This window comes from Gluconacetobacter johannae, from assembly GCF_014174305.1.
Lineage (GTDB): Bacteria > Pseudomonadota > Alphaproteobacteria > Acetobacterales > Acetobacteraceae > Gluconacetobacter > Gluconacetobacter johannae.
On record NZ_JABEQH010000014.1, the window covers coordinates 57,672 to 107,184 of the forward strand.

The 49,513-nt window shown below is 69.3% G+C and carries 47 protein-coding genes and 4 tRNA genes (1 of these 51 running past the window's edge); 13 read left to right on the forward strand and 38 right to left on the reverse strand.

The features are described 5' to 3' along the window. Positions 1-379 carry the final stretch of a penicillin-binding protein activator gene (locus HLH21_RS11210; protein ID WP_246379618.1) on the forward strand. The gene continues 977 nt to the left of window position 1, outside the view, so only the last 379 of its 1,356 coding nucleotides appear in the window; its start codon lies off the left edge, out of view; it ends in the stop codon at positions 377-379. Between the two features lie 30 nt (positions 380-409). Here the strand turns inward: HLH21_RS11210 and HLH21_RS11215 are convergent, their stop codons facing one another. The 15 genes from HLH21_RS11215 to pdxH form a co-directional block, all read right to left on the reverse strand. Beyond that, complete coding sequence (locus HLH21_RS11215; RefSeq protein ID WP_182943848.1) at positions 410-763, reverse strand: hypothetical protein; 354 nt, start codon at positions 761-763, stop codon at positions 410-412. Positions 764-982: 219 nt separating this feature from the next. Next, positions 983-1,915: a lysophospholipid acyltransferase family protein gene (locus HLH21_RS11220; RefSeq protein WP_182943849.1), complete on the reverse strand. Its 933-nt coding sequence runs from the start codon at positions 1,913-1,915 to the stop codon at positions 983-985. Continuing rightward, on the reverse strand, positions 1,912-2,895 hold the full coding sequence (gene lpxK / locus HLH21_RS11225) for a tetraacyldisaccharide 4'-kinase (RefSeq protein ID WP_182943850.1): 984 nt from the start codon (positions 2,893-2,895) through the stop codon (positions 1,912-1,914). Before lpxK ends, HLH21_RS11220 begins: the two co-directional genes overlap by 4 nt. Beyond that, positions 2,895-4,856, reverse strand: a complete 1,962-nt coding sequence (locus HLH21_RS11230; RefSeq protein ID WP_182943851.1) for a glycosyltransferase N-terminal domain-containing protein — start codon at positions 4,854-4,856, stop codon at positions 2,895-2,897. Before HLH21_RS11230 ends, lpxK begins: the two co-directional genes overlap by 1 nt. 105 nt (positions 4,857-4,961) lie before the next feature. Further along, a complete protein-coding gene (locus tag HLH21_RS11235; RefSeq protein ID WP_182943852.1) occupies positions 4,962-5,453 on the reverse strand; it encodes a DUF934 domain-containing protein in 492 nt (163 codons plus the stop codon). Beyond that, complete coding sequence (locus HLH21_RS11240) at positions 5,440-7,137, reverse strand: nitrite/sulfite reductase (protein WP_182943853.1); 1,698 nt, start codon at positions 7,135-7,137, stop codon at positions 5,440-5,442. The genes HLH21_RS11235 and HLH21_RS11240 overlap by 14 nt, the downstream gene beginning before the upstream one ends. Next, the gene (locus HLH21_RS11245) at positions 7,127-7,465 is read right to left on the reverse strand and encodes a DUF2849 domain-containing protein (protein WP_182943854.1); all 339 of its coding nucleotides are present in this window, start codon (positions 7,463-7,465) and stop codon (positions 7,127-7,129) included. Before HLH21_RS11245 ends, HLH21_RS11240 begins: the two co-directional genes overlap by 11 nt. Positions 7,466-7,597: 132 nt before the next feature. Next, positions 7,598-8,692 carry a sulfate/molybdate ABC transporter ATP-binding protein gene (locus HLH21_RS11250; protein WP_182943855.1) on the reverse strand — a complete coding sequence of 365 codons (1,095 nt, stop codon included), beginning with the start codon at positions 8,690-8,692 and terminating at the stop codon, positions 7,598-7,600. After that, positions 8,689-9,507, reverse strand: coding sequence for a sulfate ABC transporter permease subunit CysW (gene cysW / locus HLH21_RS11255; RefSeq protein ID WP_182943856.1), 819 nt, complete (start codon positions 9,505-9,507; stop codon positions 8,689-8,691). The genes HLH21_RS11250 and cysW overlap by 4 nt, the downstream gene beginning before the upstream one ends. Continuing rightward, positions 9,504-10,358 (reverse strand): sulfate ABC transporter permease subunit CysT, encoded by an 855-nt coding sequence (gene cysT, locus HLH21_RS11260; protein WP_182943893.1) that lies wholly within the window; start codon positions 10,356-10,358, stop codon positions 9,504-9,506. Before cysT ends, cysW begins: the two co-directional genes overlap by 4 nt. 88 nt (positions 10,359-10,446) lie before the next feature. Continuing rightward, positions 10,447-12,330 (reverse strand): adenylyl-sulfate kinase, encoded by a 1,884-nt coding sequence (gene cysC, locus HLH21_RS11265; RefSeq protein WP_182943857.1) that lies wholly within the window; start codon positions 12,328-12,330, stop codon positions 10,447-10,449. A gap of 25 nt (positions 12,331-12,355) precedes the next feature. Next, positions 12,356-13,150: a sulfate adenylyltransferase subunit CysD gene (cysD, locus tag HLH21_RS11270; RefSeq protein WP_182943858.1), complete on the reverse strand. Its 795-nt coding sequence runs from the start codon at positions 13,148-13,150 to the stop codon at positions 12,356-12,358. Between the two features lie 45 nt (positions 13,151-13,195). Next, positions 13,196-13,879: a phosphoadenylyl-sulfate reductase gene (locus tag HLH21_RS11275; protein ID WP_182943859.1), complete on the reverse strand. Its 684-nt coding sequence runs from the start codon at positions 13,877-13,879 to the stop codon at positions 13,196-13,198. Positions 13,880-14,046: 167 nt separating this feature from the next. Continuing rightward, the gene (locus tag HLH21_RS11280; RefSeq protein ID WP_182943894.1) at positions 14,047-14,931 is read right to left on the reverse strand and encodes a universal stress protein; all 885 of its coding nucleotides are present in this window, start codon (positions 14,929-14,931) and stop codon (positions 14,047-14,049) included. Between the two features lie 54 nt (positions 14,932-14,985). Beyond that, a complete protein-coding gene (pdxH, locus tag HLH21_RS11285; RefSeq protein WP_182943860.1) occupies positions 14,986-15,585 on the reverse strand; it encodes a pyridoxamine 5'-phosphate oxidase in 600 nt (199 codons plus the stop codon). A gap of 171 nt (positions 15,586-15,756) precedes the next feature. Here pdxH and fabI point away from each other — a divergent pair, with 171 nt between their 5' ends. After that, positions 15,757-16,596 carry an enoyl-ACP reductase FabI gene (gene fabI, locus HLH21_RS11290; RefSeq protein WP_182943861.1) on the forward strand — a complete coding sequence of 280 codons (840 nt, stop codon included), beginning with the start codon at positions 15,757-15,759 and terminating at the stop codon, positions 16,594-16,596. Positions 16,597-16,620: 24 nt separating this feature from the next. Further along, on the forward strand, positions 16,621-17,724 hold the full coding sequence (gene aroC, locus HLH21_RS11295; RefSeq protein WP_182943862.1) for a chorismate synthase: 1,104 nt from the start codon (positions 16,621-16,623) through the stop codon (positions 17,722-17,724). Here the strand turns inward: aroC and HLH21_RS11300 are convergent. Beyond that, positions 17,696-18,127 carry an OsmC family peroxiredoxin gene (locus tag HLH21_RS11300; protein WP_182943863.1) on the reverse strand — a complete coding sequence of 144 codons (432 nt, stop codon included), beginning with the start codon at positions 18,125-18,127 and terminating at the stop codon, positions 17,696-17,698. The two genes, aroC and HLH21_RS11300, sit on opposite strands and share 29 nt — an antisense overlap. 270 nt (positions 18,128-18,397) lie before the next feature. Between HLH21_RS11300 and metX the strand changes: the two genes are divergently transcribed. The 5 genes from metX to HLH21_RS11325 all read left to right on the forward strand — a co-directional run bounded on the left by metX (position 18,398) and on the right by HLH21_RS11325 (position 23,299). Next, a complete protein-coding gene (gene metX, locus HLH21_RS11305) occupies positions 18,398-19,558 on the forward strand; it encodes a homoserine O-acetyltransferase MetX (protein WP_182943864.1) in 1,161 nt (386 codons plus the stop codon). A gap of 3 nt (positions 19,559-19,561) precedes the next feature. Continuing rightward, positions 19,562-20,167, forward strand: coding sequence for a methionine biosynthesis protein MetW (metW, locus tag HLH21_RS11310; protein WP_182943865.1), 606 nt, complete (start codon positions 19,562-19,564; stop codon positions 20,165-20,167). Positions 20,168-20,170: 3 nt separating this feature from the next. Continuing rightward, positions 20,171-21,076 carry a BadF/BadG/BcrA/BcrD ATPase family protein gene (locus HLH21_RS11315; protein WP_182943866.1) on the forward strand — a complete coding sequence of 302 codons (906 nt, stop codon included), beginning with the start codon at positions 20,171-20,173 and terminating at the stop codon, positions 21,074-21,076. 33 nt (positions 21,077-21,109) lie between these two features. Then, positions 21,110-21,715, forward strand: coding sequence for a nitroreductase family protein (locus tag HLH21_RS11320; RefSeq protein ID WP_182943867.1), 606 nt, complete (start codon positions 21,110-21,112; stop codon positions 21,713-21,715). A gap of 309 nt (positions 21,716-22,024) precedes the next feature. Continuing rightward, positions 22,025-23,299 carry a DEAD/DEAH box helicase gene (locus tag HLH21_RS11325; RefSeq protein WP_182943868.1) on the forward strand — a complete coding sequence of 425 codons (1,275 nt, stop codon included), beginning with the start codon at positions 22,025-22,027 and terminating at the stop codon, positions 23,297-23,299. Between the two features lie 238 nt (positions 23,300-23,537). On the opposite strand, the gene HLH21_RS11330 is transcribed toward HLH21_RS11325, so the two are convergent. From HLH21_RS11330 to HLH21_RS11365, 8 genes are all read right to left on the reverse strand, one after another. Continuing rightward, a tRNA-Ser gene (locus HLH21_RS11330) sits at positions 23,538-23,627 on the reverse strand. 96 nt (positions 23,628-23,723) lie between these two features. Then, positions 23,724-25,061 (reverse strand): MFS transporter, encoded by a 1,338-nt coding sequence (locus HLH21_RS11335; protein ID WP_246379619.1) that lies wholly within the window; start codon positions 25,059-25,061, stop codon positions 23,724-23,726. 728 nt (positions 25,062-25,789) lie between these two features. Then, positions 25,790-25,866, reverse strand: a tRNA-Arg gene (locus HLH21_RS11340). A 31-nt stretch (positions 25,867-25,897) separates the two neighbouring features. Continuing rightward, positions 25,898-26,203 carry an ETC complex I subunit gene (locus HLH21_RS11345; protein WP_182943869.1) on the reverse strand — a complete coding sequence of 102 codons (306 nt, stop codon included), beginning with the start codon at positions 26,201-26,203 and terminating at the stop codon, positions 25,898-25,900. Between the two features lie 23 nt (positions 26,204-26,226). Further along, a tRNA-Pro gene (locus HLH21_RS11350) sits at positions 26,227-26,303 on the reverse strand. Between the two features lie 61 nt (positions 26,304-26,364). Continuing rightward, entirely contained in the window at positions 26,365-27,300 is a 936-nt protein-coding gene (locus tag HLH21_RS11355) for an N-acetylmuramic acid 6-phosphate etherase (protein WP_182943870.1), read from the reverse strand. Between the two features lie 19 nt (positions 27,301-27,319). Then, entirely contained in the window at positions 27,320-27,802 is a 483-nt protein-coding gene (gene gpt, locus HLH21_RS11360; protein WP_182943871.1) for a xanthine phosphoribosyltransferase, read from the reverse strand. Continuing rightward, positions 27,802-28,167, reverse strand: a complete 366-nt coding sequence (locus HLH21_RS11365) for a tRNA-binding protein (protein ID WP_182943872.1) — start codon at positions 28,165-28,167, stop codon at positions 27,802-27,804. The genes gpt and HLH21_RS11365 overlap by 1 nt, the downstream gene beginning before the upstream one ends. Before the next feature lie 118 nt (positions 28,168-28,285). Between HLH21_RS11365 and HLH21_RS11370 the strand changes: the two genes are divergently transcribed. Then, positions 28,286-29,569: an MFS transporter gene (locus HLH21_RS11370; RefSeq protein WP_182943895.1), complete on the forward strand. Its 1,284-nt coding sequence runs from the start codon at positions 28,286-28,288 to the stop codon at positions 29,567-29,569. 77 nt (positions 29,570-29,646) lie between these two features. Here HLH21_RS11370 and HLH21_RS11375 read toward each other — a convergent pair. Further along, positions 29,647-29,722, reverse strand: a tRNA-Asn gene (locus tag HLH21_RS11375). 117 nt (positions 29,723-29,839) lie between these two features. On the opposite strand from HLH21_RS11375, the gene HLH21_RS11380 reads away from it, so the two are divergent. Further along, positions 29,840-30,934 (forward strand): ABC transporter substrate-binding protein, encoded by a 1,095-nt coding sequence (locus HLH21_RS11380; RefSeq protein ID WP_182943873.1) that lies wholly within the window; start codon positions 29,840-29,842, stop codon positions 30,932-30,934. A gap of 43 nt (positions 30,935-30,977) precedes the next feature. On the opposite strand, the gene pncA is transcribed toward HLH21_RS11380, so the two are convergent. Further along, positions 30,978-31,583, reverse strand: a complete 606-nt coding sequence (gene pncA, locus HLH21_RS11385; RefSeq protein ID WP_182943874.1) for a bifunctional nicotinamidase/pyrazinamidase — start codon at positions 31,581-31,583, stop codon at positions 30,978-30,980. A gap of 497 nt (positions 31,584-32,080) precedes the next feature. On the opposite strand from pncA, the gene HLH21_RS11390 reads away from it, so the two are divergent. The 3 genes from HLH21_RS11390 (at position 32,081) to HLH21_RS11400 (ending at position 33,793) form a co-directional block, all read left to right on the forward strand. After that, a complete protein-coding gene (locus tag HLH21_RS11390; protein WP_182943875.1) occupies positions 32,081-32,533 on the forward strand; it encodes a cupin domain-containing protein in 453 nt (150 codons plus the stop codon). 187 nt (positions 32,534-32,720) lie between these two features. Beyond that, positions 32,721-33,278, forward strand: a complete 558-nt coding sequence (locus HLH21_RS11395) for a VOC family protein (RefSeq protein WP_373319701.1) — start codon at positions 32,721-32,723, stop codon at positions 33,276-33,278. Then, positions 33,275-33,793, forward strand: coding sequence for a cupin domain-containing protein (locus HLH21_RS11400; protein WP_373319700.1), 519 nt, complete (start codon positions 33,275-33,277; stop codon positions 33,791-33,793). Before HLH21_RS11395 ends, HLH21_RS11400 begins: the two co-directional genes overlap by 4 nt. An 18-nt stretch (positions 33,794-33,811) precedes the next feature. Here the strand turns inward: HLH21_RS11400 and HLH21_RS11405 are convergent, their stop codons facing one another. From HLH21_RS11405 to HLH21_RS11460, 12 genes are all read right to left on the reverse strand, one after another. Next, positions 33,812-35,158: a hemolysin family protein gene (locus tag HLH21_RS11405; protein ID WP_182943876.1), complete on the reverse strand. Its 1,347-nt coding sequence runs from the start codon at positions 35,156-35,158 to the stop codon at positions 33,812-33,814. Between the two features lie 163 nt (positions 35,159-35,321). Next, positions 35,322-37,436: an NAD-dependent DNA ligase LigA gene (gene ligA / locus HLH21_RS11410; RefSeq protein ID WP_182943877.1), complete on the reverse strand. Its 2,115-nt coding sequence runs from the start codon at positions 37,434-37,436 to the stop codon at positions 35,322-35,324. A gap of 7 nt (positions 37,437-37,443) precedes the next feature. Next, positions 37,444-39,168 (reverse strand): DNA repair protein RecN, encoded by a 1,725-nt coding sequence (recN, locus tag HLH21_RS11415; RefSeq protein WP_182943878.1) that lies wholly within the window; start codon positions 39,166-39,168, stop codon positions 37,444-37,446. A 40-nt stretch (positions 39,169-39,208) separates the two neighbouring features. Next, a complete protein-coding gene (locus tag HLH21_RS11420; protein WP_182943879.1) occupies positions 39,209-40,111 on the reverse strand; it encodes an outer membrane protein assembly factor BamD in 903 nt (300 codons plus the stop codon). 96 nt (positions 40,112-40,207) lie between these two features. Further along, positions 40,208-41,221 (reverse strand): UDP-3-O-acyl-N-acetylglucosamine deacetylase, encoded by a 1,014-nt coding sequence (gene lpxC, locus HLH21_RS11425; RefSeq protein ID WP_246379620.1) that lies wholly within the window; start codon positions 41,219-41,221, stop codon positions 40,208-40,210. Between the two features lie 177 nt (positions 41,222-41,398). Next, positions 41,399-42,835 carry a cell division protein FtsZ gene (gene ftsZ, locus HLH21_RS11430; protein WP_182943880.1) on the reverse strand — a complete coding sequence of 479 codons (1,437 nt, stop codon included), beginning with the start codon at positions 42,833-42,835 and terminating at the stop codon, positions 41,399-41,401. Between the two features lie 78 nt (positions 42,836-42,913). Further along, a complete protein-coding gene (ftsA, locus tag HLH21_RS11435; protein WP_182943881.1) occupies positions 42,914-44,314 on the reverse strand; it encodes a cell division protein FtsA in 1,401 nt (466 codons plus the stop codon). Next, positions 44,311-45,243, reverse strand: a complete 933-nt coding sequence (locus tag HLH21_RS11440) for a cell division protein FtsQ/DivIB (protein WP_182943882.1) — start codon at positions 45,241-45,243, stop codon at positions 44,311-44,313. The genes ftsA and HLH21_RS11440 overlap by 4 nt, the downstream gene beginning before the upstream one ends. Further along, positions 45,240-46,196, reverse strand: coding sequence for a D-alanine--D-alanine ligase (locus tag HLH21_RS11445; protein WP_182943883.1), 957 nt, complete (start codon positions 46,194-46,196; stop codon positions 45,240-45,242). The genes HLH21_RS11440 and HLH21_RS11445 overlap by 4 nt, the downstream gene beginning before the upstream one ends. Further along, entirely contained in the window at positions 46,193-47,131 is a 939-nt protein-coding gene (murB, locus tag HLH21_RS11450; protein WP_182943884.1) for a UDP-N-acetylmuramate dehydrogenase, read from the reverse strand. The genes HLH21_RS11445 and murB overlap by 4 nt, the downstream gene beginning before the upstream one ends. After that, a complete protein-coding gene (gene murC, locus HLH21_RS11455; protein WP_182943885.1) occupies positions 47,128-48,573 on the reverse strand; it encodes a UDP-N-acetylmuramate--L-alanine ligase in 1,446 nt (481 codons plus the stop codon). Before murC ends, murB begins: the two co-directional genes overlap by 4 nt. After that, positions 48,570-49,513: UDP-N-acetylglucosamine--N-acetylmuramyl-(pentapeptide) pyrophosphoryl-undecaprenol N-acetylglucosamine transferase (locus HLH21_RS11460; RefSeq protein WP_182943886.1), on the reverse strand; the 944-nt coding region annotated here is incomplete at its 5' end. The genes HLH21_RS11460 and murC, both read right to left, overlap by 4 nt.

Consider the following 49,513-nt stretch of genomic DNA (forward strand, 5'->3'; position numbering starts at 1 on the left):
GGGAGTGTTTGCCGGAAAGCTCGGCCGGTTGCAGGGGGCATGGTATGCCGCGCCCGACCCGGCCAGCCGCCAGCGCTTCATCCAGATCTTCATGGCGCGCTACCACCACATGCCGACGCCGCTGGCCGACCTGTCCTATGATTCCGCGGCGCTGGTCGGCGCGCTGGATCGCGCCCGGACCGAGGGTCAGCCGAACGGCTACACGGTCGAAGCCCTGACGCGGCCCGACGGATTTTCAGGGGTGGATGGGGTGTTCGGCCTGACGCCGGATGGCCGGACGCGACGGGATATGGCGATTTTCCAGATCCAGCCCGGCGGCGGTGGACGGATCGTCGTCCCGGCGGCGGGGCGTCTGGCGCGGGACGGAAGCCAGAGCTGATCGGCCGGGGGGCCGATCGGGCGGGGGCGGTCAGGCCGCCGCCGTCGCCCCGCAGGCCAGGACCGGGCGAATGGCGTACAGCGCGGCCTCGAAGCTTTTGAACGCGCCCAGGCGATGGTCGCGCAGATGGTCGATCAGGACCCAGTTCATGCCTTCGGGCCGCACCAGATAGGCGGGATCGGCGTTTTCGCGGACCCAGACCAGCACGTGTTCGATCAGGCCGTCATCCGACCGGGCGGCGACATCGACGTCGCACAGCCCCATGCAGGCGCCGGCATCCAGCCACCGCATCAGATATTCCCGATGCCGGGGCAGGAAACTCAGACGCAGGGGAATCACGTTGCAGGAGCTGGTCGGAGACGGGGTGTCAACCTTCCGGTTCATTGCCATGGCCATCTGAATGTCCTCGCGGTGGGGGCGTGATGGAACGCTAATGCGCGTCGGACGGCCTTGCCAAATTGAATCTGTGCGCCAGCGCCGCACAAACAGGCAGAACTTTGCCGATGTGGCAAAAAAACAATGCTCTGTTACGCATTAGCCTTAATGTTGAGCACGCAACGGTGCAACTGCTCAGGAATTGTCAGAAACTGGACTTGCCAACCGTCAGGCGCGCGTCTCGAACAGGGTCTTGGGCCACCGGCGATGGAGCCAGAGCCAGCTTCCCGGATGGGTGCGGATCCAGCTTTCCAGCCGGTCGTTGACGGCTTGCGTCAGGGCCAGGACATCGGCCTGGCGGTCCCCGGTGTCGGGCAGGGGCAGCGGCGGCTCGACATGGATACGCAGGCGGGCGGGGCCCAGGCGTTCGACATAGCCGGGGATGACAGGGCAGCGATAGCGCAGCGCCATGGCGGCCAGGGCCGGCGCGGTCATCGCGGGCTGGCCGAACAGCCGGGCCTCGATTCCGTCATTCATCTTCTGGTCCACCAGCATGCCCAGCCGCCCCCCGCGGGCGACGTGGGCCAAGGCGCCCCGCGCCCCGCGCGCGCCCTTGGCGAACAGCGGCACGGAATGTTCCATCGCCTCGTCGCGCAGGGTGCGGATCATCCGGTCGATCAGGGGATTTGCTGCTGCACGATAGAAAGATGCGAACGGCAGGCCATGATGCGCCACGGCCGGCGGCAGCATTTCCCAGTTGCCGATATGGCCCGAGACGAAGATCGCGGCCCCCCCGCGCGCCACCTGGGCGGCCAGATGCTCGGCCCCCGTCACGTCCCATCCGGGGCCGTGGGCCGGGTCGCGCGGCAGGCGGGACAGATGGGGGAGTTCGCCGACCGTGCGGCCCAGATTGTCCCATACGTCGCGAATGACGGCGCGCCGTTCGGCCCGGTCCAGCCCCGGCAGGGCGAGGCGCAGGTTGGCGTCGGCCACCCGCGAGACCGGCAGGCGCGGGCCGATCGCGCGGCTGATCGCCCCGCCGACATCGGACGCCCGGACCGGCCCCAGGCGGCGCAGCAGCGCCAGCGCCCCCCGGGCCGCCAGGGCTTCGAGCCGCATGAGCATGGTGACGCGCGGGCCGCTATCGCCGCTATCGGTCATCGTGGCGTCTCCTCCAGCCAGAGATCGAGAAGCCGGTCGGGGGCGGCCGGATCGGTCCAGGCCAGCCGGACATCCACGGTCCGGACCTGTGGCCTGAAAGCCACAGGCAGGCGGACGGCATCCTTGGGCGTGGTCAGGAGAATGGCGTCGTGCGCGCGGGCGGCGTCGCCCAGGCGGCGCAGGTCGTGGTCGCGATAGGGGTGATGGTCGGGGAAGGGCAGGCAGGCGGCAAGGGGCACGCCCTGCCGGCGCAGGCCGTCGAAGAACTTGTCCGGCCGTCCGATGCCGGCGAAGGCGATGGCCGTCCGTCCGTCCAGCAGCGCCCCGGCATCGTCCATGTCCAGTTGCGCGCGCAGGACCGGCAGCCTCTCGGGCAGGGCTGCCGACGCCCCGGTCAGGTCGTCCCCGACCAGGACGGCGGCGCGGGCGCGGGCTGCGCCGGCCGCCACTGGTTCGCGCAGCGGGCCGGCGGGCAGGACGCGGCCATTGCCGAACCCGCTGGCCCCGTCGATGACCAGCAGCGGCATGTCCTGACACAGGCCGGGATTCTGGAAACCGTCATCCATGACCAGGCAGTCGGCCCCGGCCGCGATGGCGGCGCGCGCGCCGGCCGCGCGGTCGGCGGCGACAATGCAGGGGGCCACGCGGGCCAGTAGCAGGGCCTCGTCCCCCACGGCGTCGGCGGCGTGGCGGGCCGGATCGACCCGTACCGGGCCGCGTACCCGCCCACCATAGCCGCGCGTCAGGAAATGCACCCTGCGCCCCCGCGCGACCAGCCGGCGTCCCAGATCGAGCGCCAGGGTCGTCTTGCCCGCGCCGCCGGCCGTCAGGTTGCCGCAGCACAGGACCGGGACCGGCGCACGCCATCCCGGCCGCCGCACCCGCCGGGCGGTGCCCAGCGCATAAAGTGCCGCGGCCGGCGCCAGCAGGCGGGCGATCGGGCCGCCGTCGGGGTCGGACCAGAAGCGGGGCGGGTGCATCAGCCCCCCGCCAGGGTCAGCAGGCGCGCGGCCATACGGTCCGGCAGGTCGGGATCGCCGGCGACGGGGGCGGCGTGGCGACGGGCCTGCGCCAGGCGCGCGGGGTCGGACAGCAGGCCGTCCACCCACTCCGCCAGGGCGGCGGGATCGGCGACGATGGCGACGGCATCGCCCAGCCGGGCGAAGGCCTCGGTGAAATTGTCCGTCAGCGGGCCCGACGCCAGGGCCGCGCCCAGCCGGGCCGGTTCCATCGGGTTATGGCCGCCGCCCCGCCCCGGACCGGGAAGGCTGTTGCCGATGAAGACGATCGGCACCGCCCGGTAGAACAGGCCCAGCTCGCCCAGCGTGTCGCAGATCCAGAACCGGTCGGCCGGGCAGGGGATCGCACTCAGTGCGCGGCGGGGGACGGGGGGTGTCTCCAGGCATGCCGCGATCGCCGCGCCGCGTTCGGGGTGGCGGGGGACGATCACGGTCAGCAGGTCGGGGTGGCGTGCGCGGATCAGCCGGTCGGCCTGGGCGATCAGGTCTTCCTCCCCGTCATGGGTGGAGGCGGCCAGCCAGACGGGGCGGCCGGCGATGGCGTCCACGATGCCGGCCAGTTGCGCCGGGTCGGCCGGAAGCGGGGCGGCGGCCTCCTTCAAATCGCCCGGAACGTCCACCCGCGTGGCGCCCAGCGCGCGCAGCCGGGCGGCGTCCTCGGCCGAGCGCGCGGCGATCCAGCCGAAGCGCGACAGCATGCGCCGCGCCAGCCCCGGCATCCTGCGCCAGCCGTCACGCGAGCGGTCGGACAGGCGGGCGTTCATCAGGGCGATCGGGACGCCGCTGCGGTGACAGGCTTCGATCAGGTTGGGCCACAGCTCGCTTTCCGTCAGGGCCGCGGCGTCGGGGCGCCAGTGGCGCAGGAACCGGCCGATCCAGCGCGGCACGTCCAGCGGCACGAACTGGTGGATGACCCGTCCGCCCCATGCCGCGCCGGCCAGGCGGCGGTCCAGCAGGTCGGCGGCGTTGACCGTCGCCGTCGTCAGCAGCACATGCAGCGCCGGGTCGCGCGCCATCATGCGGTCGATCACCGGCAGGATCGACAGGCTCTCGCCCACGCTGGCGGCGTGCAGCCAGACCAGCCGGCCGGCGGGGCGGGCGCGCGCGGTCAGGCCCATGCGTTCGCGCAGGCGGCCGGGCCGTTCCTTGCCGCGCGCCAGCCGGCGCCGCAGCAGCAGGATCAGGCCCGGCGCGATCAGGGTGGCCAGCAGCGCCCACAGGCGCGACAGGCCGCCGGCGGGCGGGGGGCAGGCGGCTTCGGTCGCGGCGTCGATGGCGTCGCCGATCCGGCGTGCCGCCGCCGCCCGGTCGCCGCGCGCCGGCATGACCGGCGCGCCGCAGACCACCCGCCCGCGTCCGAACGGCAGCGGAATCAGCATCCGATCCCAGGTGCCCAGGCGCCAGGACCGGCACCACGCCCCCACCGGCACGACCGGCGCGCCGGACAGCAGGGCCAGGCCCGCGACCCCCTGCTGGGCGTGGCGGCGCGGACCGCGCGGCCCGTCGGGGGTGACGGCGATCAGGCTGCCGTCGCCCAACTGGCCCAGCAGGCCGCGCAGGGCCGCGGCGCCGCCCTTGTCCTTGTTCCTGCGATCCGTGGATCCGGCGATGACGTCCACCCCCCAGGGGGCGACGATGTCGGCGATCATCCGCCCGTCGCGGTTGCGGCTGACCAGGACATGCATACGCAGCGACGGGTCGCGCCGTGCGGCCCACCACCACAGGGCGGGGGTCAGGACCAGCGTTTCATGCCAGAAGGCGACCAGCGCGGACCGCCCGTCGCGGGGCGTCAGCACCGGCAGGGCGTCGGGGTGGATGTCGAACGTCCAGCGTGTGGTGCGTAGCGCCAGCACCAGATAGGACCGCAGCGCCCCGATGGCCAGGGTACGGCCCCGCCCGCCTGCCAGCAGGCGTTTCAGCATGTCCGGCCCCGGACGGGGAAGCTGCGTGTCATGCGTCTGGCGGTAGCATGGGCGACCGGCGGGCGGAAGGGGACGGCGCGCGTCCCCAGGCCGGTCCCCGCCGGTTCAGGCCAGGAAGCGTCGCAGCCCGAACCCTTCGGCGCGCTCGTCGCGGACCGATGGCTGGTAGGCCGTGGTGAAGCGTTCATGCGCCCGCGCCCATACGGCCGGGTCCGCGCCGTCGGGCAACTGGACGGTCGAGGCGCCGCAGCGCAGCAGGAATTCGTACTGGTCGGGCAGCGGCCGCCCGGTGACGCGGATCTCGCCGGCAAAATCCAGATGTTCGCGCAGGGCCCGCGCCTGGCTGAAGGCGCGTCCGTCGCGGAAGGTCGGGAAGGTGACGCCGACCAGCGCCAGGCGCGGCAGGGCCGCGCGCAGCACAGCGACCTCGGCATCGGGCGGCAGGGCGACGCCCAGCTTCTCGCCGGCGGGGCGGGCCAGCCCGTCTTCCAGCCGTTCCAGCGGCACGATCACCGGGCCGGTCGGCGGCAGGGGCGCGTCGTCGCCGATGGTGGTCCAGAAATCTTCGACGAGGCGGCCATTTTCAAGCAAGGGCATAGACGGCATCCTTGAACAGCGCGGCGCCGAGCCGCCGATAGGTGTCGAGGAAGCGTTCCCCCTCGGTGCGGTGGACCAGATAGGCATCGACCAGATGGGCGATCGCGTCCACCGTCGCGTCCTCGGGCAGGGCCGGACCCAGGATCTGGCCGATGGCGGCGTCGTTGCCGGCCGAACCGCCCAGCGTCAGCTGGAAGAATTCCTCGCCTTTCTTGTCCACCCCCAGGATGCCGATATGCCCGGCATGGTGATGGCCGCAGGCGTTGATGCAGCCCGAGATCTTGATCTGCAGGTCGCCGATGCGTTCCTGCAGGGCGGGGTTGGCGAACCGGGCGCTGAGCTTCTGCGCGATCGGGATCGAACGCGCATTCGCCAGCGAACAGTAATCCAGCCCCGGGCAGGCGATGATGTCGCCGATCAGCCCGATATTGGCGCTGGCCAGCCCCGCGCCGCCCAGTTCCCGCCACAGCGCATGCAACTGGTCCTGGCGGACATGGCCCAGGACGACGTTCTGCATGTGGCTGATGCGGATCTCGCCGAACGAGAAACGCTCCGCCAGGTCGGCGATGGTGTCGAGCTGCGCCGAGGTGGCGTCGCCGGGAATGCCCCCGTCGGGCTTGAGCGAGATGACGGCCGAGATATAGCCCGCCGCCCGATGCGGATGGGTGTTGGTGCGGACCCAGCGGTCGAAGGCCGCATCGGCGCGCCGTGCCTCGGCCAGGCGGTCGGCGGCGTCGGACGGGGCGTCCAGCACCGGCGTGCCGAAGCGGGCGCGGATGGCGGCCACCGTTTCGGGCGGCAGGCGATAGCGGGCGCGGTCCATCGCCGCGAATTCGGCATCGACCTTCTCGCGATAGGCTTCGGCGCCCAGCGCCTGCACCAGGATCTTGATGCGCGCCTTGTAGATGTTGTCGCGGCGTCCGTACTCGTTATAGACGCGGACCATCGCCTCCAGATACGCCAGCAGGTCTTCTTCCGGCAGGTTGTCGCGCAGATGCACGCCGACGATCGGGGTGCGGCCCATGCCGCCGCCGACGAAGACGTCGAAGACCGTCCCGTGGCGTCCGGGCTTGGCCACCAGCCCGATATCGTGGAAGCGCGCCGCCACGCGGTCGTGGGGGCTGCCGCTGATCGCGATCTTGAACTTGCGCGGCAGGAAGGAGAATTCCGGATGCAGCGTGGACCATTGCCGCAGGATTTCGGCATGCACGCGCGGGTCGAGCAATTCGTCGACTGCCGCGCCGGCGAACTGGTCGCAGGTGACGTTGCGGATGCAGTTGCCGCTGGTCTGGATGGCGTGCATGTCCACCGCCGCCAGGCGCGCCAGGATGTCGGGCGTGTCTTCCAGGCGGATCCAGTTGAACTGGATGTTCTGGCGGGTGGTGAAATGGCCGTAGTCACGGTCGTAGGTCCGCGCGATATGCGCCAGTTCGCGCATCTGGCGGGAATCGAGGATGCCGTACGGAATGGCGACCCGCAGCATGTAGGCATGCAATTGCAGGTACAGCCCATTCATGAGGCGCAGCGGCTTGAACTCGTCCTCGGACAGGGCGCCGGACAGGCGGCGGGCCACCTGGTCGCGGAACTGTTCGACCCGGTCGTGCAGGAAGGCGCGGTCCACCTGGTCATAGGCGTAATGCCCGACCGGGGCGGTGTCGGGGGTGGCGAGGGTCTCAGCGGACATCGGAGGGGACCTCGGTCAGGGTGGCGAATTCCGGGTGGACGGTGGGGCCGAAGGCGCGGATGCGCTCGCGCACCGTGACCGGCACGGGCGTCGTGCTGTCGTCGCTGATCTGCACGCCGTAGACGCCGACGACGCCGTCGGCCTGCTGCCGCCGCGCGGTGGCGTCGATCACGGCCTCGATCCCGTCATTGGAAAAGATTCGGGCGGCGTCGATGCGTCCGGACCAGGCGCCATCCTCGGCCAGCCAGACGATCCGTCCGTCCAGCAGCCGGTTGGCGGTCACGACGCTCGACCCGCCCGCCTGGCGGCGGTTGTTCCTGACATCCACTCTGATTTGTCCTCTGTCGGCCGGGAATCCTGTTTCACCGGGTCATTAGGGGATTAATTGGGTATGCACAAGGTTAATGCACAATAATAAAATGTATAATGGTCCATTCCCGTCCGGCGGGCGCGCGGGCGTTCATGCCACCCGGCTGGCGCCTGCATCGGTGTCGCAGGCCGCCACGCCGTGGAGCAGCGACCGCCCGTCGCGGAACAGTCGCGCCGCCGAGATATCGACCCCGTAGCGCGCCTGCGCCCCGTACTCGCTTTCGTCCGCCGGCCGCATGATCGTGACATGGCGTTCGCCGATGGCGATGTCCAGATGGGCGTAGCCGCCGCGCGTGTGGTCCAGGACGGCCCGCGCCTGGCCCATGCCGGGCCGCAGCGCGACGTCGTAGGGGCGGATCATCGCGGTGGCCCGTCCGTCGGGCGCCTCGGTCGGGAAGGGCAGGACGTCGCCATCGTCGGGGACCATGCGGCCCCGGCGGACCACGCCCTCGAACGCCAGGCTTTCGCCCAGGAACTGCATGACGAAGGGGGTCGCGGGGTCGCGTTCCAGCGCCGGCGCCGACGCCGCCTGCACGATGCGCCCGTCCTGCATGACCGCCAGCCGGTCGGCGATGTCCATGGCCTCGTGCTGGTCATGGGTGACCAGGATGGTGGTCAGGCCCAGCCGGTCATGCACGCCGCGCAGCCAGGTGCGGATCGACTTGCGGACCATCGGGTCCAGCGCGCCGAACGGTTCGTCCAGCAGCAGCAGGCGCGGCTGGGTGGCCAGCGCGCGGGCCAGCGCCACGCGCTGCCGCTGGCCGCCCGACAATTGCGCGGGATAGGCGCCCTCCATCCCCGGCAGGTGCATCAGCTCCAGCAGTTCCGCGACCCGCCGTGCGATCTCGGCCCGCGCGGGACGCTGCCGGCGCGGCAGGATCCGCAGGCCGAAGGCGATGTTGCCGGCGACCGTCATGTGCGGGAACAGGGCGTAGTTCTGGAAGACGAAGCCGATATGCCGCTCGCGCGCCGGCCGGCCCTCCATGGGCGTGCCGTCCAGGCTGATCGCGCCGCCCTGGTGGAAATCCAGCCCCGCGACCACGCGCAGCAGCGAACTCTTGCCTGCCCCGGAAGGGCCGACCAGGGCCACGAACTCGCCGTCGCCGATATCCAGCGACACGCCGTCCAGGATCGGGCGCTCGCGGCCTGCGACATGCCGCACGATGTCCGTCACATGCAGGCTCATGCCCAGTCCCCCGCCTTGTTGGTTCCGGCCTTGTCGGCCAGTCGTTCCAGAATGCTGCGCAGGGCGACGGTGGTCATGGCCATCAGGGCCAGCAGGGCCGCCATGGCGAAGGCCGCGATCGTCTGGTAGCCGTTGTACAATGTCTCGATATGCAGGGGCATGGTCTCCGTCAGGCCGGGGATATGACCCGAAATGACCGAGACCGCGCCGAATTCGCCCATCGCCCGGGCGGTGGTCAGCAGAATGCCCGACAGCAGCGCCCAGCGCGCGCCGGGCAGGGTGACGCGCCACAGGATCTGCCAGAAACCGGCCCCCAGCAGCAGGGCGGCCTCCTCGGCGTCGCGCCCCTGGCGCTGCATCAGCGGCAGCAGAGTCCGCGCGACATAGGGAAAAGTCACGAAGATCGTGGCCAGCAGGATGCCCGGGGTCGCGAAGGCGATGGTGATGCCGTGCCGCGCCAGCGCCTCGCCCCACCAGCCCTGGCTGCCGAACAGCAGCAGCCACACCAGCCCCGCCACGACCGGCGAGACGCTCAGCGGCAGTTCGATCAGCACCAGCAGCACGCCGCGCCCGGGAAAGCTGAACTTGGCCAGCGCCCACGCGGCGAGGATGCCGAATGCGGTATTCACGACGACCGACAGCGCAGTCATCTCCAGCGTCAGCCGGATCGCCGCCCGCGCGTCGGGGTCGGACAAGGTGGCCAGCGCCGTCGGCAGGCCCTGTCGCAGGGCCTCGACGAAGACCAGCGTCGGCGGCAGCAGCAGCACGACAGCCACGATGGCGTAGGTCGCAAGCCCCAGCAGGATTCGGCTCATGCCGCCTCGCCCCCGCCCAGGCCGCGCGACAGCCGCCGCCGCAGGGCCGAGATCACGGCCAGCGACAGGAAGGCCGCCAGCAGCATGATGAACCCGACCGAGGTCGCGCCGGCATAATCGAATTCCTGCAGGCGGATGACCACCAGCAGCGGCGCGATCTCGCTGTGGAAGGGCTGGTTGCCGGCGATGAAGATGACCGAGCCGTATTCCCCGATGCCGCGGGCGAAGGCCAGGCCGAAGCCGGTGGCCAGCGCCGGCAGCAGGGGCGGCAGCAGCACGCGCGTCACGATCTGGCGGCGATGCGCGCCCAGCATCGTGGCCGCGTCCTCCAGTTCCGACGGCAGGTCGCGCAGCACCGGTTCCAGCGTGCGGACGACGAACGGCAGGCCCACGAACGCCAGCGCCAGCATGATGCCCAGCGGCGTGAAGGCGACGCGGATGCCCAGTTTCGCCAGCGGCGCCCCCAGCCAGCCATGCGGGCCATAGAGCGTGGCCAGCGTGATGCCGGTCACGGCGGTGGGCAGGGCGAACGGCAGGTCGATCAGGGCGTCGACCGCCCGGCGGCCGGGCAGCCGGGTCCGGGTCAGCGACCAGGCCAGCAGAAGCCCCAGCGGCAGGTTGACCAGCGCCGCCAGCGCGGCGCTGCCGAAGCTGAGTTCCAGCGCCGCCAGCATCCGCCGGTCGTGCAGGGCGGCCAGCATCGGCGCCGCGCCGTCCTGCCACGGGCGGATCGCCAGGGCCAGCAGCGGCAGCGCCACCAGCAGCCCGACCCACAGGAGGGTCGCCCCCAGCGCCAGGCGCAGCCCCGGCAGCGCGTCACGCCGGGCGCGGGCGCGCGGACGGGGCCACAGCCCGGGCAGGCGGGCGGCGGAAGGCACGGGGCCGCTGCTCACCGTGTTACCGTGCGATCGGCGGCGTGGCGGCGGCCCAAGCGGATGCTCAGGACCGCTGGCGGGACTGGTCGCCCAGGACGACCGCACCGGTGATGTGCGACGCCAGGCGGCCGGCCACGTCCTGGACGCTGTCCTGGCCGGTCGCCAGGCGCAGGTCCGGATTGGCGGGCGCCTCGTAGGGGGCGTCGATGCCGGTGAAGCCGCTGATCCGCCCGGCGCGGGCGGCGGCATACAGGCCCTTGGGGTCGCGCGCCTCGCAGACCGCCTGGTCGGCGTCCACGAAGATTTCCTGGAAATCGTCGCCCACGATCCGGCGGGCCAGGTCGCGGTCGGCGGCGCGGGGCGAGATCAGCGCGACCAGCACCACCTGCCCGGTTTCGGCCAGGATGCGCGCCACGGTGGCGGCGCGGCGCACGTTTTCGGTGCGATCTTCCTCGGAGAAGCCGAGGTCGGCGCACAGACCCGCGCGCAGCGTGTCGCCATCCAGGACCGACACGTCGATGCCCTGGGCGAACAGGCGCGATTCGGCCGCGCGGGCGATCGTGCTCTTGCCCGCGCCGGGCAGGCCGGTCATCCAGAAGACGCCGCCGCGATGGCCGCGCGCCTGCGCCCGGTCCCACAGCGACACGGTGCTGCCGGTCGGGTGGATGGCCTTGGTGCCGCTGGCGATGGCCGCCGGGCCGATCAGCGGCGCGCCGCCGACGATGCGCTGGTGACGGTCGACCAGCACGCCGCGCCCGTCGGTGGTGCCGGGGGCGAACGGGTCGAACAGGATGCTTTCCGACGCCGCCAGCGTGATTTCGGCGAAACCTTCGGGCGGAACGTGGTCGGCGGCATGTTCGGTCAGGTCGTCCAGCCGGACGACGGAATCGATCGACGCCACCGTCACCTGATGCTCGGCGGTGCCCAGGCGCAGGCGGAAGCTCTCGCCGACGCGCAGCGGCTCCTGCCGCAGCCAGAACAGGCGCGAGCGGATGCGCGCGGCGCGCACCGGCGCCTCGCCGGGCTGGTGCAGCAGGTCGCCGCGATCGGGGATGACGTCGGGTTCCAGCGTGATCGCCACCGACTGTCCGGCGACGGCGGAAATCTGCGGGGCGGTGTGCCAGCTTTCGATCGACGCGACCCGCGCCACCGTGCCGTGCGTGCCGATCACCAGGCTGTCGCCCACCTTCACGCGCCCGCGTTCGATCCGGCCGACGACGACGCGCTTGCTGTCGAAACGGTAGACGTCCTGCACCGGCAGGCGCAGCGGCAGGTCGGCGCGGCCCGACGGCGCGGGCACCAGGGCCAGCGCCTCGGTCAGGGTCGGGCCCTGGTACCAGCCCATGTGCGGCGAACGGCTGGCGATATTGTCGCCTTCGCGCGCCGAGGCCGGGACGAACAGGCTGACCTCGATCTCCAGCTGCTTCAGCAGGGCGGCGACCGCGCGCTCGGTCTCGGCGACGCGGGCCTGGTCGTACTCCAGCAGGTCCACCTTGTTCATCAGGACGATGACGTGGCGGATGCCGATCAGGCGCAGCAGCATCGCGTGGCGGCGCGTCTGTTCCTGCGCGCCCTCGGCCGCATCGACCACCAGCACCGCGGCCTCGGCGTCGGCCGCGCCGGTAATCATGTTACGCAGGAACTGCCGGTGGCCCGGCGCATCGACGATCACGAACTGGCGGTCGCCCAGGTGGAAGGGGATGCGCGTGGAATCGACGGTGACGCCCTGGTCACGCTCGATCTGCAGGCTGTCGAGCAGGAAGCTCCATTCGACCTTCAGGCCGCGCTTCTTGCTGGATTCGACGATCTGGGCGACCCGGCCCTCGGGCAGGTTGTCGGTATCGTGCAGCAGGCGGCCGATCAGGGTCGACTTGCCGTGGTCGACATGGCCGACGATGACGATGGGGGTGGCCGCTTCCTGACGGGCGGCGGCGGGGACGTTGCTCATGGTGATGTTCCGGTCCGTCCGTGGGTCAGAGATAGCCAGCGACGCGAAGACGCTCGAACGCATCCTCGGATTCATGGTCCATCGCGCGGCCGGCGCGCTCGGACGTGCGGGTGGTCTGCAATTCCGCGATCACCTCGGCGACGGTCGAGGCGTTGCTTTCGATCGGGCTGGTGATGTCCTGGTCGCCCAGCGAGCGGTAGCGCAGGCCGTTCTTCGAGAAATACAGATCGACCAGCGGAATGCCCTCGCGCTCGATATAGCGCCAGATGTCGATCTCGCGCCACGACAGCAGGGGATGGACGCGGATATGCACGCCCTCCTCATGCGGGGTGGCGTACTGGTCCCAGAATTCCGGGGGCTGGTTGCGTACGTCCCATTTGTGGCTGGAGCCGCGCGGGCTGAACACGCGCTCCTTGGCGCGGGTCGCCTGCTCGTCGCGGCGGATGCCGGCGATCACGCCTTCCAGGCTGTATTTCTCGATCATCGTGGCCAGCCCGGCGGTCTTGCGCGCGGCGGACCGGGCGGCCGGCGGCAGCGTCGGGTCGATCTCCTCGACCGGGGGGCAGTCGCCCAGCAGCAGGTCCAGGCCCCATTTACGCACATATTCGTCGCGGAAACGGTACATCTCGGGGAATTTCTTGCCGGTATCGACATGCATCACCGGGAACGGCACGCGGCCCAGGAAGGCCTTGCGCGCCAGCCAGAGCATGACGTTGGAATCCTTGCCCAGCGACCACAGCATCGCCAGCGGCTTCAGGTTCCGGTACGCCTCGCGCAGGATGTAGATGCTCTGGGCTTCAAGCTGGTCGAGATCGTCCATGACGGGGGCTTCTTTCGAGAATGATGAATGACGGGGGCGGACAGGTCAGGCGTGGATGCCGCATTCGGTCTTGGACAGGCCCGCCCAGCGTCCGGCGCGGGGGTCCTCGCTCTCGGCCACCGGGCGCGTGCACGGCGCGCAGCCGATCGACGGATAGCCCCGCAGGCTCAACGGATGGCGCGGCAGGCCACGGCGCGTCATTTCCGCGTCCAGTTCGGCCGGGGTCCAGCTGGCCAGCGGGTTGATCTTGATCCGGCCGTCAGCCACCTGCTCGATGACGGGCAGGGCGGCGCGGGTCGCGGCCTGCGACCGCTTGCGGCCGGTCAGCCACGCGTCGAACGGGATGACGGCCTCGTCCAGCGGTTCGACCTTCCGCAGGGCGCAGCAGGCGTCGGGGTCGAAGGCCCAGAGCTGGCCGTCCGGATCGCGGTCGCGGATCTGCCGGGCCGCCGGCCGGATGCTGCGTACGTCCGACAGGCCCAGATGCGCGACCAGCTGGTCGCGATAGGCCAGCGTTTCGGGGAAATGCTGTTCGGTGTCGAGGAACAGAACCGGCGTCGCCGGGTCGACATCCGCCACCATCGCCAGCAGCACCGCCGATTCCGACCCGAAGGACGACACGGTGGCGACGCGCCCGCGCAGCCCGCCGGTCAGCACGGCCCGCAGGACGGACTGCGCCGTGTCGCCGGCATCGTGGATCGCGGTCAGGATCGACGGGTCTATACGCACGGTCAGGGTTCACATTCCTCATTGCACGAAAAGTTATCGTGCTTTGAGGCCGATGTAGTCCTTCTCCGGAGGAGATTCAAGCGGAATATACATCATGAGATCGTGGTAATAATCATACCATCCATGCCGGAAGGATCGGAGTCCGTCGAATCGGCCGGCCTGGCGTATTATCGACTCATCAACACCGGCAGTTCGGCATTTTCCAGGACGTGGCGCGTCACCCCGCCCAGGATCAGCTGGCGCAGGCGGGAATGGGAATAGGCCCCCATCGCCAGCATGTCGGCGCTGAACGCGCGGCAGGCGGCCAGCAGGCTGGCGCCCACCGTTTCGTCGGGGTTGCTGAATTCCACCACGTCGGCGTCCACCCCATGGATGGCCAGGTACTCCGCCGCGTGGCGGGCCTCGGGGCCCCGGCGCTGGTAGTCGCCGGAATAGAGGATTCGCACCGCATCGGCCTCGGCCACCCAGGGCAGGATATGATGCAGCGCCGCCGTCGCCTCGGATGTGCCGTTCCAGGCGACGCAGATCCGCCGGCCGGCGCTGGTGGGGGCGCGGCGCGGGGCGATGACCACCGGGCGGCCGCTATCGAACAGGATGGCGTGCAGCGTTTCGGACGACGAGACCTCCTCGCCGGAATCGGGATGCGGGACGACGGTGACGTCGGACAGGCGGGCGCGGTAGGTGACGACCTCGTGCTCGCGCCCCGTCATGGTGACGAAGCTGGCGGTGGCGGTGCCGACCGGATTGCCGTGGAAGGGCGGAATGGGGCCGGTGACGGTCACGCCGTTAGCGGCGGTGAAATGGTCGAATATCTCGCGCACCGCAAGCGCGCGGCGGGCGCCCTCGCGCTCGGCGGCGGACATCATTTCCTCGACCATCGCGCCCGACAGGCCCTCGCCCGCCAGGGGGGCGACGTCGCGGCTGTCGGCCCGGACATGCAGGGCGGCGATATGTCCGCCGAACTGCCGGGCGAACAGCAGGCCGGTGGCCAGGGCGGCCTCGGCATTGGACGTTCCGTTCAGCGGCAGCAGGACTTTTTGTATGTTCTTCAATTGTTTCATCTCCAGCTTCGTAGGAACGTCGGGGCGGGGCGGCGCCCGCGGGACTTAGGGATAGAGTCGCGTTGTCTCCCATGTCGTGCCGGCCCGGCGCCAGACGGCGCGGTCGTGCAGGCGGTGCGGGCGATCCTGCCAGAATTCGATGGCATCGGGGACCAGCCGGAACCCCGACCAGTTCGCCGGCCGGGGAATCGTTTCATCGGGATAGCGATCCTCCAGTTCCGCCAGGCGGTGCTCGAAGATCGCGCGGTCGGGCAGAGGCCGCGACTGGTCGGAGGCGATGGCCCCCAGGCGCGAGATGCGCGAGCGGCTGGCGAAATAGGCGTCGGCCTCGGCGTCGGTCACGGGTTCGACCGGGCCTTCGATCCGGATCTGGCGGCGCAGGCTTTTCCAGTGGAACAGCAGGGCGGCCTGCGGGTTTTCCAGCAATTCGCCGGCCTTGCGGCTTTCCAGGTTGGTATAGAAGACGAAGCCCCGCGTGTCGGCGCCCTTCAGCAGGATCATCCGCACCGAGGGGCGTCCGTCGGGCGTGGCGGTGGCCAGCGCCATGGCGTTGGGGTCAATGGGTTCGTGCGCCTCGGCCTCGCGCATCCAGGCGGCGAACAGGGTGAAGGGGTCTGCCCCCAGGTCGATCAGCGCGGCAGTCATTCCGTCATTCCGTCCAGTTTCTGCGGCTGGCGTCGCGCGGCGTCATGGCCGGCGCGCCACGCGGGCGGTTAAAGCAGGGACGTCCCCGTACCCCGGATCTTGTCCCACGCGCCGGCTTGTGCAACCACGACCCCAATCCGATCATGCCACTTCAAGACCAAGGATCCTATCATGTCAGACGGCACGTCCAAAGTCCCGGCCACCGGCACGCTGATGAAGGGCAAGCGGGGCCTTGTCATGGGCGTCGCCAACGATCGGTCGATCGCCTGGGGCATTGCCAGCGCGGTGGCGGCGCAGGGCGGCGAACTGGCCTTCACCTATCAGGGCGAGGCCCTGGGCAAGCGTGTCCGTCCGCTGGCCGAGCGCGTGGGCTCGACGCTGGTGCTGCCCTGCGACGTGGGCGACGACGCCGCGATGGACGCGACCTTCGCCGAGATCGAGGCGCAGTGGGGAAAGCTGGATTTCCTGGTCCATGCCATCGGCTGGGCCGACAAGCAGTATCTGCGCGGCCGCTATGTCGATACCCCGCGCGATGCGTTCCTGACGGCGCTGGATATCTCGTGCTATTCCTTCACCGCCGTCGCGCGCCGGGCGGCGCGCCTGATGACGTCGGGCGGGTCGCTGCTGACCCTGTCCTATCTGGGGGCCGAGCGCGTCATGCCGCATTATAATGTGATGGGCGTGGCGAAAGCGGCGCTGGAGGCCTCGGTACGCTACATGGCGGCCGACCTGGGGCGCGACGGGATTCGCGTGAACGGCATTTCCGCCGGCCCGATCATGACGCTGGCGGCCAACGGGATCGGCGATTTCCGCTATATCCTGAAATGGAACCAGTACAATGCTCCGCTGGAGCGCAACGTGTCGCTGGAGGAGGTCGGCGGCGCCGGCCTGTACATGCTGTCCGACCTGTCGGGGGGCGTCACCGGCGAGATCCATCACGTCGATTCCGGCTATAATATCGTGGGGATGAAGAACCCGACGGCGCCCGACATCACCGTCTCGGGCGACTGACGGCCACGAGGGGGATGCCGGGTCATGTCGCACAATAGTTTCGGCCATCTGTTCCGGGTCACGACCTGGGGCGAGAGCCACGGGCCGGCGATCGGCTGCGTCGTCGATGGCTGCCCGCCACGCCTGGCGCTGTCGGCGGCCGACATCCAGCCGTGGCTGGACCGGCGGCGTCCCGGCCAGTCGAAATACACCACCCAGCGCCAGGAGCCCGACGCGGTCGAGATCCTGTCGGGCGTGTTCGAGGGCCGGACGACCGGCACCCCGATCGCGCTGCTGATCCACAATACCGATCAGCGGTCGCGCGATTACGGCGACATCGCCGAGCGCTATCGCCCCGGCCACGCCGACGTCACCTACGACCTGAAATACGGCATCCGCGACTATCGCGGCGGCGGCCGGTCGTCGGCGCGGGAGACCGCGATGCGGGTGGCGGCGGGCGCGGTGGCGCGGCAGGTGCTGGGCGGGGGGGTGCGTATCCGCGGCGCCCTGACGCAGGTCGGCCCGCACCGCGTCGATCGCGCCCGCTGGGACTGGGACGCCGTGGAGGCCAACCCGTTCTTCTGCCCCGACCCGGAGATGGTGCCGGTCTGGGAGGAGTATCTGGGCGCGGTGCGTAAGGCCGGGTCGTCGGTCGGCGCGGTGATCGAAATCGTGGCCGAGGGCGTGCCGCCGGGGCTGGGCGCGCCGATTTACGGCAAGCTCGATTCCGACCTGGCGATGGCGTTGATGAGCATCAACGCGGTCAAGGGCGTCGAGATCGGCGAGGGCTTCGCCGCCGCCGCCCTGACCGGCGAGGACAACGCCGACCCGATGCGGATGGAAGACGGCCGCCTGACCTTCGCCTCGAACCACGCGGGCGGCATCCTGGGCGGGATTTCGACCGGGCAGCCGGTCGTCGCGCGCTTCGCGGTCAAGCCGACCAGTTCGATCCTGACGCCCGTCGCCTCGGTGACGCGCGCGGGCGAGAATGTCGAGGTCGCGACCCGGGGGCGGCACGACCCCTGCGTGGGCATTCGCGCGGTTCCGGTGGGCGAGGCGATGATGGCCTGCGTGCTGGCCGATCACCTGCTGCGCCACCGGGCGCAGGTCGGCGGGGATGTCAGGCCGTCAGTGTCGCCTCCAGCGTGATGGGGGCGTTCAGCAGCTTCGAGATCGGGCAGCCGGCCTTGGCCTTGGCGGCCAGGTCCTGGAACTGATCCTCGGTCGCGCCGGGGATGGTGGCGGTCAGGGTCAGGTGGGCCGCCGTCACCGCGAAGCCGTCGGGCTGCTTTTCCAGCGAGATGACCGATTTCGCGTCCAGCGCCGTCGCCGTCAGGCCGGCCCCGCCCAGCACGCCTGACAGCGCCATGGCGAAGCAGGCCGCGTGCGCCGCGCCCACCAGTTCCTCGGGGTTGGTGCCCGCGACGCCTTCGAAGCGCGTGTTGAACCCGTAGGGCAGCGCCGACAGCGCGCCGCTCTGGGTGGAGACGGTGCCCTTGCCGTCCTTCAGGCCGCCTTGCCAGTGGGCAGTGCCGAATTTCGTGATGGTCATGGGTCGGTTTCCTCCTGCATGTGCCGGGCCCGCTTGGGGCCGGCAGGGTCCGACCATAACGCCCTGCCTTCCGGGGTGGAGCGCATGGCGCGCACACGATGCGGTGAGAGGGGCGGCGGCGTCGCCCCGCTTTTCCCCGCCGGCCATGCAAACTGTTGCGTGCGGCGGACGCTGGTGCCATAGGACGTCGCGGTCGTGACAGGGTATCGCCCGCGACGCTGTCCTGTCCGCGTCTTGCAATCGTTCACGACGGAATGCCGGCCCCGCGCGATGGATCAGACCGTACCTGCCCCGCTTCAGCATGAATGCATGGTGTTCCCCGAAGGGCTTCATCTGGAATGCGGGTTCCATCTGGCGCCGGTGCAGATCGCGTACCGGACCTATGGCGCCCTGTCGGCGGCGCGCGATAACGCCATCATCGTGTGTCATGCCCTGACCGGCGACCAGTACCTGGCGGACACCCAGCCCCTGACCGGCAAGCCCGGATGGTGGAGCCGGATGGTCGGGCCGGGCCTGCCGATCGACACCGACCGGTTCTTCGTCATCTGCATGAACGTGCTGGGCGGCTGCATGGGCTCGACCGGCCCGCGCTCGCCGCGTTCGGGGCCGGGGGCGGACGGGGCCGAGCCGTGGGGCACCGATTTCCCGCCCGTCACCATCCGCGACATGGTCCGCGCGCAGAAGCTGCTGGTCGACCGCCTGGGCATCCACCGGCTGTTCGCCGTCGTCGGCGGGTCGATGGGCGGCATGCAGGTGCTGGAATGGGCCGCGACCTATCCGGACATGGTGTTCGCGGCCATGCCCATCGCGACGTCGCCGTTTCATTCGGCCCAGAACATCGCGTTCAACGAGGTCAGCCGCCAGGCGATCTTCGCCGACCCCGACTGGCATGGCGGGCGGTACTGGGAACGCGACGCCGTGCCGGCCCGGGGGCTGGCGGTCGCGCGGATGATGGCGCACATCACCTATTTGTCCGAGGAAGCCCTGACGCGCAAATTCGGCCGGCGCGTCCGCCGCGACCCCTACGGCGACAACCCGCTGTCGCTGTTCGGCGAGATGTTCGAGGTCGAAAGCTATCTGCGGCACCAGGGGTCGTCGTTCGTCAACCGGTTCGACGCCAATTCCTATCTGACGATCACGCGGGCGATGGATTATTTCGATCTGGGAACCGAGCATGACGGCGATCTGTCCCGGCCGTTCCACGGCACGCGCACGCGCTTCTGCATCGTGTCGTTTTCCTCGGACTGGCTGTTCCCCACGTCGCAGGCGCGCATGCTGGCCCGCGCGCTGAACCGCGCCGCCGCCAACGTCTCGTTCGTCGAGATCGAGAGCGACAAGGGGCACGACGCCTTCCTGCTGGACGAACCCGATTTCGACCGCACGGTGCGCGGCTTCCTGTCCGGCGCCGCCGAACATGCGCGGATCGGCTGACCGGTGCGGCTCGACCAGCGGCTGATTGCCGAAATGATCCAGCCCGGGACCCGGGTGCTCGATATCGGTAGCGGCGACGGTGCGCTGCTGGATTATCTGTTCCGCACCCGCGGCTGCGACGCCCAGGGCATCGAGATCGACATGCAGGAGGTCACGCGCTCGGTGGCGCACGGGCTGCCGGTGATGCATGGCGACGCGGATCACGACCTGGCGCATTATCCCCGGCACGCCTTCGATTATGTGGTGCTGCAACGCACCCTGCAGGCCGTCGAACGCCCGCGCGAGGTCTTGCGCCAGATGCTGCGGATCGGGCGTCATGCCATCGTCTCGTTCCCCAATTTCGGGCACTGGCAATTGCGGCTGAAGCTGCTGACGACGGGGCGGATGCCGATGACGGCGGTCTGGAACACGTCGTGGTACGAAACGCCGAATATCCATCCCTGCACGATTCTCGATTTCCTGATGCTCTGCCGGGAAGAGGGCTACGTGGTCGAGGAATGGATGGCGGTGGATGAGGACGGCGAGCGCGCGCCGTGGCGCCGCTCCATCCGTCTGGCCAATCTGTTCGGCGAGCAGGCGTTGTTCCTGCTGCGGCGGCGGAACGGCTGATCCGTGGCGGTGGGCGGCGCGCGCACCGTGCTGGTCGGCATCGACGGCGGGGGAACGGCGACGCGGCTGCGTCTGGCCACGCCGGACGGGGTGGTTCTGGGCGCGGGGCAGGGCGGCCCCGCCAATATCGCGACGGATGCCGCGTGCGGATGGCGGTCGATCCGCGAGGCGCTGGAGCAGGCCATGGCGCAGGCCGGCCTGTCGCCGGACGCCTGCCGCCTGGTGGCCGGCGCGGGGCTGGCGGGGGCCGAGGTGGCGGAGGCGCGCGCGCGTTTCATGGCCCTTCCGGCGATTTTCGCGGATATTGAGATCGTGACCGATGCCTATACGTCCTGTGTCGGGGCACATGGCGGGCAGGACGGCGCCATGGTCGCGGCCGGAACCGGCACGGTGGGATATGCCGTGGCCGGGGGGCGGACCCGCCGGGTCGGCGGATGGGGGTTCCCGCAGGGCGACGAGGGCGGCGGCGCCTGGATCGGGCTGGAGGCCGTGCGCCTGATGCTGCGCGCAGGCGACGGCCGCGCGCCCCGCACGGCGCTGACCGATGCGATCCGGACCCTGGCGGCGGCGGACGGCGGCGATCCGATGATCTGGGCGGTCGGAGCCCGGCCGGACGGATTCGCGCGCCTGGTTCCGCTGGTTGCCGCCGCGGCCGGGCAGGGCGACATGCAGGCGCAAGCGCTGCTGGCCCGGGCGGGGGCCGAGATCGACGGCCTGCTGGCCGCGTTGCTGGCCGGCGACGGGTTCGGGCACCTGTCCTGCTGTCTGGTGGGCGGTCTGGCGGGCGTGTTGCGGCCCTGTCTGTCGCCGTGGAGCCGCAGCCGCCTGTCCGAACCGCGGGGCGGGGCGGTCGAGGGCGCGCTGCTGCTGGCGGGGCGGTTGCATTCCGCGGCGATCGGCCGAGAATAACAGCCACCGATCAAGGACAGGGATATCCGCCCCATGGACACACTGGACGCCATCCGGACACGCCGCGCGGTCAAGCAGTACGATCCCGACCACCGCATGCCCGACGCCGACCTGGACACGATCCTGTCGGCGGGCATGCTGGCCCCGACCGCTTTCAATATCCAGCACTGGCGCTTCGTGGTGGTGACCGATCCGGCGTTGCGGCGGCAGATCCGCGCGGTCGCGTGGGACCAGGCGCAGGTCACCGATGCCTCGGTCCTGATCGTGATGTGCGCGGACAAGCAGGCCTGGCGCAAGGACCCGGCGCGCTACTGGGCCGACGCGCCGCAGGACGTGCAGGACCTGATGGTGGGCCTGATTAACCAGTATTACGAGGGGCGCGCGCAGGTCCAGCAGGACGAGACGATGCGGTCCTGCGCCCAGGCGGCACAGACGATGATGCTGGCCGCCGCCAGCCTGGGCTATCAGTCCTGCCCGATGGACGGGTTCGATTTCGACGCGGTGGCCAGGCTGATAAACCTGCCGGACGACCATGTGATCGCCATGTTCGTCGCCATCGGCAAGGGCACGCAGGCGGCGCGGCCCCGTGCCAGTCGCCTGACGCTGGATCAGGTGCGCGTGCGCGACCGCTTCGCCTGACGCGACGTGCCGCCGGCAACGGCCAACTTCTGGAAAAGGCTTGCGGAAGGTGCCTTGAACGGGTAGAAGCCGCTCGTGGATGGCCCGCGCCTGTCCCTCATGCTGACTTGTACGCACGTGCCTTGTTGACGCGGGGGGCACGGACTGGACGGACAAGCGCATCTTCCCTTTCCCAGACGGCTTGCGGTGACTGACAGCGTGCCCTGCGATGCAGGGTGGCGAACCGTGTTTCGTATTTCTTTCAAGACCGTTCCGGATGCTCATTCTGTCGTGAGGGTTCCGGCCATTTTGGTGCCGGGAGGCGCTTTCATGACGACATTCTCCGACCTTCAACTTGCCGAACCCTTGCTGCGCGCCTTGAACGAGGAAGGCTACACCACCCCGACCCCCATCCAGGCCGGGGCGATCCCGCATCTGCTGGCCGGGCGCGACCTGCTGGGCCTGGCCCAGACGGGCACCGGCAAGACCGCGGCCTTCGCGCTGCCGATCCTGCACCGGCTGCTGACGCATCATGGGCGCGCCCACCCCAAGGGCGCGCGCGCGCTGGTGCTGGCGCCGACGCGCGAACTGGCCTCGCAGATCGACGACAGCTTCAAGGCCTATGCCCGCCACATGCGGCTGAGCCATGCGGTGATCTTCGGTGGCGTCGGGCAGGGCCGGCAGGTCGAGGCGATGCGCCGCGGCGTCGACGTGCTGGTGGCCGCACCCGGCCGCCTGCTGGACCTGATGGGCCAGGGGCATGTCGATCTGTCCGGCCTGGAGGTCCTGGTGCTGGACGAAGCCGACCGGATGCTGGACATGGGCTTCGTGCGCGACATCCGGCGGATCGTCGCCGAACTGCCGCGTGACCGCCAGACGCTGCTGTTCTCGGCCACCATGCCCAAGAGCATCTCCGACCTGGCCCACGGCCTGCTGCGCGACCCGGCGACCGTGCAGGTGACGCCGCCGTCCAGCACCGTCGACCGGATCCGCCAGGCCGTCATGTTCGTCGATACCGAGAACAAGCGCGACGCGCTGAAGCTGCTGGTTGATTCGCCCAAGGTCGAGCGCGCCGTGGTGTTCACGCTGATGAAGCATGAGGCCAACAAGGTTGCCGCCTTCCTCAACGATCATGGAATCGTTTCCGAGGCGATCCATGGCAACAAGTCGCAGGGCGCGCGCGAACGTGCGATGGCGGGTTTCCGTTCCGGCGCAGTGAAGGTGCTGGTGGCGACCGATATCGCGGCGCGCGGCATTGATGTCGATGACGTCACGCATGTCTTCAACTACGACCTGCCGAACGTGCCCGAAAGCTATGTGCACCGGATCGGCCGTACGGCCCGCGCCGGGCGCGAAGGCTGGGCGGTGTCGCTGTGCGATGCCGAGCAGCGGGCGTGGCTGCGCGACATCGAGAAGACGATCGCCAAGAAGATCCCGGTTGTCGTGGAACATCCGTACCATTCCGAAACCGCCTCCAACTCCACCCTGCGTCCGCCCGTTCTGGGCGGTGGCGGCGGGCGTGGCCGGGGCGGCGGTGGCGGACGCCCGCAGCAGCGCCAGGGCGGCGGCGGCCATCGTGGCGGCGGCGCGCGTCGCGTCGCCTGAGGACATGCATCCTGCCGATGCCGTGCGCGGCGTCGGCAGGTGGCTGCCGTAGCAAGGCCGGGCTTTGCCCGAGCCCACCGACATTTTCATGAAGAATATCCTCCGACCCTTTTGTCAGGGACGGGCGGAGGCGGACACCCATGTCCGTCTGGCCTTTGAACCCAGCCATTGGACAGGGTGAGGCACTGCTTCCGGGCGCAGCAAAGAAAAGAGTTCGTCGGAGATCTGCTTTGGCAGATGGCGGAGAGGGTGGGATTCGAACCCACGGTACGCTTGCACGCACGGCGGTTTTCAAGACCGCTGCCTTAAACCGCTCGGCCACCTCTCCGATGGGCATTCTTATTCATGGTTTTGGCTGGGGATGCAACTGGGGAGGTACCCGGCCTTCCGTGCGGAAGGCCGGGGCTGTCCCCGGATTGTCGGGTCAGTGCAGGACCGGGGTTTCGCCGTACATGCCGTCGGCGTTCCGGTCCCTGCGTCGATCGTTGCGCTGGGCCGCGAGGACCGCGCGGGCATGGTCGGGCACCGACAGGTACAGGGTCAGGATCCCGGCGAAGGCATAGAGGCCGGAGAAGATCCAGATGATGCCCTCGATCCCGTGCCAGCCTTCGAACCAGGTGACGATGGCCGGGCCGACCCAGGTGCTGGCGCCGGCGCCCAGGCCCAGCGCGGACAGGGCGGCGGCCTTTTCCTTCGGGCAGATCTGCGGCACCAGGCCCGACAGCGGCACAAAGGCCGCGACCGTCGCGCCGTAGAAGATGCCGGCCAGGGCCGCGATCAGGAAATTGCCGTGATGGGCCATCGGCACATAATAGAAGACCGGCACCGAGATCGCCGACCCCAGGCAGCCCGCGATCGACACCACCGTACGATGTCCCAGGCGGTCGGCCAGCATCCCCGACGCCAGGTTGAACAGGATGTTGCTGAGGAAGACGATCGACAGCAATTGCAGCCACTGCGACAGGGTGAAGCCGACGACTTTCATGAAAAAGGACGGCATGATGACCAGGAACGCGTATTCCGACGCCGTGTCGATGGTACGCACGATCATTGCTACGAATGTCTTGGGCTCGCGCCACAGAATGCTGAGCGAGCCGAAGAAGATCCCCTTCACCGAGACGTGGTGCGGGGCCAGCCGGGCCGCGCCCCGGGGTTCGCGCGTCAGCAGCAGCGCCACCAGGCCGCCGGCGATCACCAGGCCCAGCGACGACCAGAAGGTGGCGAGTTCACCGATAACCGGGATGGTGAAGCTGGCGAACAGCGACCCCAGCGTCGGCAGTCCGCCCGAGAAAGCGAACCAGAACCAGCCGGCGGCGGAGCCAAGCTGGCGTGGCGGGGTCGCGGCGGCGATCCAGACCAGGAAGCCGTAGGCGAACAGCGGATACCCCAGTCCACGCAGCGTATAGGCGACAACCATCATCGGATAGCTGGCGACCTGCAGGCCCAGGACCAGGAAGACGATTTCGAACACGCTCCAGATGGCCAGGCCGATCCACATGACCCGCTTCGGCCCCCACAGGTCGGACAGCGGGCCCGACAGCCAGGACGAGATGGAAACTGCGACACCATAGACCGTGAACAGGAACGCCACGTCGCGCGCGGATTGGCCGTGATTTTCGAGATAGGGCGCCAGATAGCCGGCTTCGACCCCGTCGCCGATCATGAAGAGCAGCAATCCGACAAACCCCCAGAGAAGGGGTCGTGGAATGCCGATCCTGTCGGCAAGGGAGGGGCGGTCGGACAGAACGTCTGTCTGCGTCAAGGGGAGATACTCCTCTTTAACAGGCAGCCAACATAACTATGAGGGGCTTCGCCTCATTACGAAGCATCGATGCAAGCTGCATTCGAAATCGTGGTCCATGGGACGCGGTGATTTCGAAATCATCATGTAGGGATGCGCGCCGTGGGCGCTGAAGCAGATCCGGTGCCCGGCAGTCCTATCCGATGGCCGGATAATAAAGGCACAGGAGAGGTCGCCCATAAGAGAATCATGGACGAATATCCAGGACATTATAGACCTGGATAAGAGTAAATCACACGATCAGTGCGATTTTGATACGAATAAAAAGTGAAAAGCCCAGATATCCTTTCGCCTTGATGTTCATATGAGATTTTTCATACAAAAAAATATCCTATAATGAAAGAAAAATATTCACAAAATTTGGCGGGAATATGATTCATGGGGAAATTTATACTTAAAAAACTACGGTATTTTTAATTTAAATGGTCGTATCGTCATTTGATTTCAAATTGTTCTATATTGTATAAAGATTTTATTTACAATAATGATAAATTTTATTCATATCTTCGTCCAAGGGGTGGGAAAGTATCCAGGACGCAAAAAATACATTGCCCGCCAAGGCCGGCTGGCGGCGTGGGGCCGCGCCGGCCGGGGACGGACGTGAGTGGGGATCGTCAGATTTTGAAAGGGTCCGGCAACGACCCATGGCAAACCGGATGCAGGCTGGTTGCACATGAAAGGCCGGAAAATGGCGCGCCCTGCTGGATTCGAACCAGCGACCCACAGCTTAGAAGGCTGTTGCTCTATCCGACTGAGCTAAGGGCGCGCGGGGCCGGCATTGCTATGCCGGAACGGGATCAGTGGGTCCAGTTCTGAACTCGGTCGTATCGGAAATTGTCGGCGTAGATCTTGGGCTTGCGGACGCGCGCGACCGGCAGCTCCAAATCGTAATGTACCGCGTGGCGGTCGGCATAGGCAACGGCGGCGGCGCGGTCGGGGAATCGCAGGCGAATCTGCGATCGCGTGTCCCGGCTTCCGGTCCAGCCCATCAGCGGATCCTGCTGCCGGGGCTGTGTCTGGCCGTATTCCAGGATCCAGTCATGCGTGTTCGCCTGACCGGATTGCGTGGCGGTTTTCGCTTCCTTGTAGATTCGGGCCCGCATGGAATGGAACTCCTTCTTCCCGCTGGTCGGGGCGCCCGGACTCGAACCGGGGGCCTCGTGTACCCAAAACACGCGCGCTACCAGGCTGCGCCACGCCCCGAACCTGCGGGGAAGCTATGAGTCCTTGGGCACTCTGGCAAGCGCCCCGCGTGAAAATTTCGTCACGCGCCGGCCGCGCCCGCCGTCACGGAACGGAGAGCCGCCCGCAGCCGCCCGTCGTGACGCGCCAGGGCCGAGGCCGCGTCGTCCGGCGTCAGGCCGTGCACCACCAGGACCGCGGGCTTGACCCGCCCGTCGGTGCCGGCCAGGGCGGCCACGGCCGCGTCCTCGGTGCAGCCGGTCAGGTCGCGTACCATACGCACGGCGCGGTGGCGCAGCTTTTCGTTACGGGCGCGCATGTCGACCATGCGGCCGGCATGGACGCGGCCCAGCCCCACCATCATCGCCGTCGACAGCAGGTTCAGCACGATCTTCTGCGACGTGCCGGCCTTCATGCGGGTCGATCCCGCGATTGCTTCCGCGCCGGTCTCGACCAGGATGGGATGGGCGGCGAGGTCCAGCAGGGCGGAGCCAGCGCTGTTGGCCACCCCGATGGTCAGCGCGCCGGCCGCGGTCGCCGCCCGGACACAGGCCAGGGTGTAGGGGGTGCGGCCGCTGGCGGCCAGGGCGATCAGGACGTCGGCCGGCCCGACCCCCGCCGCCTGCATGTCGCGCCGGGCGCTGTCGGTATCGTCCTCGGCGTTCTCGACCGCCTCGGTCAGCGCGCGGGGGCCGCCGGCGACCAGCAGGATGGTCCGGCTGGCCGGCCAGTCGAACGTCGGTTCCAGCTCCGCGCCGTCCTGTGCGGCCAGCCGCCCCGAACTGCCGGCGCCGGCATAGACCAGGCGGCCGCCGGCGCGCAGGCGGGGCAGGGCGGCCTCGACCGCCGCCGCGATGGCGGCCAGCGCGGGGCGGATGGCCGCCACCGCCGTCATCTGGCCTTCCCAGAGGGAAGCGACCTGCACCGGGACGGGCCAGGTGTCGAGGTCGGCGGTCGCCGGGCTGAAGGCCTCGGTCGCCGGGATGGCTGGGGGCGTGGGGGGCGCGGCGTTGGGCATGGCGATGCGCGGCTTCGTGTCAGCCCGCGGTCTCGGCCTTGCGGGCCAGCGGCGGGATGAACAGCGGCGCGGTATCCCACGGGAACAGCACCCAGGTCTCCTGCGGGACCTCGACGACGAACATGTCGGTCAGCGGCTTGCCCGACGGCTTGGCGTACAGGCAGGCGAACAGCGCCTTGGGCAGCAGTTGCCGGACGACCTGCGCGGTGACCCCGGAATCGACCAGGTCGTCGATGATGAGGAACCCTTCGCCGTCGCCGGCGGCGACCGGCGCCTTGACGACCTGCGGCTTGCCCTGATGCTCCTCGTCATAGGTGACGACCGATATCGTCTCGATCAGGCGGCAGTCGATCTCGCGTGCGATGATCGCCGCGGGGATCAGCCCGCCGCGCGTGACGGCGACGATGCCCTTGAACGGGCCGCGCGGGATCAGGGTTTCGGCCAGCAGGCGGGCGTCGCGGTGAAGCTGGTCCCAGGTGACGGTTGCGTAGGTAGTGGCCATCAGAACAGCTTTCCTCCATCTGGCACGGTTTGGTCGGGTCGGATCAGGACGACGTCGCCCTTGTCGTCGGGCATGCCCAGCGTCAGCACCTCGCTGCGGAACGGGCCGATCTGCCGTGGCGGAAAATTGACCACGGCGCAGACCTGGCGGCCGATCAGCAGATCGGGCGTGTAATGTCTGGTGATCTGTGCCGACGAGCGCTTCACGCCGATCCGGGGGCCGAAGTCGATCCACAACTGGAACGCCGGCTTGCGCGCCGCGGGAAACGGCCGGGCGTCCACGACGGTGCCGACGCGGATGTCCAGGCGCGCGAATGTCTCGATATCCGTGGAAGGCGACGGGCCGGTCGGGTCGATGTCTGTCATCGGACGGTTTTGCCCGTGCGGCGGCCGTTTTGCAAACGGACGTTGGCGGTTCCGTGACCGGGAATTCGTCATGCATGCGGGTGGAAAAGGCGCCGTGGGCCGCTATTGTCGCCGCATCATGCATGCTCCTTCCAAAACCCGGGCGGTATCCGACGGCCAGGCCGACGATCCGCCGCCTCCACGCTCCTCGCGGCCCCTCGATCATCCGGGTTTCGTCGTCTTCCTGACGGCGCGGACCCTGTCCTCGTTCTCGTCACAGGTCCAGGCCGTGGCGGTGGGCTGGCAGATCTATATGCTGACGCACAGTGCGCGGTCGCTGGCCTGGGTCGGCCTGGCGCAGTTCCTGCCGATGTTCTGCCTGACCCTGGTGGCGGGCCACGTGGCGGACCATTTCAACCGGCGCATGATCGTCGCCATCTGCCAGGGGGTCGAGGCCTGCGGCGTGCTGCTGATGGCGGTAGGCTCGTTCGGCCACTGGCTGACGCCGCCGATGATCTACATGATGGTCGCCCTGTTCGGCACCGCCCGCGCGTTCGAGATGCCCAGCCAGCAGACCTTCCTGCCCGCCCTGGTGCCGCCGTCGGTCTTTCCGCGCGCGGCCGCGCTGTCGTCCTCGCTGTTCCAGGTGGCGTCCATCATGGGGCCGTCGATGGGGGGCCTGCTCTACGGCATCGGGGCCGGCTTCTGCTACAGCACCTGCGCCACGGGGTTCACCCTGGCGATGATGGGGACGCTGGCCATGAAGCTGGAGGCGCCGGCGCGGGTGCGGCGTCCGATGACCCTGACGACGGTGCTGGGGGGGCTGCATTTCATTCGCGCGCAGCCCGAGATGCTGGGCGCGATCTCGCTGGACCTGTTCGCGGTGCTGCTGGGCGGGGCGACGGCGATGCTGCCGCTCTATGCCAACGATATCCTGCATGCCGGCCCGATCGGCCTGGGATTGCTGCGGATGTCGCCGGCCCTGGGCGCGCTGGTCTGCGCGCTGGCCTTCGCGCGCTGGCCGCTGAATCGCAACGCGGGGATGTGGATGTTCGTCTCGGTCGCGATTTTCGGGGTCGCGACGATCGGTTTCGGCCTGTCGACGTCGATGCCGCTGTCGATTCTGGCGCTGGCGATCCTGGGTGCGGCCGATGTGGTCAGCGTGGTGGTGCGCGGCGCGCTGGTGCAGTTGCGTACGCCCGACGAGATGCGTGGGCGGGTGTCGGCCGTGAACATGCTGTTCATCGGATCGTCGAATCAGCTGGGCGAGTTCGAGAGCGGCATGCTGGCCAGCCTGATCGGCCCGGTGGAGGCCGTGGTGCTGGGTGGTGTCGGGACGATCGCCGTGACCCTGCTGTGGATGCGCCTGTTTCCCGGCCTGCGGCGCCTGGACCGGCTGGACGATATCCGGCCGGCGCAATAAGCGCATGAGGTCGTCGGCGGAGGCCGGTGACCACGCGTGGTCGGTGGGCTGGCCTGTTGCCATATGCAGGAAAAGGGTGGCTCCCGAAGTAGGACTCGAACCTACGACCCAGCGATTAACAGTCGCTTGCTCTACCAACTGAGCTATTCGGGATCAGCGCCGGGGCACCGTATAGCGGAGGTCCGGTTTGGACGTAAACCCCCTTCCGGATGTTTTTTTTGACGGGTAGGAGGACGCCTGGCAGGTGAGAAAGCGAGGGGGCAGGACGGCATGGGCGAAGGCAGCGGGCAATCCGGACGGCTGATGCTGCGTCGTCGCGCCTTGGTCGCCGGGGCGGGCGTGGGGGTGGCGGTGACGGCCGGCCTGGTGATCCGTAACCAGATCCGCCACCCGCCGAGCTACTACAAGGCCCAGCTGGACGGCCGGTTCCGCCGGCTGGTGCTGTCCTGGCCGACGTCCAACACGCTGGTCTTCGCGGTGGCGCGGGCGCGTTTCTTCGCGCGCTACAATCTGGACGTCGTGCCGGTCGAGGGCGCGCGCACCGGGCGCGGCACCATCGCCGACCTGCGCGGCGGCCGCTGCGTCGGCGCGGTCGCGCCGCTTCTGACGTGGCTGGACCTGTTCCGCGAGGGGGGCATCCAGGCGCGAATCGTCGCCGGCATACAGTCGGGGGCGTTCAGGCTGCTGTTGCGCCGGGGGGTGAAGGTCACGCGCCTGGACAATGTCGCGGGCTTGCGAATCGCCTTTACCGACCAGGATATGGCCGACCGGCTGTTCTTTTCGGTGATGATGCGGCGCAAGGGCATCGACCCCGAAAACGGGGTACGGTGGGTTGTCATATCGCCCGACCATGTCCTGGAGGCAGCCCGGGCGGGCGAAATCGACGCGGTGGCCGCGCACGACCCGCTGGCGTGGCAGCTTCTGCATGGGCCGGATTCGCCGTTTTCGGAACTGGCGAACAGCACGACCGGCCATTATGGCGAACGCACGAACCTCGCACTCGGCCTGTCGGACGCCTTCCTGCAATCCGACCCGGCGGCGGCGGTGGCGCTGGTGATGGCGTTGCGCGCGGCGTCGGGCTGGATCCGGTCGCAGCCGGACCAGGTGGCGAGCCTGCTGGCCGGGCAGATCGCCGGCATGGGGGCGGACGAGCTGCGTGCGATGCTGCGGCACGAGACGCTGGGCGTCAGCCCGGTCGGGGACGACCTGCGGGTGCAGGTGGCGCAATATGTCGATGAAATGAAGCTGCTGGGGCGGATGCCCGACACCGTGGGGTCGTCGGCCTATGCCCGCAAGATCTGTTTCAACGTCCTGCAGGCCGAGGCGCCGGGCCAGTACTGGTCGCTGCCGGTCGGGCCGACCTGACCTGCCTGTGTGGACGGGTCGGGATTTCGGCGCGCGGGTCTGGTCAGGCCCCCGCCAGATCGCCGGACCGTACGCGGTGGATGCCGTGTCCGCCCAATGTGCGCCAGGTGACGTCGGGCGTGGGCGCGATCCCGCGGCAGGCATCTTCGACCACGAACGTCTCGAAACCAAGGGCCTTTGCGTCGATGGCTGTGAAGGCCACGCAATAGTCCAGCGCCAGGCCGGCGACGAAGACGCGGCGTATTCCCAGGCCCGACAGCCAGTATTCCAGACCGGTGCGCGTGACGCGGTCGTTGTCGAGGAAGGCGGAATAGCTGTCGACGTCCGGCGCGCGGCCCTTGCGGACGATCAGCCCGATCCGCGTCTGGTCCAAATCCGCCGCCAGGTCCGCCCCGCGCGTGCCGGCGATGCAATGGTCCCGCCAGGTTCCGGCCGGGGCCGCGTTCGGGGGATGGGCGCTGGTAAAGGACGTGTGGCCGCGCGGATGCCAGTCCTGGCTGGCGGCCTGCTGGCCGAAAGGCAGGCGGGTCAGATGATTGATGATCGGAACGACCGCATCGCCGTCCGGCACCGCCAGCGGGCCGCGCGGCAGGAAATCGTTCTGCACGTCGACGATCAGAAGGGCGTCGTGACCGGTGATCTGGATCATTGTCGGCCTCCGGCGGATTGCGATGATGGGATAGGGATGGCACGGTTTTGTCCGCCCGGCTAGCGGCGGGCGGCGGCCCTGACCGACCTTGTGCTTCATGACGACATGCCGGACGAAAATTGCTGTCGCGTCCGCCTGTTCCTGTCGCTGCCGGGCTTTATTGCCATGCCCGGTATTCCCGATCCGGGTCTGGTTTGAAAAAGACGTTTATACTGTTCGCAGAGTCAAGAAGATGGACGCCGACGTATCGGTGGAATGACGGGATGCCGCAAGGTGCAGTGACGAGAAAATGGAGCGTCATGTTGAAACCGCGACATCGAAGATGTAAGAATCTTTCCATGCTGTGACAGCAATTTCCACAGATCTGTCATCGCATGACCGCCAGCGCGCATGACAGCCATGAGAAACCGTTCCCCGGCCTCATGCGTCAACGACGGGAGCCCTGGTCCTGTCCTTGTTGAGGACGGACGCACCAACCCTGTAGCGGAGACATTCCCATGCGCCTTCTGCCCACCCTTATTGCGACAGTACTGCTCAGCAGCCCCGTTCTTGCCCATGCTGCCGGGCCGGAGTCACAGACGGCTTCGGGGCATGCCGACATTCTGGTCAAGAGCGATCATTCCTGGAACGGCGTCGCCTATCAGCATTATCCGACCACACCCCCGCAACTGACGGTGCTGCGCCTGACGATCCCGCCGCATACGGCGCTGCCGTGGCACGTTCATCCGTCTCCGAACGCGGGCTATGTCCTGGCAGGCCAGTTGACGATTCAGGATCGCGCGACGGGCAAGCAACAGACGTTCCATACCGGCGAGGCCTTCACCGAAAGCGTGAACGACCCCCATCGCGGCGTCTCGGGCGACGAACAGACCGTCGTGATCCTGACCTATTCCGGCACGAAGGGCATGCCGACCTCCGTGCCGCTCAAGGGAGAGAAATCGGAATATTGACGCCGGGACGCCGACGCCCGGATGGATGGTCCGAAAAAATTCTCGTTGTGGCCTGGGGATTCCTGCGGGCAGTCGAAAGGTCGCGGTTGCTGCGAGGGTGTGTGCCTGTCCGATGCGCGATCCTGTCCGGGTCGCAATCGGAACCACCATTCGTCCGGCTCGTTGTTTTGAGGCTGGGAGTGTGGAGATGAAGATGGAAGGCTCAAACGATCGGTCCGGTCTGCCACGCGGCATAGACCATGTCGGGGTGACGGTTCCCGACATTGACGAAGCCATCCGGTTTCTTGAGCGGGCCTTCGGCGCTGTGCCGCTTTACCGCAACGTCACGCCCGATCATCCGCAGCAAGGGCCGGAGACTGAAAGGATTCTTGGCCTTGCCGCCGGGACTGTCGTGCGTGAGATGTGCATGGTGGCCCTGGGTACGGGGCCTTGCATCGAGCTTTTTGAAATGCACGGACCGGACCAGCGGTCCGCCGTGCGTCCGTGCGATTTCGGTGTTCAGCATTTTGCAGTCTATGTCGATGACATCGAGGCAGGCTGCAGGCGTTTCACCGAGGCCGGCGGCATGTTGCTGACCGGGCCGCAGAAGCAGCCTTCCCTCGAGGAAGGGCCGGGAAATTTTTTCTGTTATGGACAAACGCCATGGGGAATGATCGTCGAACTGCTGGCTACGCCCAGTCGCGAACGTTTCGATGCGGTATCGCCCGAGAAACGCTACCAGCCGCCGCCGCGGCAGGAAGGGTGATACGGATTGCCGTTCTTGCCGGGCTCGTTTCCGCTGTCTGGACGATTGGACCCGCGCGCGCGCAGACCCCTCCGCCGCGCCCGACGATGTGGTACTGGCATAACTGGACGGATCATGCCGGCATCAGCCACATGACGAAATGCCCGGTGCGTGACTTCGACCTCAAGACCATGTCGAAACCTGCCGGTCCCCAATGGCAGGACCGGATGCAGAACGATCATGGCCAGGTGATCTTTACCGTGCAGCCGGCGCACTGGAACGGCACATGGCATCCTGACCCGAAGGTGCAGTGGATTATTCCGCTCAGGGGTGCGTGGTATGTCACGGCCATGGACGGCCACAAGGTCGTCATGGGGCCGGGAGACGTGTCTCTGGGTGAAGATCAGTTGAGCCGGAAGGACCGGCAGGGCCGCGTCGGGCACGATGCCGGAAATGTCGGTGACGGACCGGTGGAGTTGATGGTCGTTCAGACGGATGAAACGCCCACCGCCGATCGGCCCTGCCGGTTTAAATAGACAGGGGGGCTTCGACCCTTACGGCGCGTCGGCGTCCGGGCGGCGGGGGCGGCGGGTGACCAGGAGCTGGTTGATGCGGAAGCCTTCGACATCCACGACCTCGAACAGGAAATGCGCGGCTTCGACGCGGTCGGCCTTGCGGGCCATGCGGCGCAGGCGGTGCATGACGAAACCGCCGATGGTATCGAAATTATGGCCGTCGGCCAGGGCGGCGATGCCCAGTTCGCGGGTCACGTCGCCGATCGGCGCGGCGCCGTCGATCAGCCAGGAATTTTCGTCCCGGCGGACGATCGCCTGTTCCTCGAACGGGTTGGCCAGCCCGTCCATCAGCGCGCCCATGATGTCCTTGAAGGTAATCAGCCCGACGACCAGCCCGTACTCGTTGACGATCAGGGCGAAGCCCGCGCCATGGGTGTCGAACTGCGCCAGCGTGTCCCACAGGTTGAGCGTATCGGGCAGCGACAGCACGTCGCGGCGCATCCGGTAGATCTGGCCCGACGCCGGCAGGCTGGTGCCGGCGGGTTCGGTCACCGGTCCGTCCTCGACCACCGCCGCCAGCACGTCCTCGGCGCGGATCGAGCCGATGACATTGTCCAGCCCGCCGTCGCACAGTGGATAGCGCGAATAGGGGCGCACGCGGACCTTGTCGCGCTGGATTTCGGCGCTTTCCTGCACGTCGAGGAACACGATCTCGTCTCGCGGGGTCATCGCCGAGGTGACCGAGCGGTCCTGCAGGCCCAGCACGTTCTGGATCATCTGGTGTTCCTGCTCCAGCAGGATGCCCGAGGCCGTGCCGGCCGCCAGGATCGCGCGCAGGTCCTCGGGGGTGACGGGATCGACGGCCGACGAGGCCGGGATCTTCAGCGCGCGCAGGATGACGTCCGAGATCCTGGAGAAGATCCAGACGGCGGGATAGAGCACCCGCAGCGCCAGCGCGGGGAACCAGCCGATGGCCAGGGCCACGCGATCCGGCGCGTTCATTGCGATCCGCTTGGGCAGCAGGTCGGCGAACAGCACGAACAGGCCCGTCACCACCAGGAACGAGACGGTGGAGGCGACATGCCCGGCCAGCGCGTCCTCGAGGCCGAACGATTTCAGGATCTGCCCCAGCGGCGGTGTAATCAGTTCGCTGCTGATGACGCCGCCCAGCACGCCGACCGCGTTCAGGCAGATTTGCAGGACCGTCATCACCTGGCCGCTGTTGCGGCGCAGGCGCAGGAAATTGACCGCGCGGGTATCGCCGGCCTCGGCGCGGGTGCGTAACCGCACCTCGCGCGCTGCCGCGAACGAGATTTCGGACAGCGAGATCAGGATGCTGACGGCAATCAGCAGGACGATGGCGACCAGTCCGCCCAGCAGGATCATGACCGTGCCCCCGGGATTGTGCCCTGCCGCCTGGCGGACGGGGGAACGGACCGGTGTGGAAGGGGAGGGCGGGTGGTCCTGGCGACGGAATATGGCATGCGACGTGCAGCGTAGCGCATCTTTCGGGCCTGCCGCCAGTCGGTGCGGAGGGTGTGGGGGTCTGCTATGCCGGTGGCAGGCCCGCCAGTTCGCGCCATCCGGCCTCGTCCAGCGTGTCGATGCCCAGTTCCGCGGCCTTGCGGGCCTTCGATCCGGCATCGGCGCCCAGCACGACCAGGTCGGTCTTCTTCGACACGCTGTCGGTCACGCGCGCGCCCAGCCGTTCGGCCACCGCCTTGGCTTCGGGGCGGGACATGGTCACAAGCGTGCCGGTGAAGACGATGGTGCGGCCCGACAGGGCGCCTTCGGCCGGGGCTTCCTCGTCCTCGATGGTCGTCAGCATCGCCGTCAGGTCGTGCAGGGTGGCGATGTTGTGATCTTCCAGGAAGAAGGCCGCCAGTTCGTCGGCGATGACCGATCCGATTCCGGTGATCGACCCCAGCGCCAGCCGTTCGTCCGACCCCACCGTGGTGGCGCGCCGCATCTGTTCGAACCAGTTGGCGTACGACCCATAGTGCCGCGCCAGCAGGCGCGCGTTGCTGGCGCCGATCCGGCGGATGCCCAGCGCGTAGATGAAGCGGGCCAGCGGAATGGTCTGCTGCGCCCGGATCGCCGCCGTCAGGTTGCGGGCGGAGAGCGGGCCCCAGCCCTCGCGCCGGGCGATGTCTTCCTCATGGTCGGGCAGGCGGAAGATGTCGGCCGGCGTCTTCAGCAGCCCGTCGGCATGGAATTCGGTGATGGTGCGTTCGCCCAGCCCGTCGATGTCGAAGGCGTCGCGCGACACGAAATGGATCAGCCGTTCCACCACCTGCGCCGGGCAGGTCAGGCCGCCGGTGCAGCGCCAGACGACCTCGCCCGGCGGGCGCTCGGCCCGGGAATGGCAGATGGGGCACTCGTGCGGGAAGACGAAGGGGTCGTTGCGCGGCGGATCATCGGCGCCCGGCGGCACGACCGCCAGCACCTGCGGAATGACGTCGCCCGCGCGCTGGATCTGCACCAGATCGCCCTCGCGGATGTCCTTGCGGGCGATCTCGTCCTCGTTATGCAGGGTGGCGCGGGTGACGATGACGCCGCCGACATTCACCGGCTCCAGGGTCGCCACGGGGGTCAGCGCGCCGGTGCGGCCGACCTGGATGTCGATGCGGATCAGGCGGGTGATGGCCTGTTCGGCGGGGAATTTCCACGCGATGGCCCAGCGCGGCGCGCGCCCCACGAAGCCCAGCCGATCCTGCAACGCCAGATCGTCGATCTTGTACACCACGCCGTCGATATCGTATTCGAGGCCCGATCGTTCGCGGGCGATGTCGTCCATGAAGGATTCGGCGGTGGCGGCGCTCTGGACCACGCGCGACAGCGGATTGACGCTGAATCCCCATTGGTGCAGCCGCGTCAGATAGTCCCAATGCGTGTCCGCCACCCGGTCGCTGGCGAACCCCTGCGCGTAGGCGAACAGCGAGAGCGGGCGGCGGGCGGTGATTGCGGGGTCAAGCTGGCGCAGCGACCCGGCCGCCGCATTGCGCGGATTGGCGAACAGCTTGTGCCCGGCGGCAGCCTGGTCGGCGTTGATGGCCAGGAAGGCGGACTTGGACAGGAAGACCTCGCCCCGGATCTCGACCAGCGCGGGTGCGTCGCCTTTCAGCCGCAGCGGCAGGTCGCGCAGGGTACGCAGATTGGCGGTGACGTCCTCGCCCTCGGTTCCGTCGCCGCGGGTGGTGCCCCGGACGAAGCGGCCGTTTTCATAGGTCAGGCTGATCGACAGCCCGTCGATCTTGGGTTCGGCGACGAAGCGCAGCGCCTGGGTCCGGTCCTCGTCCAGCCCCAGGAAGCGGGCGGCGCGGGTGACGAAGGATTCGAAATCCGCGCGGTCGAACACATTGTCCAGCGACAGCATGGGCACCAGGTGCCGGTGCCGTCCGAACGCGGCGGCGGGGGCCGCGCCGAGGCGCAGCGACGGGCTGTCGTCGCGGCGCAGGCGGGGGAAGCGGGTCTCGATGTCGAGGTTGCGGCGGCGGAGGGCGTCATATTCCGCGTCGGTGACCTCGGGGGCGTCGTCCTCGTAGTACGCGCGGTCCAGGCGGTGGATCTCGCGGGCCAGGCGCTCCAGTTCGGCGCGGGCCTGATCCTCGCTCAGGCGGGCGGAGTCCAGCGTCGCCGGATCCGGGGCGGTGTCGGGGGACATTGCGTTCTCACCCTTGCAGGAGACTGTCGGCGGCCGCGCGCGCGGCCTCGGTGATGGTGTCGCCGGCCAGCATCCGGGCGATTTCCTCGCGGCGGGCTTCTGCCGGCAGCGGTTCGGCGCGGGTTTCCGTCCGCCCCTTCACGACCGACTTGCTGATCCGCAGGTGGGCGTTGCCACGGGCCGCGACCTGCGGGCTGTGGGTGACGACCAGCACCTGCACGTCCTGCCCGACCCGCGACAGCCTGTCGCCGATGGCCGAGGCCGTCGCCCCGCCCACGCCCGAATCGACCTCGTCGAACACCAGGGTCGGCACGGCGGAGCGCCCGGCCAACACGACCTTGAGCGCCAGCATCAGGCGCGACAATTCGCCGCCCGACGCCACCTTCGCCAGCGGGCCGGGGGGCTGGCCGGGGTTGGCGGCGATCTGGAAAGCCGCCTGTTCCCGCCCGCGCACGTTCCAGGCCTCGGGCGACAGCGGCACCAGCGAGACGATGAAGCGCGCGCGTTCCAGCCGCAGGGGGCGCAGTTCCGCCGTTACGGCCTGTTCCAGGCGGCGGGCGGTCTTCTCGCGCGCGGCGGTCAGGCCCTGCGCCGCGGCCTCGAAGCGGGCGCGGGTGTCGCGCATCGTGGCTTCCAGCGCGCCGATGCGGGCATTGCCCGAATCCAGCGCGGCCAGCCGGCTGGCGAAGGCGGCCAGCAATCCCGGCAGTTCGGGAACCGATACGCCGTGCTTGCGTGCGGCGGCACGCAGGGCGAACAGCCGTTCCTCGGTCTGTTCCAGCAGGCGGGGGTCGCCTTCGGACTCCGCGGCGAGGCGCGACAGCATCGTCTCGGCCTCGGCCAGGGCTTCCTCGGCGCGTTCCAGGGCGGCGAGGGCATCCTGCGCCATGGCCTGCTGTTCCGCGCCCGGCTGGTCGTGTCCGCCATCGCCGGCCCCCGGCGCGGGCAGCAGGCGCTGCAAGGTGCGGCTGGCGTTACGCAGGGCGGCCGCCGGCCCGCTGGCGCGCCGGTCGCGCGGCGTCAGGTCGGCCAGGGCGGCGGCGATGGCCTCGGCGCGCCGTTCGCCCTGTTGCAGGGACTGGCGCAGGCCGGCCAGATGCGTTTCCTCGTCGTCCTGCGGGGCCAGGGCCGACAGGTCGTCCACCGCCTGGCGCAGCCAGTCTTCCTCGCGCGCGGCGCTTTCCATCGCGGCGCGGGCGGCGGCCAGCTCGGCCGTGGCCTCGATCCAGGCGCGGTAGGCGGTGGCCGTGTCGTCGCGCAGCGCCTGCGGCACGCCGAACGCATCCAGCAGGTCCAGATGGGTGGACGGGTCGGCCAGTCCCATCTGTTCGTGCTGGCCCTGGATTTCGACCAGCAGCGCCGCCGCCCGGCGCAGCAGGTTCACGCCCGCCGGCTGGTCGTTGATATAGGCGCGCGACCGGCCATCGACGGCGACGATCCGGCGCAGGACGATCGGTTCGTGCGGGTCGTCGATCACGATGCCCTGTTCGCCCAGCAGGCCGTGCAGCGGATGGTCGGGCGCGATTTCGAAGCATGCCGACACGCTGGCCTGCTCGGCGCCGGCGCGGACCAGGCTGGCGCTGGCGCGGTCGCCCAGCGCCAGGCCCAGGCTGTCCAGCAGGATGGACTTGCCCGCGCCGGTTTCGCCCGTCAGCACCGTCAGGCCGGGGGAGAAAGGCAGATCGAGCTTCTCGATCAGAACGACGTCCCGGATCGAGAGGCGGGTCAGCATGGGAAAGGCGCGCGCGGGAGGGGGCGGGGCCGCACGCGGGTCAGAAGACCGCGTGCCACGCGCGCGAGAAGAAGCCGCGCCGCGCCGGCGTGCCGTCCGCGTGCTGGGACGAGGCCGGGGCCGGCATGTTGGCGCCCAGCAGATGTTCGCTACGCAGCATGTTGTAGCTGTAGCGGTACCATTTGCTGCCCGGATAGTTGAAGGACAGCACCGACGCCGAGCGGCGCGCCTGGTCGGTCAGGCCCAGATCCAGATAGACCTCGACCAGCCGTTCGAGGGCCTCGGGGACATGGTTCGTGGTCTGGAAATCCTGGATCACGCGCTGGTAGCGATTGACCGCGGCCTCGTAATTGCGCTGCTGCTGGTAGAAGCGGCCGACCAGCATTTCCTTGCCGGCCAGATGGTCGCGGCAGAGATCGACCTTGAGCTGCGCGTCGCGGGCGTAGGGCGATTGCGGGAAGCGGGTGATGACCTCCTCCAGCGCGTTCATGGCCTCGATGGTGCCCTGCTGGTCGCGCTGCACGTCGGCCACCTGTTCGTAATAGCACAGGGCGCGAAGGTAGAAGGCGTAGGCGGCGTCGGGGCTGGTGGGATGCAGTTCCAGGAAGCGGTCCAGCTGCTGCACCGCATCGGGATATTTATCCTGCAGATAGTTGGCGTAGCCTTCCATCAGCTGCGCGTTGGCCGTGTAGCCCGAATAGGGATAATTCTGTTGCAGCACCTCGAACTCGGCCGAGGCGAGCGCGTAACGCTGGCTACGCAGCGCGTCGATGCCGTTATTGTAGAGCGTATCGGCCGACGCCACCCGCGACACCATGTCCTCGGCCGATTTCTTGCCGCCGCAGGCCGCAAGCAGCAGCACGACGGAAAGTGAGGCGAATCGGAGCGCATTGCGGCCCGTCGGACGGTCAGCGAAGGGGAATCGAAATCTGCACAATGACATGCCGGCTCTTCCAGTTCGGTCTGCCTTATATCATGCGGCGGGCCGGGGTGAAGGCCGTGTCGTCGTTTTCGTGGCCGGCGGAGTCGAATTTGCCTGTCATGCCGCCACGCGCAGGGCCTGCGCCTGGGGGGAGCGGCCGCGGACGCGCCACGCGCCGCGATCGGCGAACAGCGTACGCAGCAGCCGGTTGTTCAGGGCGTGGCCGGATTTGTGGCCCGCGAACACGCCGGTGAGGACGCCCCCGGCCAGGTACAGGTCGCCGACCGCGTCGATCATCTTGTGACGGACGAATTCGTCGGGGCGGCGCAGGCCGCACGGGTTGAGGACGGTGTCGCCGTCCACCACGATGGCATTGTCCAGCGACCCGCCGCGCGCCAGGCCCGCGGCGTGCAGCGCCTCGATTTCCTGGCGCAGGGTGAAGGTCCGGCAATTTGCGATGTCCCGCCGGAAGACCTGCCGGTCGAAGCGCATGGCGAAGGTCTGCGCGCCGATCGCGGAAGCGGAAAAATCGATCGTCATCGTCATCGACAGTCCGGCCTCGCGCCCCGGGCGGAGCTCGGCGAAGGCGTCGCCGTCGGCGACGCGGACCGGGCGCAGGATCTCGATGACCGTGCGGGGGGCCGTCTGCTCCACATGCCCCGCGCAGTCGAGCAGGAAGACGAAATCGGCGGCCGATCCGTCGAAGACCGGAACCTCCGGCCCGTCGACATCGACATAGGCATTGTCGATGCCGTCCGCCGACAGGGCGGACATCAGATGTTCGATCGTCGCGACCCGCAGGGCGGGGTCGTGCGGATCGGCGATGACGGTGCTGAGGCGGGTGTCGGCGACGTGGTCGAAGCGGGCCGGAATGGCCCGCCCGTCCATGTCGGTGCGGCGGAAGACGATGCCGGTATGCTCCGGCGCCGGATGCAGGGCCAGGGCGATCCGCCGCCCGGTGTGCAGCCCGGTTCCGACGCAGGAAATGGACTGGCGCAGCGTCTGCTGGCGCGCCGTGCGGGGCAGGGGGCGGCTGGCGCCGTCCCGGCCCGGAAGGTCGGCCGCGATGCCGTCCGGGGGCGTCGGGCCGTGGTTGGGGAGCGTCACCGAGGTTGCCAGCATACCGTCCATCTGCGTCCCCTGCGTTGATTATTCTTTAGTCGTTACAGGAACGACAGTTTGATCTCTAACGGGAACGGCGGTCTGCGGCCAGTCAATCATTATTGCCGTCTGTTACGGCGTAACATACTGATAAAGAACGAGATAAACCCGCAATGCCCAGGGCGGGCACCGCGGGTGCGAAGGGGGTTACGGCTGGCGGCGCAGGAAGGCCGGAATGTCCAGCCCGACCTCGTCGGCGGTGGCCTGCCGCACGGCGGGGGCGGGTTCATGCTCCGGCAGGGCGGGCTCGGCGCGCTGGGTCTCCGGCGCCGGGGGGCCGCCCCGGCGCAGCACGCCGGTGACGATGTTGAACAGGCTGTTGCCGCGTGGCGGCGCGGGGTGCGTGTCGTCGGGACGCGGCGCCTCGGAAAACAGGGGCGAACGCGGCGACGGGCGGGCGCCGTGCTGCGCCACCTGGGGCGGCACCGAATGGGGCGAAGGCGCGCCCACCGGGGCTGCGTTGACGAAGTTCGGCGTCTGGTGGCGCGGCGGGGCCTGCATCCCGGCCGGGGGGGGCTCGGCCGAGGGGGCCGTGGCGGCGTCGTGGGCCGGGGCGGTCTGCGCCGCGTCGGGCGCGGCCTCGGGGTGGATCGGTTCGGCCGTGCGGATCGGCGGGGTGTCGATGCCGGTGGCGACGACCGAGACCCGGATGCTGCCGTTCAGCGAGGGGTCGATCGCCGAGCCGAAGATGATGTTGGCGTCGTCGGCGACTTCCTCGCGGATGCGGTTGGCCGCCTGATCGACCTCGTACAGCGTCAGGTCCTCGCCGCCGGTGATGTTAATCAGCAGGCCGCGCGCGCCGGCCATCGAGGTGTCTTCCAGCAGCGGGTTGGAAATGGCGTCCTCGGCGGCGGAAATGGCGCGATTTTCGCCCTCGGCCTCGCCGGTGCCCATCATCGCCTTGCCCATTTCGGCCATCACGGTCCGGATGTCGGCGAAATCGAGATTGACCAGGCCGGGCGCCATCATCAGGTCGGTCACGCCGCGCACGCCCATGTACAGGACGTTGTCGGCCATCTTGAACGCGTCCTTCCAGCTGGTGCGCTCGTTGGCCAGGCGGAAGAGGTTCTGGTTGGGGATGACGATCAGCGTATCGACATACTGCTGCAGTTCCGCGATGCCGCTGTCGGCGGATTTGGAACGGCGCACGCCCTCGAAGGTGAAGGGCTTGGTGACGACGCCCACCGTCAGGATGCCGCGTTCGCGCGCCATGCGTGCGATCACCGGGGCCGCCCCGGTGCCCGTGCCGCCGCCCATGCCGGCGGTGATGAACACCATGTGCGCCCCGTCGAGATGCCGGGCAAGCTCGTCCGCCGCCTCCTCGGCCGCCGCGCGCCCGATTTCGGGCTTCGCCCCCGCGCCCAGGCCCTGCGTCAGGTGCGGGCCGAGCTGAATCCGGCGATCGGCCCTGCTGTGGGACAATTGCTGCGCGTCGGTGTTCGCCACCACGAATTCCACACCCTGCAACTGGGACTGGATCATGTTGTCGACCGCATTCGTGCCGCCCCCACCGACGCCGATCACGGTGATCCGCGGCGTGAAGTCGGAATGATTCTGCTGCGGGATGGAGAGGTTGAGGGTCATGGGCGTCTCCCGGGACGAGGTCGTAAGAGTACGGTTACCGATTCGCGCGCTTTTAGGGCAACAGTCTGAAGGATTCCACTATACCCTGTCGCGTATGAATTCGACGAGCCGGCGCAGCATTCCTGGCGCGCGCGGTTCGGAAAAATCGATGTCGCCCAGCGCGCCGCCGCCGCCCGCCGCCCAGGCCAGCAGCCCGGCCGACGTGGCGAAGGACGGCCAGGCCGCCGGGTCTTCGGGCAGGCCCCGAATGCCGGCCGGCCGGCCCAGGCGGACCTGGCGGTTGAGGATGCGCGCGGCCATGTTGCCCACGCCGTCCAGCAGCGATGCGCCGCCCGTCAGCACCACGCGCCCGTCGGTGGCCCGGCCCACGCCGGCGGATTCCAGCCTGTCGCGCACCATTTCAAGCGTTTCCTCGATTCGCGGCCGAATGATCGAGACCACTTTGGACCGGGAAATCTTGACGAATTGATGGTCGTCGTCGCCGATCAACTGCACCGGCAGAAGGTCCAGATCGTCGTCGGCGGACAGTTCGGCCGAGCCGTACATGGTCTTGAGCCATTCCGCGCTGTCGATGGATGTGGACAGCACGTGCGCGATGTCGCGGGTGACGTGCTGCCCGCCCACCGGCAGGCAGGCGGTGTGCAGCAACTGCCCTTCGCCGAAGATGGCGATCGAGGTCGTGCCGCCGCCCATGTCCACCACCGTCACGCCCAGGTCGCGTTCGGCGGCGTCCAGCACCGACAGGCCCGAGGCCAGGGGGGCGGACACCAGTTCCTCGATCTTCAGTTCGGCCCGCGCCAGCACCGTTTCCAGATTACGCAGCGCGGTGGTCGAGGCGTCGATGACATGCAGCCGCGAGGTGAGCTGGTCGCACAGATGGCCGCGCGGATCGGCCACCCCGGCCGTTTCGTCCACCGAGAAATCGAGCGGCAGCGTATGGATGGTCGAGCGGCCCTCGCTCATCGCGCGCATCCGGCCTTCGGTCACCACGCGGCGGACGTCGGATTCCGTGATCTCGCGTCCGCCGACCGGCCAGCGGACATTGAACAGGCGGCTTTCGGGGTGGCCGCTGGACAAGTTGACATAGATCTTGTCCAGCCGCCGTTCGGCCGCGTCCTCGGCCTGGCCGACGGCGGCGCGGATGGCGGCCTCGGCCGCGCGCAGATCGACGATGCCGCCCGACTTCACGCCGTGCGAGCGGCGCCAGCCGTGGCCCAGCACCCGCAGCGTGCCGTCGGCCTCGCCCCGGCCGATCAGGCAGATGATCTTGGTCGATCCGATATCCAGCACGCCGAACGTGCCCGGCCGCCATGCGTGCGGCGGCGTCGGTTCGTCGGGCGGCGGCAGGGCGATGACCCGGCTGCCCTCGGGCCCGCCGGCCGCCAGGGCCGTCTGCTGGTCCTTGCGGCGCGCGCGGCGGCGGCGGGCGGGGCGGGGCGTCTGCTCCCCGGTCGGCGGGGCAACGATCAGATCGTTCATGTGCGCTTCCGTGGGGCGGGATCGGCGCCGGTGGGCGGCGGGTTCGGGGCGGTGGGGGGCGGCGCGCCGTCGGCCGTCCTGCCGGCGACCGGCTTTCCGTCGGGGGCAGGCGCCGTATCGGCGGGGGGCTGCTGCACCACCAGGCGGTCCGGCAGGCGCATGTCGATGCTGATGACCGGGCGGTCCAGCAGCTTCATGCCGGCCTGCAGGTCGGCCAGGCGGCGCAGGGCCGGAATTTCCTCGCCTTCGGGCAGCAGGATTGTCGTGCCGTCGCGCAGCAGCAGGTTCCAGCGGCGCTGGCCGACGCGGATCGCGGCGGTGACATGGCTCTGGACCACCGGCTGGGCGGCCAGCGCGTCGAACAGCGCCGCCGCCGCCACATTGGCGTCCGGCCCGACCACCAGCGGCAGTTGAAGGAACGCCTGCGCGTCCTTGCCGGTCATGCCCTGGTCGCGCACCTGGGCACCGGCGCGGTCGATCAGCATGAAGCGGCCCTGATTCTGCCAGACGGCGAAGGGCCGGCGTTCGGTCAGGCGCACCACGATGGTGCCGGGCAGGTGCCGCTCGACCACCGACCGGTCGACGAACGGCAGGGCGTCGATCCGCCGCCGCGCGGCCTCGACGGAAAAGCCCAGCACCGGGTCGCCGACCCGCACGCCCAGCGCGTCCTGCAATGCGGCCTCGGTGGTCAAATTGCGGCCGCTGATGGTGATCGCGGTGACGCGCAGGGGCAGCAGGCTGACCAGCTTCGCGCGGATCGGGGCGAAGCGTTCCTCGGAGCGCATGTCGCGCAGCACGGCGGCGGCGCCGACGGCGCCCGCGGCCAGCACGAGGACAAGCAGGACCGGCCGCACCATCCGGCGCTGCCGCCGGACGAAGATCGACAGCCGTGACGGCCGGTCATTGCGATTGTCCCCATGGCGCGTCATGTGCGGCAGGTTGCGTGCTCGACCATCCAGCGGCACAGCGCGCCGTAGGAGATGCCGCAGGCATTGGCCTGTTCGGGCAGGAGAGAGGTGGCGGTCATGCCGGGCTGGGTGTTGACCTCCAGGATCACCAGCCGCCCCGGCCCGTCGCCGCAGGCGGTGTCGTCATAGCGGAAGTCGGTGCGCGACGCGCCGGCGCAGCCCAGCGCCTGGTGCGCGACGACGGCGATACGCAGGGCCTGGGCGAACGCATCGGGATGGATCTGCGCGGGCAGGACGTGGTGCGAGCCACCTTCCTGGTATTTCGCGGCATAGTCGTAGAATTCGTGCGCGGCATCGGGGTTGGGCGTGATGTCGGTGACCGTCAGCGCCCGGTCGCCCATCACGCCCACCGTCAGTTCGCGGCCGGGGATGAATTCCTCGACCAGCGCCTTCGGGCCGTAGGTCCAGGCGTCGGCGATGGCGGCGCGGCGGTTGGAGCCGGGGCGCACGATGTCCACCCCCACCGACGATCCCTCGTTCAGCGGCTTGATGACATAGGGCGCGGGCAGGGGATCGGCGGCCGGGAAATCGGCGATGTCGATGACGCCGCCCGCCGCGACGGGCAGGCCGGCGGCGGTGAAGGCCGCACGGGCGGCGGCCTTGTCCATCGCCACGGCGGACGCGCGGACGCCGGAATGGGTATAGGGGATGTTCATCCAGTCCAGCACGCCCTGGATGGACCCGTCCTCGCCGAAGCGGCCATGCAGGGCGTTGAACACGACGTCGGGCCGGTGGGCGGTCAGGTCGGCGACGATGGCGCCCAGGTCGGCGCCGGCGTCCAGCACGCGGACGTCGTAGCCTTCCTCGCGCAGGGCGGCGCTGATGCCCCGGCCGCTGGACAGGCTGACCGCGCGTTCGGCGGACAGGCCGCCGGTCAGGACGGTGATGGTCCGGGCCGGGTGCGGGGCGGTCATGGCGTGTCTCCTGTGGTCGGGGCGGCGGGGCGGCCGATCCGTTTGATTTCCCAGTCCAGCGTCACGCCGGTCCGTTCGCGCACGCGGCGGCGGACGGTCTCGCCCAGCCTTTCCAGGTCGGCGGCGGTCGCCGAACCGGTGTTGAGCATGAAATTGCAATGCTTCTCGCTGATCTGCGCGCCACCCAGGGTCAGGCCCCGGCAGCCCGCCGCGTCGATCAGTTCCCACGCCTTGCGGTCCGAGATCGCGGCGTCGGGATTGCGGAAGGTCGAGCCCCCGGTCCGGGCCCGCGTGGGCTGGGCGGCCTCGCGCGACTCACGGATGGTGGCGATGGCCTGTCGGATGGCGGCGGGCGCGGCGGCGGCGGCGCGCAGGCGGGCGCGCGTGACGACCGATCCGGCCGGCAGGGCCGAGCGGCGATAGCCGAAGCCCAGCGCGGCCCCGGACAGCCGTACCCTGTTGCCGTCGCGCGTCACGATGTCGGCCCAGTCCAGCACCGTGGCGATGTCCGACCCGTAGGCCCCGGCATTCATCGCCACCGCCCCGCCGATCGAGCCGGGGATGCCGGCCAGGAATTCCAGGCCCTTCAGCCCGGCGTCCGCCGCGTGTTCGGCCACGGTCATGTCCAGGCAGGCGCCGCCGGCCACCAGCCCGTCGGCCTCGACCACGATGTCCGAGAACCCGCGGCCCAGGCGGATGACGACCCCGTCGATGCCGCCGTCGCGCACGATGACGTTGGAGCACGCGCCCAGCACGGTCACCGGCATGTCGGGCGGCAGATGGCCCAGGCAGGTGGCCAGGTCCTGCGTGTCGGCCGGTTGCAGCAGCGCCTCGGCGGCCCCGCCGACGCGGAACCACGTGCGCGGACCCAGCGCGGCATGTTCGGTCAGGCGGCCGCGCAGGTCGGGCAGCAGGGCGCGCAGTCCGGCCATCATGCCGCGAAATCCCCCTTTCGTCCCGTGCCGGCCGGGGCCTGCAGGGCCGCGAGTTCCTTCGGCAGGGCCTGCGCCCAGCTGGTGATGTTGCCCGCGCCGAGGCAGACGACGAAATCGCCGGGGCGGGCGATGGCGTGGATCATTTCCGCCAGATGTTCCGGCCCCGGCAGCGGCACGACCGAGCGATGGCCGCGTTCGCGCAGGCCCTCGACCAGCGCGTCGCGGTCGATGCCCGCGATGGGGGCCTCGCCCGCCGCGTAGACGTCGGCCACCACCACGGTGCCGGCGTCGTTCATGCAGGTGCAGAACTCGCCGAACAGGGTTTGCAGGCGGGAATAGCGATGGGGCTGGACCACGGCGATGACGTTGCGCGCGCCCGCCTGCCGCGCGGCCTTGAGCACGGCGGCGATTTCCACCGGATGGTGGCCGTAATCGTCGATCACGGTGATGCCACCGGTTTCGCCCGTGCGGGTGAACCGCCGCTTGACGCCCCGGAACCCGGCGAAGGCCGAGCGGATGGTGGCGTCGTCGATGTCCATCTCCACCCCCACGGCGATCGCGGCCAGGGCGTTCTGGACGTTGTGGTGGCCCAGCATCGGCAGGCGGAACGGCCCGGCGCGGCGGGTGCGGTTGCGGGTGCGGTTGGTCACCACGACCTCGAACGTCGCGCCCAGCTTGTCGGTGATGATCTTTTCCGCGCGGATGTCGGCCTGGGGCGAGAAGCCGTAGGTGACGATGCGGTGGTCCGACAGGCGGGGGATCATCTGCTGCACCGCCGGGTGGTCGATGCACAGGACCGCGAAGCCGTAGAAGGGGATGTTGGACACGAACTGGTCGTACGCGGCCTGCATCGCCTCGGCCGTGCCCCAATGGTCCAGATGCTCGGGGTCCATGTTGGTGACCACGGTGATGACCGACGGCAGGCGCAGGAACGATCCGTCGCTTTCGTCGGCCTCGACCACCATCCAGTCGCCCGAGCCCATGCGGGTATTGGTGCCGTACGCCTCGATGATGCCGCCGTTTATCACGGTGGGGTCCAGGTGGGCGGCTTCCAGCACGGCGGCGACCAGGCTGGTGGTCGTCGTCTTGCCATGGGTGCCGCCGACGGCCACCGACCAGCGCAGGCGCATCAGCTCGGCCAGCATTTCAGCCCGGCGGACGACCGGGATCAGGCGGGCGCGCGCCGCCACCACCTCGGGGTTGTCGCGGCGGACGGCGGTGGATGTCACCACCACCTGGGCCGCGCCCAGATTGGCGGCGTCATGGCCGATGGTCACCGCGATGCCGGCCGCGCGCAGGCGCGCGACATTGGCGTTCTCGGCGATATCCGACCCCTGGACGGCGTAGCCCAGCATGTGCAGCACCTCGGCGATGCCGGACATGCCGATGCCGCCGATCCCGACGAAATGGATGGTGCCGATGGAAAGGGGCAGGGCTCTCATGCGTGGGTCTCCGTCTTCGCGCCTGTCGGATAGGCGGGGCGGGGCTGCGGATGCAAGCATCCTTCGATCAGGTCGGCCAGCCGGCGGGCGGCGTCGGGGCGGGCGAGGGTGCGGGCGGCGTGGGCGGCGGCGGCCAGGCCGTCCGGTTCGTCCAGCAGCGCGCCGACCTGCGCGGCCAGCGCCGGGGCGGTGAAATCGGGCTGGCGGATCATCCAGGCGGCGCCGGCCTCGACCAGGGCGGCGGCGTTGGCGCCCTGTTCGTCGCTGGCCGCGATGGGCAGCGGCACCAGGATCGCGGGGCGCCCCGCATCGGTCAGTTCGGCGACCGACGAGCCGCCGGCGCGCCCGATGACCAGATGCGCGGCCCCCAGCAAGCCGGCCACGTCCGAGAAGAACGGCGAGACCGTGGCCGGGATGCCCAGGCCTGCATAAGCGGCGCGGACCCGATCGACATCCTCGGCGCGGGCCTGCTGGGTGACGTGCAGGCGTGCGCGATGGGGGGCCGGCAGCAGGGCGAGGGCGGCGGGCACCACGTCGCTGAATACCCGCGCGCCCAGCGACCCGCCCCAGACCAGCAGCCGCACGGCCTCGTCCGGCGGGACATAGGACTGGTCGTGCAGGGCCGCGATGGCGTCGCGCACCGGCATGCCGGTCAGCACCGGCGCGGCCCCGGCCGGCAGCCGGGCGACGCGCGCGAACGAGGTTGCGATGCCGTCGGCGAAGCGGGCCAGCATCGCGTTGGCCTGCCCCAGCACCGCGTTGCCTTCGTGGATGAAGATCAGCGGCCGCGTCCGGCCCAGCAGGCGCGCGCCCAGCAGCGGCGGGACCGACGGGTAGCCGCCGAACCCCACCACCGCCGCCGCATCCAGCCGGCGCAGGATCGCCCGCGCCTGCACCGCGCCGCGCGCCAGCGCCACGGCGGCGCGCAGGCCGCGCGACA

Coding starts and splice junctions, on each gene's coding strand:
- HLH21_RS11215 (WP_182943848.1), bottom strand. CDS start 763: ATGAACCGGAAGGTTGACACCCCGTCTCCGACCAGCTCCTGCAACGTG.
- HLH21_RS11220 (WP_182943849.1), bottom strand. CDS start 1,915: ATGACCGATAGCGGCGATAGCGGCCCGCGCGTCACCATGCTCATGCGG.
- lpxK (WP_182943850.1), bottom strand. CDS start 2,895: ATGCACCCGCCCCGCTTCTGGTCCGACCCCGACGGCGGCCCGATCGCC.
- HLH21_RS11230 (WP_182943851.1), bottom strand. CDS start 4,856: ATGCTGAAACGCCTGCTGGCAGGCGGGCGGGGCCGTACCCTGGCCATC.
- HLH21_RS11235 (WP_182943852.1), bottom strand. CDS start 5,453: ATGCCCTTGCTTGAAAATGGCCGCCTCGTCGAAGATTTCTGGACCACC.
- HLH21_RS11240 (WP_182943853.1), bottom strand. CDS start 7,137: ATGTCCGCTGAGACCCTCGCCACCCCCGACACCGCCCCGGTCGGGCAT.
- HLH21_RS11250 (WP_182943855.1), bottom strand. CDS start 8,692: ATGAGCCTGCATGTGACGGACATCGTGCGGCATGTCGCAGGCCGCGAG.
- cysW (WP_182943856.1), bottom strand. CDS start 9,507: ATGAGCCGAATCCTGCTGGGGCTTGCGACCTACGCCATCGTGGCTGTC.
- cysC (WP_182943857.1), bottom strand. CDS start 12,330: ATGAGCAACGTCCCCGCCGCCGCCCGTCAGGAAGCGGCCACCCCCATC.
- cysD (WP_182943858.1), bottom strand. CDS start 13,150: ATGGACGATCTCGACCAGCTTGAAGCCCAGAGCATCTACATCCTGCGC.
- pdxH (WP_182943860.1), bottom strand. CDS start 15,585: ATGACTGCCGCGCTGATCGACCTGGGGGCAGACCCCTTCACCCTGTTC.
- fabI (WP_182943861.1), top strand. CDS start 15,757: ATGTCAGACGGCACGTCCAAAGTCCCGGCCACCGGCACGCTGATGAAG.
- aroC (WP_182943862.1), top strand. CDS start 16,621: ATGTCGCACAATAGTTTCGGCCATCTGTTCCGGGTCACGACCTGGGGC.
- HLH21_RS11300 (WP_182943863.1), bottom strand. CDS start 18,127: ATGACCATCACGAAATTCGGCACTGCCCACTGGCAAGGCGGCCTGAAG.
- metX (WP_182943864.1), top strand. CDS start 18,398: ATGGATCAGACCGTACCTGCCCCGCTTCAGCATGAATGCATGGTGTTC.
- HLH21_RS11320 (WP_182943867.1), top strand. CDS start 21,110: ATGGACACACTGGACGCCATCCGGACACGCCGCGCGGTCAAGCAGTAC.
- HLH21_RS11325 (WP_182943868.1), top strand. CDS start 22,025: ATGACGACATTCTCCGACCTTCAACTTGCCGAACCCTTGCTGCGCGCC.
- HLH21_RS11345 (WP_182943869.1), bottom strand. CDS start 26,203: ATGCGGGCCCGAATCTACAAGGAAGCGAAAACCGCCACGCAATCCGGT.
- HLH21_RS11355 (WP_182943870.1), bottom strand. CDS start 27,300: ATGCCCAACGCCGCGCCCCCCACGCCCCCAGCCATCCCGGCGACCGAG.
- gpt (WP_182943871.1), bottom strand. CDS start 27,802: ATGGCCACTACCTACGCAACCGTCACCTGGGACCAGCTTCACCGCGAC.
- HLH21_RS11365 (WP_182943872.1), bottom strand. CDS start 28,167: ATGACAGACATCGACCCGACCGGCCCGTCGCCTTCCACGGATATCGAG.
- HLH21_RS11370 (WP_182943895.1), top strand. CDS start 28,286: ATGCATGCTCCTTCCAAAACCCGGGCGGTATCCGACGGCCAGGCCGAC.
- HLH21_RS11380 (WP_182943873.1), top strand. CDS start 29,840: ATGGGCGAAGGCAGCGGGCAATCCGGACGGCTGATGCTGCGTCGTCGC.
- pncA (WP_182943874.1), bottom strand. CDS start 31,583: ATGATCCAGATCACCGGTCACGACGCCCTTCTGATCGTCGACGTGCAG.
- HLH21_RS11390 (WP_182943875.1), top strand. CDS start 32,081: ATGCGCCTTCTGCCCACCCTTATTGCGACAGTACTGCTCAGCAGCCCC.
- HLH21_RS11395 (WP_373319701.1), top strand. CDS start 32,721: ATGAAGATGGAAGGCTCAAACGATCGGTCCGGTCTGCCACGCGGCATA.
- HLH21_RS11405 (WP_182943876.1), bottom strand. CDS start 35,158: ATGATCCTGCTGGGCGGACTGGTCGCCATCGTCCTGCTGATTGCCGTC.
- ligA (WP_182943877.1), bottom strand. CDS start 37,436: ATGTCCCCCGACACCGCCCCGGATCCGGCGACGCTGGACTCCGCCCGC.
- recN (WP_182943878.1), bottom strand. CDS start 39,168: ATGCTGACCCGCCTCTCGATCCGGGACGTCGTTCTGATCGAGAAGCTC.
- HLH21_RS11420 (WP_182943879.1), bottom strand. CDS start 40,111: ATGTCATTGTGCAGATTTCGATTCCCCTTCGCTGACCGTCCGACGGGC.
- lpxC (WP_246379620.1), bottom strand. CDS start 41,221: ATGGACGGTATGCTGGCAACCTCGGTGACGCTCCCCAACCACGGCCCG.
- ftsZ (WP_182943880.1), bottom strand. CDS start 42,835: ATGACCCTCAACCTCTCCATCCCGCAGCAGAATCATTCCGACTTCACG.
- ftsA (WP_182943881.1), bottom strand. CDS start 44,314: ATGAACGATCTGATCGTTGCCCCGCCGACCGGGGAGCAGACGCCCCGC.
- HLH21_RS11440 (WP_182943882.1), bottom strand. CDS start 45,243: ATGACGCGCCATGGGGACAATCGCAATGACCGGCCGTCACGGCTGTCG.
- HLH21_RS11445 (WP_182943883.1), bottom strand. CDS start 46,196: ATGACCGCCCCGCACCCGGCCCGGACCATCACCGTCCTGACCGGCGGC.
- murB (WP_182943884.1), bottom strand. CDS start 47,131: ATGATGGCCGGACTGCGCGCCCTGCTGCCCGACCTGCGCGGCCGCCTG.
- murC (WP_182943885.1), bottom strand. CDS start 48,573: ATGAGAGCCCTGCCCCTTTCCATCGGCACCATCCATTTCGTCGGGATC.